Source organism: Autumnicola aciditolerans, assembly GCF_041679265.1.
Lineage (GTDB): Bacteria > Bacteroidota > Bacteroidia > Flavobacteriales > Flavobacteriaceae > Autumnicola.
In genome coordinates, this window is sequence record NZ_JBGFSM010000011.1 from 1 (window position 1) to 57,671 (window position 57,671).

The following is a 57,671-nucleotide window of genomic DNA, read 5'->3' on the forward strand; positions in this document are numbered from 1 at the left end:
ATGAAGAAAGGGTTCGACTTTAAGTAATAAAGCCAAACCCCTTTATTTAAAACTTACACACTTTACGGGATAGTGTCTTATAAACCTTCGATGATAGATTCAGAATTCTATTTCTCAGGGCTTTGGTAATTTTCAGCAGTTTTTATAATTTAAATTAACCATATAAAAAAAGCCGTTTACCTATTTAGTAAACGACTTTCTTTTCTTAAAGCTAATATTTAGTAAATTATCTTTTCTTCAGATAAATTACACCCATAGGAGGGAGGGTTAAAGCAATAGAATAGTCTTTTCCATGTGCAGGTAAAGCTTTTGCCTCTACATCTTCTCTATTTCCTACATTGCTTCCTCCAAACTGCTCGTCATCTGTATTTAGAATTTCGTACCATTTTCCTTTGGAAGCTACACCAATACGGTAATTTTCCCTTGGTACGGGAGTGAGGTTACACACCACCATTACATTATCTTTTTCATTCTCTCCTTTTCTGAAGAAGCTAATAATACTATTTTCTGAATCGTTAATATCAATCCATTCAAAACCTTCGCTTTCAAAGGCTTTTTCATACAGGGCGGGCTCTTCTTTGTAGATTTTATTTAATGCCTGAAGAGTGGCCTGTATTTTCTTATTTGGTTCATTTTCAGTTTCGTGCCAGTCCAGACTGGAATCATGGTTCCACTCTGTTTTTTGGGCAAATTCAGCTCCCATAAACAGCAATTTCGTGCCGGGATGAGCATACATATAGGCGTACAAACTCCTCAAATTGGCATATTTATTCCAGTCGTCTCCGGGCATTTTATTAAAAATCGCCTGCTTTCCATAGACCACTTCATCATGCGATAGCGGAAGCATAAAATTTTCAGTGAATGCATAATTGGTACTAAAGGTAATCGTATTTTGATGATGCTTCCTGTGAATAGGGTCTTTCTGAAAATATTCCAGCGTATCGTGCATCCAACCCATCATCCATTTCATTCCAAAACCAAGTCCGCCAATGTAAGTAGGTTTGGAAACCATAGGCCAGGCTGTGGATTCTTCAGCAATAGTCATAATATCTGGGTATTCCCCATAAACCACTTCATTAAATTCCTTCAGAAAACTTATGGCCTCCAGGTTTTCATTACCGCCAAATTCATTTGGTTCCCACTCTCCGTGTTTCCTGGAATAATCCAGGTACAGCATAGAGGCCACAGCATCTACACGTAAACCGTCTGCGTGAAATTTATCTATCCAGAATAAGGCATTGCTTATTAGAAAGGAGCGAACTTCATTCCTTCCGTAATTAAAGATATAGCTTTGCCAGTCTGGATGGAAGCCCTTTCTAGGATCTGCATGCTCGTATAGAAAAGTTCCGTCAAAATAGTGCAGGCCGTGCAAATCTGAAGGAAAATGCGAAGGCACCCAATCCAGGATAACGCCTATTCCTGCTTTATGTAAGGATTCTACCAGAAACATAAAATCCTGTGGACTACCATACCTGCTGGAGGGCGCAAAATATCCAGTTACCTGGTAACCCCAGGATCCAAAGAAAGGATGCTCCATTACCGGCATAAATTCCACATGCGTAAAGCCTACTTCGCTTAAATAAGCCGGTAAATCTTCAGCAAGCTCCCTATAAGTTAATGATCTGTTCTCTTCTTCAGGTTTTCGCTTCCAGGAACCTACATGCAATTCATACACAGAAACAGGTTTGCTCTTCTGTGCGTTTTTACTGCGCTGTTCCATCCAGTCCTTATCTTCCCAGGAGTTTTCTATGTCCCATACCACAGAAGCGGTTTGGGGAGGAGTTTCCCAACGGAAGGCGTAAGGATCGCCTTTTTCTGCCTCATAGCCGTTATTAGACTTTATAAAATATTTGTAAAGGCTGCCATTTTTTGCTTCAGGAATAAAAACTTCCCAAATTCCTGAATGGTCAAAACGCACATTCATTGGATTCTTGCCGCGGTCCCAGCCGTTAAAATCTCCTATTACAGAAACTTTTTCAGCATTAGGTGCCCATACGGCGAAGTATATCCCCTCTTTTCCTTTATGTTGAACTGCATGAGAACCAAACTTTTTATATAAATGATAATGTTTACCTTCTTTAAAAAGATGCACATCATAGTCTGAAAATAAAGAAAACCACTCCGGCATTTCCGCAGGAGATTCTCCACCAGCTGCTATTTCTTCCTTTTTGGAATCCTCTTCAGGCAGTACTTTATCCACCGCCTTCTTTACGGTTTTTCTCACGGTTTTCTTTTCCGGAAGAATATCTTTGGCGGTTTTCGTAATTTTATCCTGGGTTTCTTCATCTGGAATAATTTTGTCTGTAACTCCTTTTACGGCTGAAGAAACACTTTCTACAGCAGATGAAGATTTTCCCTTAGATGTACTCGTTTTAGGCTTTGCTGCTTTTTTCGCTGAAGCCTTTTTAGCAGGAGGCTTTTTCTCTGAAGCCGTGGTTTTACCAGCTCCTGTTTTTTTTGTTTTGGGAACCTTTTTGCTTCCGGTAATAATCTGTTTTGCCGAAGAAGCATCCTTTTTTGTTCCAGTTGCTTTGGAAGCGGCTTTTTCTTTTGTGCCGGTCTTTTGCTTTGCAGCCGTAGTTGTTGGTTTCTTTTCGCCAACTCCTTTGAGCCCTTTTACTTCACCTGAAGTATCCTTAGCTTTGGCAGATTTTGCTGTTCCGGTTTTAGCTTTTGAAGTTATTTTTTTGTCTTTATCTGTAGTTTTATTTTCTTTCTTTGCCATCTCTGTACCTCCCTATTATTGATTTTATGCCCCGCAATGGAATTAATACCCAGCCGGGACGGTTATTTAGTTCGTAATTAAGTTCGTATACTGCTTTTTCAAGCAGAAAAGTATCCATCAGGACATCATAATCTTCCTGATCTTCCGGGATAAACTTGTTCTTTCCAACATTTTTAGAATATCCCTTTAAATATAATCTGGTAACATAGTAATACCAGGATTCTGCCCAGTCCTCCAAATCACCATCTCTTCTTTGCTGGTCAAATTCCGGTTCCATTATGGTGCTGTACGCAGCGTAATGAAAGGATCTCACCATTCCGGCAACATCCCGCAGAGCAGATCTTTTTAGCCTTCTTTCACTAAACGCACGGGCAGGTTCGCCTTCAAAATCTATAATGATAAAATCTTTACCTGTCCAAAGAACCTGGCCAAGATGATAATCGCCATGCGTTCTTATTTTCATTACCGGGATCTTATGTGCAAAAACCCGTTTAAAGCACTTGAGCACGTCGCTCTTCATATCCAGAACTTCCTTAGCCTCAGCTTTCACTTCGTCCGGAAGATTCTTTAAATTCTTCTGAAGATTGGTAAAGCTATTGCGCGTTAAGGATTGTAAAGAAGAGAACAGGGAACGCTGATAGTGAAGCGAAAATTCTTCATGTTCAAAATCTTCTTCTTCAGGATGTGCCGCCAGTGCTTTATGCATTTCAGCAGTGCGTTTTCCTAACAATGAGATGCGTTCCGGAAAAATTGCTCCCATAAGATCCTGCATATCCTTTGGGATTTCTTTGAAACTTAAAGGTATGGTAAGATCCTGTTTCGCAGGGAGCAGTTTAATTTCTTTAGACCGCGTCATTACATTCTCATAGTACCGGTTTATGGCATCTTTGGTATAATCCCACGCATCTCCCTGATTGGGAATTAAATCCTGCATCATCCCCAGCACAATTATATTTCGCGCTCCGGATTTTAGTTCCAGCGCACCTCGAAACCTAGGAGCATTTTCATAATCTGTTTTTTCTGAAAGATACCTGGTGATCTCCAGATCCGGGTTTATGGTATTATCGAGCTTCCTGTAGAGTTTAAGGAAATATTTGTTATCAAAAATTAATGAAGTATTGCTTTGTTCGGCATTCAGAATTTTAGAACTCAGGGTTTCCGAATCTATTCTTATTTCTTCATCTCCATGATAAAAATTAAGGCTTTTCTTGCCACTGCCCAATTTTTTATTTTTCCTGATATTGTTGAAAATATTATTTCTAAACTCCTCATTATAAACAGCATCGAAGAGAACACCTTCTTCTTTTCCCACCGTAAGGCGTGTAATTACCGCTTTTTCGGGAATCTCCCTAATCTCTTCTTCTTTATGATAAGGCACGAAAGCCATTGGAAGCTGGTACACTTCCGGAAGGCCATCATTATAGTTAATTTCAATAGTTATAAGTGTTGCAGGCAGCTCTTTTACGGGAATATCTATTTTGTTGTTTACAGAAATATTCTGGATCACCCGGGATTTTCCACCAAACCACCTGCAGGAGTTAAGATAAACGGGTAAAACCTTTGTTTCCAGTTTTGTCTGCACTTTCATTTGGAGCAATTCACTCCATTCCTTTACTTTTAGTGCAGGAACATCAGCTTTTTCACTCTGTTCCCTGTCTTTCTCCAGTACAAACCAGTAATAGCCGTGGGGCCCCATGGTAAAAAGGTATGGCTTTTCAGAAATCCTTGGAAATTTATTATGGCTAAACACTTCAATTGGGGTATAGCCTTCATATCCCTCAAGCTCCAACTCTGCTGCCTGTGGAAACCTGGAAAGGTTTCCAAGCACCAATATATCTTCCTCCTCATAGGTACGGGTATAGGCTATTATCTTAGAATTTGAAGGAGAGAGGAAATTAATATCACCTCTTCCAAAAGCTTTAAACCTTTTTCTCATTCCAATAATCCGCTTCATCCACCAGAGCAGGGAAGAGGAGTTCATCTGCTGGGCTTCTACATTTACGGCTTCATATTTATATTCCGGGTCAATAATAGCCGGTAAATAAAGCCTTTGAGGGTTTGCTGAAGAAAAACCCGCATTTCTGTCAGCCGTCCATTGCATGGGTGTTCTTACCCCATCCCGGTCTCCCAGGTAAAAGTTATCTCCCATCCCAATTTCGTCACCATAATATATTACAGGAGTGCCGGGAAGAGAGAACAGCAACACATTCATCAATTCAATTTTATTGCGGTTATTCTCCAGCAAAGGTGCCAGACGGTGGCGGATGCCTACGTTAATTTTGGCCTGGGGATCTTTGGTGTAAACTTTATACATATAATCCCTTTCCTCATCGGTCACCATTTCCAGCGTTAACTCGTCATGGTTCCTGAGGAAAATTGCCCATTGGCAGGTATTTGGAATATCGGGAGTCTGGTCTATAATATCTATAATTGGATAACGGTCTTCCATTTTTACTGCCATGAACATCCTGGGCATGATGGGGAAATGATAATTCATATGACATTCATCTCCATCGCCAAAATAGGCTGCGGAATCTTCCGGCCACATATTTGCTTCAGCCAAAAGAAGCTTATTATCGTAATTTTTATCTATATGTGCTCTTAATTTTTTTAGAAATTCATGCGTTTGTGGTAAATTCTCACAGTTGGTGTTTTCTCTTTCAAACAAATAAGGCACCGCATCCAGCCTAAAACCATCTACTCCCATTTTACACCAGTAATCCATGATCTTAAAGACTTCCTGTTGTACTTGCGGATTGTCGAAATTAAGGTCTGGCTGGTGAGAAAAGAAACGGTGCCAGAAGTAAGCTTTTGCCACGGGATCCCAGGTCCAGTTCGATGGTTCAGTATCTGTAAAAATAATCCTTGCGTCTTTATATTTCTGCGGATCGTCGCTCCATACATAATAGTTGCGATAATCTGAATCTGCAGGGGCCCTTCTGGCTCTTTGAAACCATGGATGCTGATCTGAAGTGTGATTAATAACCAGCTCGGTAATAACCTTAAGTCCGCGTTTGTGTGCCTCCTTAATTAACTTCTTAAAAACTTTCACGTCACCGTAGGAGGGGTTGATGTTGTAATAATCTGCAATATCATACCCGTCATCTTTTAGTGGCGAAGGATAAAAAGGCAAAAGCCAAATAGCAGTTACTCCAAGATCTTCAAGATAGTCTAGTTTTTGAAGCAGGCCCTGGAAGTCTCCAATTCCGTCTCCATCACTATCAAAGAAAGCTTTTATATGCAATTCATATATTACCGCATCTTTATACCAATGCAGGTTATCATCAATATTAATAGGGTTACTCATAATTATATTTGGATTTTATCTCTCATTCATATTTTCAACGCGTAGGATATGTGCAGGTTGCGCATGTGGATGCAGCTCCACGTAGTTCCATTCATTTTGCCATATATACCTGGAAGCGGTAAGAAGATCTACAACGGCAAAAGGTTCATGTCCCCTGAGTTCCAGTTCCTGCAGCGGCACTTTTACCCATCCGGACTGGGTATGGTCCGGATCAAGGTTAACAACGACCAGCAGTTTATTCCCGCTACGTTTATCTACTTTACAATAAGATAAAATCTGGTCATTATCTGTTTCAGCAAAAGTGATGTTATAGGTGGATTGAAGCGCAGGATTTTCATTCCTGATGCTGTTTAGCTGGCTAATAACTTCTTTTGTTCTGGTAGGCCTGTACCAGTCCCAATTCTTAATTTCGTATTTTTCAGATCGTGTATATTCTTCTTTCCCGGGATAGGGTTCATTTAAGCCGAATTCGAAAAGAGGGCCGTAAATTCCATAATTAGAAGAAAGTGTAGACGCCAGAATTATTCTTATTAAAAAAGAAGCTTCGCTTTTATGTTCCAGCGAAATTGGCAAAATATCTGGGGTATTAGGCCAGAAGTTTGGCCTGAAGTATTCCCTTAGTTCTGTTTTGGTAAGCTCTGTAAGGTATTCCTGGAATTCCTGCTTTGAGTTTCTCCAGGTAAAATAGGTATAAGATTGCGTAAACCCTACTTTTCCCAATTCTTCCATAACTCTGGGCCTTGTAAACGCTTCAGCTAAAAATATGATTTCTGGATTTTTCACATTGATCTCTTTAATAAGCCATTCCCAGAAAATAAAAGATTTTGTATGGGGGTTATCTACCCGAAAGATTTTTACGCCTTTGTCTATCCAGTATTCCACCACACTTTTTAACTCCTTCCAAAGGTTTTCCCAGTCTTCCGTTTCAAAATTTACGGGCAGTACATCCTGGTATTTTTTAGGTGGATTTTCAGCATACTGCACTGTACCATCCGGCCGCCATTTAAACCACTGCGGGTGTTCTTTTACGTATGGATGATCTGGGCTGCACTGGATGGCAAAATCTATGGCGACTTCTATTCCATTTTTTTCAGCTTTTTTAACGAAAGAGGTGAAATCTTCTATAGTACCTAATTCCGGATGGATCGCTTTATGCCCTCCTTCCTCAGAGCCAATGGCCCATGGAGAACCCGGATCTCCAGGTTGGGCTTCTGTAGCATTGTTCACCCCTTTTCGGTGACTTATTCCAATAGGATGAATGGGGGGCAGGTAAACAACATCAAAACCCATATTGGCAATTTCCGGCAATATTCTTTCAGAAGATTTAAAAGTCCCGTGTTCTCCAGGATTTTCTGCGGTAGAACGGGGGAAAAACTCGTACCATGCACTAAATAGCGCTCTTTTCCTTTCTACTTTAACCTGCAGGTTCTTGTGGTAACGGGTTGCTCTTTCCCTATGCCTGGTTTGATACATAACAGTGGTAACGGCATCTTCAAAGACCTTGGCAAGGGCTTCCGCTTGTTTATTTTCATCGCGCAGAAGTTTTATCCAGTTGCGCAACTGCTTCTTTTGCGAGGCGTTGGCATGATCCAGGGCTTTTTCCATAAGTTCAGCGCCAATGAGGATTTCCAGGTTCACATTTTGCTGCGCAGCAATTTTCTTTTTAAGGTCACTTTTCCAGGTGGAAAAATGATCTATCCAGGCTTCAATGGTATATTCATAAATCCCCGGTTGTGTTCCTTCAAAAGCAGAAGACCAATGATCATTCCCTTCATGAATCATAGGGATCTCTTCCCAGTTTCTTTCCTCTTCATCTTCCGTTGCAACCTGCCGGTAAAGTAGCACGGCATCTATTAAATCATGCCCGTCCCCAAAAATGTCTGCCTCAACTTCTATTCTTTCATTAACAATCCTTTTTATTTGAAATTTCCCGCATTCTATTTGCGGAGAAACATTTCTGATACTCGCTCTTTTTTGCCCTTCTGACTTCATGAAAATAATATTTCTGAATTAGTGTATATTCCATGAGTGCCCATGAAATACGAATTTTTTTATCAAAACTCTTTTAAAGGTAAAGAAGCATGTTAAAACGGCTAGTTAAATTATTATTAAACATCAATAATTATAATTTATCATTACTAGCTTTGGACTAGAACGAATTTATTTTTGAGAAGATTTATGGAGCATAAAGCGGGAGCAGTATATAATGAAAATGGTGAGTGTGAGTTTACCGTATGGGCACCTTCGGCAAAGAAGGTTGAGCTGATTTTTAAGGATAGCAAAGATCCTGTGTTACTGGAACAACAGGAAAAAGGATACTGGAGTATCGTACTGGATCAAATAAACCCGGAGATTCTTTATAAATACCGGCTGGATGGTGAAAAAGAACTTCCAGATCCCGCTTCCAGGTATCAGCCTGAAGGAGTTCACCAATGGTCCCAGGCAATAAATCAACATTCTTATAGTTGGAACGATGATGCCTGGAAAGGCCGTAGCATGGAAGAACTTATCATCTATGAACTTCATGTAGGAACTTTTACAAAGGCAGGGACTTTTAAAGGCATTCAGGATAAACTTGATCATTTATTGGAGTTGGGTATAAATGCTATAGAAATTATGCCTATTTCGGCATTTCCCGGGGGTAGAAACTGGGGCTATGATGGGGTGTATCCTTATGCGGTGCAGGAAAGTTATGGTAGCAGCGAAGCTTTAAAAGAACTTATTGATACCTGCCATGCAAAAGGGATTGCAGTAATTCTTGATGCCGTTTATAATCATATGGGGCCTGAAGGTAATTATCTTGCAGAATATGGTCCTTATTTTACTGAAAAATACAAAACTCCTTGGGGAAAGGCTATTAATTTTGATGATGCATTTTCCGATCCTGTGCGTAATTTTTTTCTCGGTAGTGCGATAATGTGGTTAAAGGAGTATCATTTTGACGGCTTACGCCTGGATGCTATTCATGAGATTATAGATCGTGGTGCAAAACATATCTTAAAAGAACTTAGCGAAAGGGTAGACCTTCTGGAAGAGGAATCCGGCAGGAAATATGTATTAATTGCCGAAAGTGATCTTAATGATACCAGGATCATCGACAACTATTCTCATGGGGGTTACGGCCTGGAAGCGCAGTGGGTGGATGACTTTCATCATTCCTTGCATACCTTGCTCACAGGAGAAAATGATGGATATTATAAAGATTATGGAAACCTGAACCAGATGGCCAAGAGTTTCCGGCAGGCATTTGTTTATGATGGTATCTATTCCAAATTTAGAAAAAGAACAATAGGGAACAATCCAAGGGAACTGCCTTCTTATAAATTTGTGGGATGTATTCAAAATCATGACCAGGTGGGAAACAGGATGTTGGGGGACAGGCTAACGAAGCTGGTTTCTTTGGAAAAATTAAAGCTGGCAGCTGGGGTGCTGTTAACTTCTCCTCTGGTTCCTATGCTTTTTATGGGAGAAGAGTTTGCAGAAGATCAGCCTTTCCAGTACTTTGTAAGCCATGGCGATCCAGATTTGGTGAAAGCAGTACAGGAAGGTCGCAAAAGGGAATTTGAATATTTTAATCATAAGCAGGGAGAATTTCCAGACCCACAGTCAGAAGAGACTTTTAATCGTTCCAAGCTTCACTGGAACTTCCGGGAGGAAGCGCATAAAGAAGTAATTTTCAGGTTCTATAAGGAGCTCATTAGTTTGCGAAAAAAAGGAGTTTTCAGCAATTTCAGAGAAAAAGAAATTCATACGGAGGTCATGGAAGATAAAAAGCTCCTTTCGGTCTCTGCAGGGAATTTAAGCATCTACTTTAACTTTGGTTTAGAAAATCAGGCATTTACTATTCCTAATGAAAAAGCAAAGATTATCCTGGCTTCAGCAGATAAAGAATGGAGCGGGCCGGCAGATTTTTCTTCAAACTCCGATATTTATAAAATTTTGAACATACCACCGGAATCCCTAATTATTTGTGAAAGTTAAGGAATCAACATTCTTTAATAAATTTATAATTATCTTTTGAAGCTACTTAAGCTGCCAGGTGGAAATTTAAATTCTGAGGCAGTAGGATATTTACCAAATAAAAAAATATGAAAGAAAAATATATTTGTATTCATGGTCATTTTTACCAACCGCCCAGAGAAAATCCCTGGTTAAATAAAGTTGAGATTCAGGATTCTGCGTATCCCTACCACGACTGGAACCATAGGATTAATGCGGAATGTTACATTAGAAATTCTTCTTCCCGAATTCTAAATTCAGAAGGGAAAATAGGAGATATTATGAACAATTATGCCTGGATGAGTTTTAATATTGGACCCACCCTGCTGGCCTGGATGCAACATGAAGCTCCGGAAACCTATGAAGGGATTTTACAGGCAGATAAAGAAAGCATGAAGCGTTTTTCTGGGCATGGTTCTGCGCTGGCACAGGCTTATAATCACCTAATCATGCCCCTGGCAAACCAGAGAGATAAGGAGACCCAGGTAATATGGGGGATTGAAGATTTTAAATCTCGTTTTGGGCGTGATCCGGAAGGAATGTGGGTTGGAGAAACTGCAGCTAACACAGAAACTTTGGAAACGCTCGCCAAGCACGGAATTAAGTTTACCATTTTGTCTCCCTATCAGGCAAAAAGAATGCGAAAAATTGGAGATGAAAAATGGCAGGATGCTACAGATGCCAAAGTAGATCCACGCAGGCCTTACTTATGTAAACTGCCTTCAGGAAATACCATCACTCTCTTTTTTTATGATGGTCCTGCTTCTCAGGGAGTAGCTTTTGAAGGACTTCTGGATAATGGAGAACGATTTGCCAATAGGCTGCAGGGCCAGTTTAATGGCGAAGACAATGTGGAGCTGGTGCATATAGCCACAGATGGGGAAAGTTATGGTCACCACCACAGGTTGGGTGAAATGGCCCTGTCTTACTGTCTTGATTATATTGAAGAAAATGAGGAGGCAGAGCTAACTATTTATGGAGAATTTCTTGAAAAATTTCCTCCGGAATACGAAGTTGAAATTATTGAGAACACCTCCTGGAGCTGTTACCATGGGGTAGAACGTTGGAGAAGTGATTGTGGGTGTAACACTGGGGGGCATGCAGACTGGAATCAGAAGTGGAGAGCCCCGCTAAGGGAAACCTTTGACTGGGTTCGGGAGCAGTTAATCATTCTTTATGAAAAGGAGATGAAGAAATATACCTCCAGCCCCTGGGAAGTTAGGGATAAATATATCCAGGTAGTCCTGGACCGCAGTGAAGAAAATGTCCAGCTATTTTTAAAACAGCGATTTGGTGGGGATTTAAAGGAAGAAGAAAAAGTAAAGTTGCTCAAACTTCTGGAAATGCAATATCATGCTATGCTCATGTATACCAGTTGCGGTTGGTTTTTTGACGAGGTTTCCGGGATAGAATCCATGCAGGATATTTTCTATGCAAAAAGAGCAGTGCAGCTGGCAGAAGAAATTAGCGGCGAAAATTATGAGGATACTTTTGTAGAATATCTGGACAAGGTCCCCAGCAATATGCCCGAGTTTAAATCGGCAAAGGTGGCGTATGACAAATATGTAAAGCCAATGGCCCTGGATATGATTCGTATAGGAGCACATTATGCGGTATCTTCTCTTTTTGAAGATTTCCCTGATGAGGTGAGCCTTTATAACTTTAGTGCAACCACGAAAGAACAACACTTTTATGAAGCCGGAAAGCAGAAACTTGTTGTGGGAAGAACAGAGTTCCGATCAGACATTACCTGGGAAAAAGTAGATATTTCCTATGCCGTGCTACACATGGGGGACCATCACTTGTTTGGAGGGGTAAGGCCTTATATGGGTGCTGAAGCCCTTGAAGAACTGCATAATAATGTTGCTGAATTTTTCCAGAAAGGAAATGTATATGAAATCTTTAATATGATGGATACCTACTTTGGGAACCATAATTATTCCTTTTGGCATTTGTTTAGGGATGAACAACAAAGCATAATGGATCTGGTTATGGAGAACAACCTGAAGGGAGCGGAAGGTGCGATACAGCAGGTTTATGAAAACAGTTATCCCCTGCTGCAAACTTTCAGAGAAATTCATATGAAAGTGCCTAACAGGCTAAGACTTCCGGCAGAGCTGGCTTTAAATACAAAATTGGGAAATGAATTGAAAGAAGATGATTTTAATCTTAAAAACTTTAAAGCCCTTATTCATTCGGCTAAACAAATAGACGTTAATCTGGACGTGGTTACCCTAAGTTTCTTAAGTGATAAGCGGCTTAATGCTCTAATGAGACAATTAAGGGAGAATCCAAGCAACATTGAGTTAATGAATTGCATTAACGAATTTATTGAACTATTGCATGAAAGTACCCTGGAACCCGAAACCTGGGAAGCACAAAATATTGTTTTTAGGATGAGGGAAGAAGAACTGGATTCGGCGAGCCGGGTTGGCGTGCACGAAAATTCCAGAAGGGAAGAGTGGAAAGATTCGTTTTTACGGCTTACCAGAAATCTTAATCTCGCTGAAGCATGAGCATTCCGGTTACCACCTACAGAGTACAGATGTCACCCAACTTCACCTTTGAAGATTTAAAGGAGATTATTGACTATCTGGACCAGCTGGGAATATCCACCATATATTCCGCACCTTTTTTTAAAGCGCGGGAGGGAAGCACCCATGGGTATGATGTGGTAGATCCTTTCATCATTAATCCTGCAATAGGGAAGCTGGAAGATTTCAGGGAGCTTTGCAATACCCTACAAAAGCGCAAAATGGATTGGCTGCAGGATATTGTGCCTAACCACATGGCTTTTGACAGCAGCAATCCCTGGCTACATGATATTTTTGAATTAGGCCCTGCTTCAGTTTATTACAAGTACTTTGATATAAATTGGAATTACAAAGGCTGGAACAAAGTAATGGCGCCCTTTTTAGGGGATTCGCTGGAAGAAATAATCAGTAGAAAGGAACTAAAGATAATCTTTGATAATGGGAGGTTCGCCTTACAATATTTTGATCATATTTACCCTATCGCGGCAAAATCTTATGCCTTTGTACTTGGAGAAGAAGGTGCAGGCTGGCAAAAAAAGTTTAAAGATTTTTCTGAAAAAGCTGAAACCTGGCAACAATTAAAATTGGATTTTCATAAGGAAGTTCAGAACGATGCAGGTGTTAAAAGTAGTCTTTCCCAAAGATTGAAGCTCATTAATGATCAGCCAGATAAAATGGAGCAACTTCTGGAATTACAATTTTTTAAGCCTGTACACTGGAAAACCACTGAGAGTGAAATTAATTATCGCAGGTTTTTTACCATAAATGACCTTATTTGCCTAAGCATGGAAAATGAGGAGGTTTTTGTAGCCTATCATTCTTTTATGAAAAAACTACTTGATACAGGCTTAGTAAAGGGGTTGCGGGTAGATCATATAGACGGACTTTTTGATCCGGAAGGTTATACGCGCCAACTTAGAGCACTTGTTGGAAAGGATGTATATCTTATTGTGGAAAAAATTCTGGAAGCAGAAGAAAAGTTGCCGGTTTCCTGGCCCGTTCAGGGAACCAGCGGTTACGAATTTCTTGCGCAGGTGAATCATTTATTTACCGCTTCAGAAAACAAAGAATTTTTTAGTGAACAATATCATAAACTGGCGTCTGAAATACCGGAATATGAAGATATGGTTTACAAGAAAAAACTTTTTATTCTGAAGGAAAGAATGGGAGGGGAACTTCATAATCTTATGATGTACCTTAAACAAAATGATCTACTGGCTGAAGATCTTAAAGAAGAGCACATTAAAGAAGCTTTAAGCACTTTTCTCGCCGCTTTTCCAGTTTACAGGGTATATCCGCAGGAATACCCACTGGATAATTTAGAGGTGGAAATCATTGATAAAGCTTATCGTTCAGCCTTAGAACGGGAAACTCATCTCCGGGCAGCGCTTTCTTATCTCAAATCAATTTTAACAGGGGAAGCTGGGAATAAAGATAAATGCCTTTATTTTCTTAAGAGATGCCAGCAGTTTAGCGGCCCTTTGGCGGCCAAGGGAGTGGAAGACACCAGCTTCTATATTTATAACAGGCTGATCCTGCATAATGAGGTAGGGGATTCTCCGGAAAACTTCGGGATTTCAGTAAAAGAATTTCATAAAAAGATGCTGGAAAAAAAAGAAGATTTTCCGCATGCAATGAATACCACAGCCACTCATGATACCAAACGTGGGGAGGACAGCCGGATGAGACTGGCAGCTTTAAGCGAATTTCCAGCGGAATGGTTTCAAAAAGTTAAGGAATGGAAGGAAATAAATAAGTCCTTCAAAAACAAAAATGCTCCAGATGTTAATGAGGAATATTTCATCTACCAGGCTTTAGTGGGAGCTGTTCCATTTAATGATTATGATAAAACTGAATTTTTACAACGCACTAAGGATTACCTTCAAAAGGTAATGAGGGAAGCCAAAGTAAATTCCAACTGGTCCAGCCCAAATGAGGAGCATGAAACTGCGGTTTTTAAATTTACAGAGATAATAGCAGAACATCCTGATTTTCAAAAAGCTTTTGATCCTTTTCAAAAAAAAATCGCTGCTCTAGGTGTGATAAAATCCCTGGCGCAAATCTGTATAAAATATACGGTTCCCGGGGTGCCGGACACCTACCAGGGTACCGAGCTGTGGGACTTGAGCTATGTAGATCCAGACAACAGGAGGCCAGTAGATTATAAAGCGCGTAGGAAATATCTCGAAGAAATAAGTAATCTTAAAAGAGGTGAAGAGAAGGCGTACCTGCAAAAACTAAAGAAGAATCCCAGCAATGGAAAAATTAAGTTTTATGTGTTGCATAAGTTAATTACCCACAGGAGCAAAAATGCCCTGTTATTTGAAAATGGTAATTATCTTCCTTTAGAAATTTCAGGAAATTTGCAGAACAAACTCATAGCTTTCGCCCGTAAGTTAGAGGGAAAATGGAGTATTACTGTTGCTCCTGTACTGCTAAGACCATACTATGAAGAGCTTACGCCAGATGTTGAGATGCTTAAAGAATCATTTTTGCGCCTGCCGGAGAATATTCCAGGGAATTTCAAAAATATTTTTACCGCTGAAATATATGAGGAAAATAAGATTGAGATAAACAAACTTCTCGGGAATTTTCCTGTAGCGGTCTTAATTAATAATTAATTTGTTATGGATTTAAAAAGGAGTAGCGGCATATTACTTCATATAACTTCATTGCCTTCAGAATTTGGAATTGGCGATTTAGGGCCTTCAGCTTATAAATTTATTGATTTTCTCCGGGATTCCGGGCATCATTACTGGCAACTACTACCTTTAAATCCTACCCATGCGGCCTATTATCATTCTCCATATAGCAGTTATTCTGCATTTGCGGGAAATCCACTTTTAATTAGCCCTGAACTACTGGTGGAGCAGGATTACTTAAACTCTGATGAGGTTTCAAAACCTAAAAAAGTTTCACACAAAAAGGTGGATTTTAAAGCGGTGGAAGCATTTAAAGTAACGATATTAAATAAAGCGTTTGTAAATTATAAATCTAAAAGTGCCTCCTCTAGCTTCAAAAAATTTTGTAATAAACATCGTAAATGGTTGGAAGATTTTGCGCTTTTTCAGGTTTTTACAAAGGAATATGGCCGCGGTTGGACTTCATGGCCCGCAGAAATAAAGAACAGGGAAGACAAAGCAATAAAAAAAGCATATAAGGATTTTGCTGAAGAAATAGAAAAAGAAAAATTTTTCCAGTTCCTGTTTTTTCAACAGTGGGAGGGACTGGTGGAATATGCACAAGAAAATGAGATTGCTTTTATTGGAGACATTCCGTTTTATGTAAACCATGAAAGTGCAGATTGCTGGGCAAATGCCGAATATTTTAAGCTGAATGATGAAAAAGAGCCCACCCATGTATCTGGCGTTCCACCAGATTATTTTAGTGAAACCGGGCAACTTTGGGGCACGCCTGTATTCAACTGGAAAAAACTTCAGCAAAACAATTTTGATTGGTGGGTGCAGCGCTTAAAGCAAAATCTACTTCTTTTTGATGTGGTAAGGCTGGATCATTTCCGCGCCTTTTCGGCTTACTGGGAAGTGCCGGCAAAAGAAGAAACCGCTATAAACGGAAAATGGATTAAAACCCCTGGTACTCAATTCTTCAGATTAATTAAAAAAGAATTTCCTGAAATGCCCTTTATTGCAGAGGATTTAGGGTCTCTGGACGAGCCGGTATATAAACTCCTGAAAAGGTTCCATTTCCCGGGTATGAATGTGTTGCATTTCGCTTTTGGAGAGGAGAAGGCAGATAATCCGTACCTGCCATTTAATCATAAGCCGCACAGTATTGTATATACCGGCACGCATGATAACAATACCAGCAGGGGCTGGTATGAGGCTCTTGATAAAACTTCTAAAAAGCATTTAAGGCGTTATACCGGTAAAGAAGTTAACAAAAAAAATGTCCATAAAATTCTTCATACCCTGGCACTTAAATCGGTTTCAAAAGTTGCTGTTTTTCCTTTACAGGATCTTATGGGCAAAGGAGAAGAAGCGATTATGAATACTCCGGGGACTATAAAAAATAACTGGACGTGGCGGGTGGAAAAGGAAGAAATACCAGTGGAAAACGTGAAACTATTCAGGGAGAAGAATATTTTGTATGGCAGGTTTAAAGAACCTGTTCCTGTTGTTAAAAAGAAAAAGAAGTAGGAGAGGAGACCTTTAAATTCAAAATGTTTATTATAATAATCTCTCTATCAGCCATCAAACTTTATATGGTAAAACCATACCATAGCCACTGCATTTTAGGAAGTGCTATCTTACCTATCGAATGCTTAAACTAAAACATATAAAAGCCGCCTTTACTAATTTGTAAAAGGCGGCTTTATCAAATTGAAAAGAAAGGTTATTCCTTAGTAATGTTGCGCTTAATTTTTTCAATAGCGTTTTGAATAGATTTTTCAGGTTCAATAATATTGTTATTTCCCCAAAACTCCTGATCGTAGAAACCGCTGGCATCATCGGCCATTACTACGTAAGGATCAATAATGTTATTATTTTTCTTCCATTCGCTATCACTATATCTTTCCCAATCTGTGACTACCATTTCACTGTTAACAGTATAGCGGGAGTTGAAAATTTTCTTTTTCCAGTTCACCACGTATTCCATGGTGGCATTTCCATACGAAAAATGCCATTTTCCATCTTTTTCAGCATAATCCACCTCATAATATAAATCTACAGGATATACTTTGGACCCTGCAGGTTTTTTCTTCACAAACATCCTGGTGGCAATGTCCCGGTTATCCACATCCATTTCATATTTTGCCCTCACCAGGGTAAGGCTTTCGGCATCAATAAATAATTGACCGTAGTACCAGGGAGTGGATTTATCCATTTCTTCAAAATTTACCACGTAAATGTAACGCTCATCAATTTTTGTAGGATCATCAAAACTGAATTCATAAGTTTCCAGCATTTCCGGTTGCAGCACATACTCGGTGTACTTTATAAGGTCCAGATATAAGCTGTTAAAAGGTCCTCCCCTAAGCTTTAATGCCAAGGTATCCAACCTGTCATAATCTGTACTTTTCCTTGATTTGTAAATAGACACAAGATCCTTTTTTCTGGAATTATGAGGCGATTTATAAATTTTCACCACTGCTTCAGATAAGGAAACATTGGTACGGCGCCTTTTAATAATCTCCCTGTAAAAGGCAGTCATTAGGGTCTGTTCAGTAATATAATTATTATCCTTTTGAGCAAGCATTTTACGCACTAAAGACCTTGCATCCTTAGCATCAAAAAGGGTTACTTCTGAAAGTTTTTCTACAGATTCTTCCAGTTCTACCCTATCATTATTCTTGAAGAACTCCAGTGGCAGGTTTTTACTGCTGAACCCCAGATAAGAAACATTCACGGTCACAGGAGTAAGGCTGTCCGGAACCTTTAGTAAAAATTCTCCTGCTGCATTGGTGATGGTCGAGATATTACTGCGGTTGACTGAGATTAAAGCGGAGGCGATTGGATTATTATTCGCACTATTCACCACCATACCTTTATATTCAGTATAACTTCCGGTGTTTTGCTGTTGGAATGCAAAAGAAAAATCAGGCATTAACCATAAGAACATAAGCAGAAGCACAATGATTTTGCTCTTCATCTCATAAAAATAAAGTGTTTTCATAGCTACAGGTATTTAGAAATGCTAATTCCCTAAGATAATACATTATAAATAATGTATTAACATTTTTTTAGTTAAAATTTTTAGGTATTCTAAAATATAATATTTACTGCTCTCTCCAGAGAAGGCTATGGTAACTGCAAATACATTTCCTGTATGGTTAATCATTTTTAAATCTGTTCCCGAAATTGTGTGCTCATTTTAAAAATCAGGCGCTGATATTAACTAACCCGTAAATTTTAGAATCTTTTTGCCAAAGTTCTATTCATAGATAGCCAATAGCTTCCTGATTAGGCAGGTTTTAGGGATATTTTAACTCCTAGCAGCAGCAGCAGCAGAACGATGTTTTGTAATTTTAAAGTATGAAAAAGCTATACATTCTACTAATTGTGGCTTTTGCGGGATGCACTTATCCTCAGGATCCACATCACTCGTTCGAAAATGCAAAGCAAAAATCTCTTAAAGTAGGAGCAGTTATCAATCCTCCTTACGTGACCAGGCAAAATGGATCTTATGGAGGAGAGGAAATTGAAATGCTAAAGAGATTTGCTGAAAATGAGCACTTTCAAATAGACTTTGAAGAAGGTTCAGAGAGTGACCTAGTCGAAAAACTGGAGAAATATGAGATTCAGGTAATGGCAGGTGGTTTTTCAAAGAAAAGTATCTGGAAAAAGAAAGCAGGGCTTACTACTCCATATGACAAGAAACACGTGTTTCTTGTTCCTAAAGGAGAGAACAGGCTGTTGCAACAGTTAGAGACCTTTATTTTTAAAAAATCAAGTAAATCATGAGAAGTATTCAGGATTACCATCTTCCAAAAGAGCTTGAGGATGATCTTAAATCTGCCAAAAAAATAGAATGGATTACGGTGATTTACCTGCTATCGGTAGTGGTGGTGATGTACCTGGTTATGGGGTCCTCACAGGCCATGAAATCTGCATGGTTGGAAGACGTTCTGGGATTGGTGCCCTCGGTGGCTTTTCTTATTTCCACTCAAATAAACAGTAAAGCACCTAATGACAGATTTCGCTACGGGTACCATCGTGTATTTTCTATTTCTTTTTTAATAGGGGCGGCCGCTTTATTAGGAATGGGAATTTTTATGATCTACGATTCTTCCATGTCCCTCATAAAGGCTGAACATCCTACCATAGGAAACCGGATGATCTTTGGAGAGCGAATCTGGATGGGTTGGGTAATGATAGTGGCTCTAATATATAGTTCTGTACCCTCGATGATACTTGGTTTTAAAAAATTACCCAAAGCAAAAACCCTTCATAATAAAGTACTTTATACAGATGCCAAAGCTCAAAAAGCAGATTATATGACCGCCTTTGCGGCTATTGTTGGAATAGTGGGAGTAGGTGCCGGCTGGTGGTGGGCAGATTCTGTGGCAGCTTTATTCATCTCCATTTCGGTTTTAAAAGACGGGATTAATTATGTTTCCACTGCGGTAACAGATTTAATGGATCGTAGCCCCGTAACTTTAAAGAAGGAAAAAGAAGTACCTCTTATGAATGAAATAAAAGATCTGGTGCTTTCCTGGGACTGGGTGCAGGATGCCAAGGTAAGGTTTCGGGAAGACGGGCAGGTTTTTATGGGGGAGATTGCGGTAGTTCCAAAAGCTGGAGTAGATACTGCCCAACTGGAAGATGCTTATGACAAGGTGTATGATTATTCCTGGAAAATAAGCGATGTGGTTATCGCGCCGGTGAAGAGCCTGCCGAAGTGGTAGTGGTATCCTATATTTTTATTCAGGATTCACAGGCGCGGCATACCAACAAACAAAAGACAGCTTGTTGTGAATTGCTTTCAGAATTGTATTTTTATTCAGGATTCACAGGCGTACTTATTGGAATCCACGTACATAATCCGTTGTAAATTGCTTTCAGAATTGTATTTTTATTCAGGATTCACAGGATAGCTTTTCCAGGGAAGCAACGGCATCGGGTTGTGAATTGCTTTCAGAATTGTATTTTTATTCAGGATTCACAGGAGAAAAGCCTGCATTCAGCGTTAATATAACGTTGTGAATTGCTTTCAGAATTGTATTTTTATTCAGGATTCACAGGTCCACCGAAGATGAAGTTTTCCAGGCACTGTTGTGAATTGCTTTCAGAATTGTATTTTTATTCAGGATTCACAGGTGATCTTTAAGACCGGGGAATATCTAGGTAGTTGTGAATTGCTTTCAGAATTGTATTTTTATTCAGGATTCACAGGGCTAATAGTCCAAATCTGTTTACAACTACTGTTGTGAATTGCTTTCAGAATTGTATTTTTATTCAGGATTCACAGGATTATTTCAATTCCTTAAAATCCTTAAAATGTTGTGAATTGCTTTCAGAATTGTATTTTTATTCAGGATTCACAGGGTATTCCTGATCTGTTTAAAGAGACTTTCGGTTGTGAATTGCTTTCAGAATTGTATTTTTATTCAGGATTCACAGGAATGGGGATAAGGAAATAATTGAGGAAAGAGTTGTGAATTGCTTTCAGAATTGTATTTTTATTCAGGATTCACAGGGTTAGATCAAAAGTCCTGAATGAGGGGTTTGTTGTGAATTGCTTTCAGAATTGTATTTTTATTCAGGATTCACAGGAAGGCAAAAATATTCATGTTACGCTTGCAGTTGTGAATTGCTTTCAGAATTGTATTTTTATTCAGGATTCACAGGTTTAACTGATCGAAATTGGTAATATCAAAAGTTGTGAATTGCTTTCAGAATTGTATTTTTATTCAGGATTCACAGGCCATGTTACTCAAAAAATGAAACTGTTATAGTTGTGAATTGCTTTCAGAATTGTATTTTTATTCAGGATTCACAGGTCATACGATTATAGAAAGTATCAAGTACTTGTTGTGAATTGCTTTCAGAATTGTATTTTTATTCAGGATTCACAGGAAATTAAGCGATTATTTCGTACTAATGGCTGTTGTGAATTGCTTTCAGAATTGTATTTTTATTCAGGATTCACAGGTGTTTTTTCATACTCTTTTCACCCAACCGTGTTGTGAATTGCTTTCAGAATTGTATTTTTATTCAGGATTCACAGGGAAACTTATTTTGCTTCCAATGGCTACCTGGTTGTGAATTGCTTTCAGAATTGTATTTTTATTCAGGATTCACAGGAACCGGGTACTTGTTTATGATCCGCCGACGGTTGTGAATTGCTTTCAGAATTGTATTTTTATTCAGGATTCACAGGTAATGTGGCTGAACGGAAAACCGCTTACCAGTTGTGAATTGCTTTCAGAATTGTATTTTTATTCAGGATTCACAGGTGTTTGAAGGCGTGGCAAAATACATGGAACGTTGTGAATTGCTTTCAGAATTGTATTTTTATTCAGGATTCACAGGAAAAGAATATTTTGAAAAAATTCAAAAGCTGTTGTGAATTGCTTTCAGAATTGTATTTTTATTCAGGATTCACAGGAAGAATTGTAAACCCAAATTTAATAGACATGTTGTGAATTGCTTTCAGAATTGTATTTTTATTCAGGATTCACAGGAAGTATAATTAAAAATCGAAATACTAATCGGTTGTGAATTGCTTTCAGAATTGTATTTTTATTCAGGATTCACAGGTTTACAAGTTTAAATTCAGAGACGGAGCTCGTTGTGAATTGCTTTCAGAATTGTATTTTTATTCAGGATTCACAGGTAACCTCGATGCTTATTCAAGTGGATAACCGTTGTGAATTGCTTTCAGAATTGTATTTTTATTCAGGATTCACAGGTCCTTAATAAAAAAGAACTTCGCGCAATTGTTGTGAATTGCTTTCAGAATTGTATTTTTATTCAGGATTCACAGGACAACTCTTTTAAACGGCTGCTACCAGCGAGTTGTGAATTGCTTTCAGAATTGTATTTTTATTCAGGATTCACAGGGGCAGCTTTGCAAACAGAAAATGAGAATCTGTTGTGAATTGCTTTCAGAATTGTATTTTTATTCAGGATTCACAGGATACCGGCCCTAAAAAGCTGGTATTCTGTTTTTTATGCGGTATATCAGGATTGAAAAATAAGGAAGAAAACCGAGGTCTCGACTTTGTTCGAACTGACAATTTTTATCCTGGACATCAGGATGCCAAACAGAATTAAAGAATGAAGCTATGCTGTAATTTCTTTTTAAAAAAGTTCGAGTTGCTGAATGGGTTGTTCCGCTTCTGCTTCTTTCTGCCCGTGGTATAATTGCATCATCCCAAACTGTTTATCGGTTATTTGCATTATACATATCTTACCTTTCTTTGGCAGGGCCCGTTGCGTCCGCTTTATATGTACTTCCGCATTTTCCCGACTGGGGCAAAAGCGGGTGTAAATGGAAAACTGGAACATCCCGAAACCGTCATCAAGAAGGTTTTTTCTAAAACGGGTTGCAGCCTTCCTTTCCCTACGGGTTTCAGTTGGCAGATCAAAAAATACAAGTACCCACATGCTTCTGTATTGGTTTAAGCGTGAAAATCGATCGTTCATGTTACTGTTTATGTAATAAAATTTCCAGTTCCGGTGGCTTCGATACGATTTTCTGCCGAAAATCACTCAGCCACCTGACTGGTTTCGCAATGATATCGGTACAATCTTCTGCCGAAAATCACTCAGCCACCTGATTGGTTTCACAATGATATCGGTACAATCTTCTGCCGAAAATCACTCAGCCACCTGGCTCGTTTCACAATGATATCGGTACGATTTTCTGCCGAAAATCACTCAGCCATCTGACTGGTTTCACAATGATATCGGTACGATTTTCTGCCGAAAATCACTCAGCCACCTGACTGGTTTCGCAATGATATCTGTACAATCTTCTGCCGAAAATCACTCAGCCACCTGGTTCAGGTTGCAATAACATCGGCATAATTTTGTACCTATAGTCATTCAGCCACCTAGAATGGTCGTTGAGTGGCCGCCTAAGCGGCTGTATCGAAACGACCAATTCTATTCGAAATCTTCGTTATTATTCAATCTCTTTTCATTGAAAATACTTTTTTTGCAAGTCTGGGAAGCAATTCGGTTTCTCCCCTCATTAAAGCTTCCTTTTTCTTTCTACTCCAGCCTTGTATTTGTTTTTCACGGTAAAAAGCTTCGTCTATCCTGGAATATTCTTCATAATACAATAATTCTACTGGTAATCTTTTTGATGTATGTCTTGATCCTGTTCCGTTATTATGCTGTAATAACCTTCTTTCAAGATATTTTGTACTACCTGTGTAGTATGAACCATCACTGCATAATACTATGTACATATATCCTTTCATAATATAAAAAATCGATCCACCTATGGCTCCGATAAGATTTTCTATCGAAAATCACTCAACCACCTGGCGCAGGTCACAATAAAATCGGCATAAGTTTTATCCCGAATATTACTAGCCAACATTGAGTGGTCGTTGAGTGGCCTCCTATGCGGCTGTACCCAAACGACCGTTTGCCTATAGTGATATCTAAACGACTATTCATACACCGGATATAATATCTTCCGGCTCATCCCAGCAAAACATTCCTGTAACGAATTAGTGGTGCGGCTCATCGCCACCATAAGCGGACTCACTTTATCATCGATTACCACATCCATTGCAGGGATTTGTAAAAGCTGACTTTTTAGAAAAGTATTTAATTCTTTAATATCTTCACCAGTACTAACAATTTCATACACCAGGTCGTCAACGTAGATGCGGTAAGGCTCCATAATATCATCGGCCAGGGCAAAGGCGTTATACTTGTTATGATGAAAAATGCCAACACCTGGCAACATGCCAGAACTAATCAAAGCTCTTGCGGTCACTGCCCTTAAGATCGCATAGCCGTAATTCAGCAGGTTGTTGGGTGGAATGCCATTGCGATACCGGCTAAAACCTTCAATCTCGAATAGGTTTTGCCAGTAGTGCGCCGCGGCTATGGCCTCATGATTTTCATTATCACCGCTTTTAACTTCATTCGCCCATCTTGCCAGTTTTTTATAATTTTTGCCACGGCGGAACAGGTGATTGGCCTGATTTGAAATCTTTGCGCTTACAGTTTGCTGCCAGAGATTCTTCTTTAGCGGCAGGCTGGCGTTTAGCTGGTTCGCAAAACGTTCGGTCTGTTCGGTATGGCCTACAAGAGGTTGCAGGAGCGAGCAGGGGAGATGTTGCTTATCACAATTTACTACAGCCGTTTTGTTCTGAATTAATTTAGTGATTAGTCCGTTGGTAAGGGTGATCTGTGGGTTTTCGAGGACCAGCACCCCAATATCTTCTATAGGCTCGGTTCTATTTTCTTTTTCCTTTTCAGGAAATGAAATCACCAGTTGCTCATTCTTGGTGCTGAGGTAAGCCGGATTGCCGAAAAAGAGGGTACGTTTGATCATAATTCTAAAGATTGTATTCTGCCTAGCTTATCAACATTCAGTTTGATACAGTAGTCTTTTATTTGTAAATCCTGTGAATTGTTTAACCTATCATTAATTAATTCTCTTGTTAAGTTTGAAATAGAACCTTTTCCGCCCAATTCATTTTTAATTTCTAAATTTTTAAATTCTTTCTCACTATTAATTTCTTTAAGACTCTTAAGACTAGCACCGGTCAACTGCAAAATTGGATTTGAAATGATTTGTGGAACAAAACGTAAAGTACTACCTGAAGCATTATTGAACTTATATATTCTAATTTTTGAAAGAGGGTCGGACTTTAATCTGTTTAAGATCATTGATTTAATATTCCCAACTCCATCTTTAATCTGTTCAATTTCCTCTTCAAAAGGCAGATAGACCAAATCATTAGGTTGTAAAATGAATTTTAGGTTATAAACTTCATTTTCAATTATTTTTTTCTCCTCTAATGAATACCTTTCATTGTTCTTAATAGCTTCAATGCTATCTTTAATTTTTGGAGTGAAAAATTGCCTTTGGCTAAATAGCCCTTCCTTTTCATAAATACCACAGTAGACATTAGCGCCATCGGCGGTTTCTACAAATCTTTTTGTTTTATGGGGAGCTTCGCCTACCTGAAATTTCTCACCTTCTTTTTCATAAATACCAACTTTATAAATGGGTTTATGATTTTGTCCTTTATTCAAGATTTTAATGTTATCATTCATCTCTTTAACACCTTGAGTCGAAAATGCCAATTCTTCTGGCTTTATTTTTTTATTCTTTTCATCGACTTGATTTTGATATTTTGGATTTTTTAAATGAGCACTTAAAATTTCTCTTATCGATGGGTCAGTCACCATTTCGATTTTTGATTCATCAAAAGAAGAATCTAATTTGCCTTTAAATCTTGACCGAATATATTTTATATAAACGGCAATTTTTTTTATACCATTGATCTCCAAAAGGTTAACAATATCTTTTTTGCTTCTACCCTTCTCTTTAAAACCTTTGATTTGTTCGCGTAGTTTCGGATTTACAATTAAATCTATGTTTTCAAAAGCTTCCTCAATAGAAACTACAGTTTTAAACTGGTACAATTTTGATCTTCCATATAAAGTATCTTTATGGATTTTCCTCCTCACCCCCCAATTCTTCTCATTCCCATTCTCTTTCCTCAGATCATTTTGCGAAACCAAAACTTTTCTTTTTTTTCCATTTATAGTTTCCCAACGTTCAATTTTATTGGTGGCTTGGGTAGCCACCTTATTGTTTTTCTTGAAAGATATAATAATATCCTCTAACGCCTTCTTAGTGAGATTTTTGATTTTTGGAAAATCCTCGGTAATTTCGCCTTGATATAAAAGTTTTGGCTCTTCTTTCCACCATTCAAAAGGCAATTTGTAGTTTCTACCATTGTTTCCTTTGAACGTTAATTTGTTTTTTAATTTTTGATGAATTTCACTCTTAGCAGATTTTGCATGAATGTTATTAATATAGTTGATATGTGCTTGCGTGGTCAATGCTACAACAAGTGCATCAAGGGCGTGATGTCTATGGTCTATTCTTTTTTTGCTGAAATCCTCATCAATCTCTTCGGGCACATTTCCTACAAAAATTTTATGGCCGTTGATAATTCTTTCTTCACCAAACAGTTTAGAATCAGTTATGGCGTTCAGTCTTTTAAAGCGGTCATTGACCAAGTCACCCCAAGCATCGTTAAGATGCCAGTCTTGCCTGAGCATGGAAGTCACCATTCCGTTTACCGAAAGCAGGTTTTTCGATTTGAAATAATCGTCGTCTTCTTCGGCTCTCACAACATTACTTAGCCATTTCATAGCAATCTTACCGATATAAGCAGTATTTACAAATTGGGCGTTTGTGAATTTACTAGGTATATTTTCACTTAATAGAATATCCCTTTTAGTACCTGAAAAATTATTTTCAGCCAGCTTTTTATAATCAAGTGGCTTTAAGACTTCAGTGTCTTTACTATGGGCACTACAAAAAATTGTACCGCCATTGTACGTCTTTATAAATTCGTAACCTGTTAACTGGTCTTTGACTTTGTTGACCTCCGTTTCGCAGATAATTTTATTGTACATAGCGTCAAGGTTCACTCTCTTTTTAGGCAGTATATGCTCTATCTCATATTTTTCCCTATTAAACAAATCGGAAAGTTTAATAAACTTTCCTGTGTAAGGTGATTGGTAACGTTGCTCTAACCACAGCTTATATTTGACTAACTCGCTTCTTGTAAGTTCTGCTTTGTTGCTGATTGAACTTAGCTCTTTTTTTGTAATTGAGGACTTCCCTTCATCATCTTTTTTACTGTCTTTAAAATGATAGGATTCGCTTCCTTTATCGTATTTTATGATATCTAGTGCGCCTTCTTCAATGAGCTTTAAGCGCTCTTTTTGCTTGAATTTTTCTTCACTTATATCTTGCTCTTTTATATCCTCTTTAAGAGCCGTCAACAGTTGTTTTATCCTCTTGTTTGTAGCTTTGTTTTTCGAGTTTCTGTCACTAATTGCTTCTCGACCCTTTTTTGATTTCTTGAGGTCTCTCGAAAGTTCAAGATGAATGTTGTCAAAAAACTTTTCGTTTTCATTGCCATAAGTTTCCCAAATCTTACAGACCAAATTCATAGTCTCAATCAGCACACCCTCTACAACAGGGTTGTTAAGTGAGTGCTGCCTAAAATCATTTTTTATAAAATCCTTTATTGCTTCTACCGAATGCCATTGATGAGTTTCGCCTACTTCAGAATATTTATTGTAAATTAAGTAGCAGGCTTGGTCTGTATTTAAAAATGATGGTTTCTTGTTAAAGTCATATCTCTTCTTGTGAAATGCAGTAAGGGTCCCTTTGGAATAGTCTTCCTTATCAACAATTTGTGATATTTTCTCCTTGTCCCACTCAATCGCTTCCCATTTATCCTTTATTGTTTTTAACTTCTCACTGAATGAATGTATATAGGTTTGGTTAGTTTGATATTGTTCTGTTTGTATTAAAGGCAATATCTTCTTTATTGCTTTTTCCGAGTAGTTAGCGAAATCACTTGGATATGGGCGAATACTCTCGAACTCGTTTATTAATGGGTCTAACCATCTTAAACTGAAATCATTTTGGTTTAAAAGTTTCGTGAATAGTGTACTGAGCGCTTTTCTAAAAGCTGTGTCCTCTAATTTTATCGAATAGGCAAAATGCCACAGGGCAAAAGTATTTTCAAAGGTTAGGAACGCTTCCCAATTAAAAGACTCGTCATCTATCTTTACACGTCTTAGTTTTGTTATGAATTTAGCTCGGGTTTCATTACAGGGAAATCCTTCTCGGCTCGCTATTTTGTCGTTATCACGATCACGGCTGGAACGGTTCCAGTAATATTCCTTTTCATTTAAATTGAGGAATTTCAAAAATTGCTTTTCGGTTATTTCACGACGATTAAATAAGAATGAAAATAACATATTTATCCCTTGTTGATATAATTTTTCCTCATCTAACTCATTGAGATCTTTAATCTTTGCAAGTTTTGCAACAACTTTTTGGGTTACGTCGACATTCAATTTGATATCCTTTCCATCTGATTTTTGAAAGGCATAAACCTTCAGGTTCCTTATTAACTGCCAAAGACGAAATTCTTGAAAATATGGATTAGATTTCGGTACTACCTTTAACTTTTTTTGAATTAAATCCTTATAAGTATCGTTGTTTTTCTTATTAAAAAATCGTGCCTCATACGTACAATTTTTGATTTCGGACTTCTTGGATTTTAATTCACGTTGGAAAAGGATAGTATCATTGGCAATGAAATTGGTTAGATCTTTTTTAAGTAATTCTTTTCTATGTATTTCATTTTTAGGATAAAGTGCCTGAACCGCTTTTTTAAATAGAGCGATGTCATCAAGTGTATCAGGATAAAACTCTTTTTGTTTATCTAAAATAGCAGTAAGCTCATTTTTGTAATGATCTCTGCTTATAACGGTTATTGTGCCACCTTTAATTTTGAAATCTGGATTATCGAGTAATTTTTCATACAAATAAGTTGAAACACCTACATTTTTATTATTGTCTGAATTCTCTATTATAAATGCGTTTAAGTCTGCATCAATCTTTAACTTCTTTAGTTTCCAATCACTATCGTCTGGAATACTAATACTTTGAGCCCTCGCTCCTGATTTTTGAATACCATCTTTTAAATAGGTTGTTTTAATTATGATCTCAAGATTCTGGCCAATTAGCTTTTTAGCATCTTTCCTTGAATCCTCTTTTTCAAGACCGGAATCAAAGACTAAAATAGATTTATTTTTACTGCCTTTTTTTACGTCAACAACTTTTCTTTCTTGAATTTCCTGAATCAGATACTCCGTCTCTATAGTTTTTCCGTTTTCATCAATTTTATGGCTCATTTCAACTTCCTTAAAATCCCCAACTTTGGTGACAGGCATATTTGTTCTTTCAAAATAGGTAAAGAAAACTACAGCCTCCTGATTCTCCTCTGGCTTGTCGCCAAGTTCTATTTTAAAAGTGTTGTCCTCTGTTTTGATTGCCGATAGTACTTGCTTGGTTACAACTTCCTTATCGTTTTCTTTTTCATCAGATCCGCGAACAGCCTTATATCCTCGCTTTTGGTTATAACTCAATAAAATCCAAGAAAGTTCTTCCAACGATATTTTTTCATTGAGAGCTTTCTGCCTTAAATAATAAAGTGTCCAATCATAAGGGATTTTTGTTTCTTTAGTTCCAATGGATTTTCCTAAGTTGTTTTTAATTGGTTTTCCATAAAAAAGCTCAGGTTGCTTTATTCTGAAATCACTTAACATTTCTTCATAAGAGTTTAGAAAATAAAATCGCTTTTTTCCTTTATCACCCTCATAATATGCTAAGTTTGGTTCAGTATTATTTTTGAACTGACCTCTTTTTTTTCCAAAGTCAATATTAACTGTATAATGTTCAGGTAATGCCTTAAGTATATTGAGGATAACGTGTAATCTATCACGTCTAAGAATATAACGTTCCTTGTTTTTTCGAGCACTTCTCAAATCAGTACGATTGGCAGCTTTACTGGTTAACGTGGCTCCTTCTTGAAACTTGCTTATTTCGCCAGAATCCATTGGAATGATTCTTGAACCAAGGGCTATAACATTAACCACAAAATTTTCTTTATCGATCTCAACCAATGCCCATCCAATGGAGTTAGTTCCCAAATCCAGTCCTAAAATTCTTTTCATTTAAAATATTTTGTTATATTCGTTCTACAATTCTGAAGCAATTCACAATAAGGATTATTCCGTTGTGAAAACATTCAAGGTGGTCCCGATTTTATTCAGGATCACCTTTTTTAATTTAAAAGGTTGATAATTTTCCTCTCAGAAATTGTAGGGAATCTATAGGAGGGAAGAACATAGTTAATAATTTTCTTAAAATTTCCTATAGCTTTTCCTAATTTTAGACAAACGGCGGCTTATGAAAGATAATTTCTCTACAAAATCTGAACAATATGCAAAGTTCCGGCCTACTTATCCCGCAGAGCTTTATGATTTTTTGAAAAAACACCTACCAGCTAATAAACGCACCTGGGATTGCGGTACTGGAAACGGGCAGGTGGCCGGAGAGCTGGCAGATTTCTTTGAAGAGGTTTACGCCACAGATATTAGTGAACAGCAACTGGAAAACGCGGTACAAAAGCCAAATATCCACTACTCAAAACAGGCTGCTGAAAAAACCAGTTTTCAGGATCATTTTTTTGACCTGGTAACGGTGGCGCAGGCGATACACTGGTTTGATTTTGATAAATTTTACGCGGAAGTAAATCGAGTGCTAAAACCCGGCGGACTAATAGCCGTGATGGGCTACGGACTTTTTTATAGCAACGCAGAAACCAATAAAGTTATTCATCACTTTTACCGCAATATCACAGATCCATACTGGGACCCGGAAAGAAAATACCTGGACGAGGAATATAAAACCATTCCTTTCCCGTTCAACGAAATTAAAACTCCTGAATTTAAATTAGAACTGGAGTGGAGCCTGGAGCAACTGCTGGGCTATTTAAAAACCTGGTCTGCCGTAAAGCATTACGAAAAAGCGAACGGAGAAAATCCTGTAGATCTTGTTGCGGCCGATTTTAGGAAGAGCTTTGGGGAAAAGGGAAAAATTACCTATCCCATTTTATTCAGGCTCGGCAAACAGTAAACAATGGGCAATTAAAATGGATAATTGGCAAGTAAAAAGATTGGAAGCTTTTCCCCTGTAATCTAAAATCCTACCAGGATAAGCGGAGCCAGGAAAATCTCGGCCGCGCTCCATCTGGGAAAATTATTTTTGATTATTGTTTTACGCTGCAGCCAATCGCCTTGGTTTCTTTGGTGGTAACTTCTTTTCCGTTCAATAACTCATTCACAGCATTGGCCACAAAACGCTCGTTTACGGCATCAGCGTTTCTAACATTATCATCTATAGCACCAATATATTTTACAATATTTTTTCCGCCTTCTTTTTGTAATATATAAACATGCGGGGTTTTTGTAGCCCCGTATTTAGCGTAGACGGTCTGGCTGTCATCAAAAAGGTATGGAAAAGTAAAACCGGCCTCTTTAGCTTTCTGCTGCATTTTCTCAAAAGTATCGTCTGGCTGTACCTTAGGATTATTGGGATTAATGGCAATTACAGGATAGCCTTTTCCCTTGAATTCCTGGTCCAGTGCCACAATGCGCTCTTCACTGGCCATGGCGAAGGGACAGGTATTACAGGTAAAAATCACTATAAAACCTTTCGCGTCAGGATAGTCCGAAAGGGAAACCATAGAGCCATCTACATCCTTAAGGTTAAAATCGGTGGCTTCATCGCCAATTGTATAACCTTCTGCACTTGTGTTTTCTTTTTCAGAAAGCACGGCCATTTCTTTTTTATCAGAATTCTCAAATTTAGTGTTTTGAACGGAATCTTTACAACTGCCAAGCCATAGTGCAGCTGTAAAAGCCAGTACGGGTAAAAATGTTTTCGATTTCATTATAAAATGGATTTAAGTTCAGTATCTAATTCTTCGTAAGTAAAGGAACGTTCATAAAATTTTCGCTCTTTTCCATTGTAAATAATGGTTGCAGGAATGGCACCGCTCCATTCTTCAGATATTTTTGGTATCCAGGAATTCGCATCGGGGTCATCCAGCAGCACCACTTCGCTTTGCAAATTATTCTTTTGAATAAAAGGTATAACCTGTTCTTCTATTTTATCAGGAAAATCAAGGCTGGTGAGAACAACCTTCACCTTTTGGTCTCCATACTTTTCTTTCAATTTTTCGAATGCCGGCAATTCCTTTACACAGGGTTTGCACCAGGTGGCCCAAAAATTAATGACGTAGGTAGTATCGTTTTTTTGCTGAAGATACCTGGAATCAAAAGCTTTAAAATCAACAGCAGGTATCATCGCCATAGTTGCCGACTCTTTTTTCTGATAGCTTTCCTGTTCCATTTCTACGGAAGCCGGATTACTTTCAGTTTTGTTTGCATTGTCTGCGCAGGCAGGACAAAGTAAGAGAAGGAATATGTATAGCAGTTTTTTCATCTTCTAAAAATATCGATTCAGATTCAGATTTTGAAAAGATTATGCGTTAATTTTTTAATAGTTAAAGAAGAAAATGGGGCAATGGACAATGAGAGTCAATTCAAAATTCAACATTCAAAATAAATAGTGGAAAGTAAAAATAGTGAATAGTGATTGGTGAACTAACTGGAACCGTTCCTTCAAAAAATGAAGTAAATAGGAGTAATTCAACATTCCAAATAGAATAGTTTAAAGCAAACTCCGAACTCCGAACTCCGAACTCCCAACTCCGAACTCCGAACTCCCAACTCCGAATTCCCAACTCCTTACTACGAAACCAGCTCCATTACCTGTTTGGCGATTTCAAGTTCTTCGTTGGTAGGAATCACCAGGATTTTAACTTTGGAATCTACAGAATTGATCTCTCTTATCTCTTTTGAACGGACTTTATTTTTTTCTTCGTCCAGTTCGATTCCGAAGAAATCCATATTTAAACAAGCCATTTTTCTTATGGTGCTGCTGTTTTCCCCAATTCCGGCTGTAAATATGATGGCATCAAGTCCATTCATTGCGGCCGCGTAGGCGCCAATATATTTCTTTATGCGGTAGGCGTTCATTTCCAGGGCAAGCTGGCACTCTGTATTGCCTTTGCCTGCCTGTTCTTCAATATCCCTTAAATCACTGTAACCGGTAAGGCCATACATCCCGCTTTGGTTATGTAGCATATGGTTTACTTCCTGCAGGGAATAGCCCAGTTGTTCCACCAGGTAGAATATAACCGACTGGTCTATATCGCCACTCCTGGTACCCATAATAAGGCCGTTTACCGGAGCAAATCCCAACGAATGGTCAAGACTTTTGCCATTTTGTACGGCTGTAATACTGCAACCGTTCCCAAGATGAATGCTTATAATTTTTGAATTTTCCTGCTGAAGATATTCCTGCGCTTTTTCTGTTACATATTTATGGCTGGTGCCGTGAAAGCCGTAGAGCTGGATATGTTCTTCTTCGTAAAGCTTATCAGGAATGGCATATTTACGGGCTTGCTCTGGAATACTGCTATGAAAGGCTGTATCAAAAACTGCAATTTGCGGAGCTCCAGGGAAAAGTTTTTCAGCTACTTCTATGCCTTTTAGGTTTGGCGGGTTATGAAGCGGAGCAAGCGAAAATAAATCTTTAATCGTTTTTTTCACATTTTCGTCAATTACGGTTGTACTGGAAAAAGTTTTACCTCCATGCACCACACGGTGTCCTATAGCACTTATTTCTTCGGAATTATTTATTACTCCATTTCCAGTTTCCAAGAGCATATTAGTAACGGCTTTTAAAGCCATGGCATGATCTGGAACTTCAATTTCTTCTGAAGTTGAAACCGCTTTGGTTTTGTAGTGTAACTTTGCACCTTCAAGACCAATTCGCTCCACCATCCCCGAGGCAAGCACCTTTTTTGAAGGCATCTGAATTAACTGAAATTTTAAAGAAGAACTCCCTGAATTAATTACGAGTATATTTTTCATTCTTGTTATGCTAAATCTTTCTGGATATTTTCAATTTTCACCTATTACTGCTATAGGCTTTAAGCTTTAAGTACCAAATTTGTTGTTTCGTACTTCACTAAATTCCCTGCGCCTGGATAGCGGTTAAAATAACGGTGTTAAACACATCGTCTACCGTACAGCCACGGCTAAGATCATTCACAGGTTTATTTAATCCCTGCAGCATCGGGCCGATGGCCAGCGCCCCGGTTTCCCGTTGCACCGCTTTATAGGTGTTGTTTCCGGTATTTAAATCGGGGAAAATTAGAAGGTTAGCCTGGCCGGCGACTTCAGAATCTGGCAATTTGCTCTTCCCTACGGTAATATCAACGGCAGCATCGTACTGGATGGGGCCTTCGATTTTAAGATCGGGACGTTTATTTTTAACAATTTCGGTAGCCTGCCTAACTCTATCTACATCGGCTCCTTTTCCGGAAGTTCCTGAAGAGTAGGAGAGCATGGCTATTTTAGGATCAATCCCAAAGGCAAAACAGCTTTCTGCGGAAGAAATAGTGATCTCCGCAAGCTCTTCTGCAGTAGGGTTTGGATTGATTGCGCAGTCGCCAAATACGGAAACCCGGTCTTCCAGGCACATAAAAAATACTGAAGAAACTACCGAAACTCCCGGTTTAGTTTTTATAAACTGAAGCGCAGGTCTAATGGTATGTTGTGTGGTGTGAGCTGCGCCGGATACCATCCCGTCCGCATGGCCTTTATAGATCATCATGGTGCCGTAATAGGAAACATCGGTCATCCAGTCTTTTGCCATGTCCAGGTTTACTCCTTTATGCTTTCTAATCTCATATAAAGTTTCAGCATAACCCTGGAAATGTTCAGACTTTGAAGGATTTATGATCTTGATTTTTCCCAGGTCCAGGTTCAGACCAAGTTTCATTATTTTTTGCTTGATTACTTCCACGTCGCCTAGCAGCGTCAGGTCCACAATATCTATAGCCAAAAGCCGGGAGGCCGCAATAAGAATTCGGTCATCTGTCCCTTCAGGCAGTACAATATGCTTTTTGCTTTGCTGCGCCCTTTTTACCAGGCTGTACTGGAACATTCGGGGAGTAATCCCGTGCGGTTCAAAGTTTATGAGTCTTTCCACTAAAGGATCAAAAGAAACATATCTTTCAAACGTGCTTATGGTGGTTTCTATCTTCTGAATACTATCGGCATAGATATTAGATTTTATAGCGCCCACCCGGTTGGTGACGCTAAAAGTCCCGTCCTGTACAGAAATAATGGGAACAATTTCCGAGAGCCCTTCAATTAGTTTTAAAATAGAAGGTTCCGGAGTTAAACCGCCTGTAAGGATAATCCCGGAAATACGCGGATAGTTACTGGAGATGTTGGCCTGAAGTGCTCCAAGGATAATATCTGCCCTGTCCCCAGGGGTAATTACCAGGCTTTCATTTTTAAGGGTGGTAAGGTAATTTCTTAATTGCATGGCGCCTACTCCAAAGTTCCCGGTTTGGTTATTTAGAAATTCCCCTCCAAACAGGATTTTTCCTTCAAGGGCGGTTACAATTTCTTTAAGGGTAGGATTGTTAAGCGTATCGATAAGCGGAATGGCAAAAACATCAATATCTGCAGGCAGAAATTTACGCATGTTTTCTTTGGCGGCTTCCAGGTTTTCCTCCCTAACTTTATTGCTCACCATTGCAATGACGTCCACATCCTTTTCTGTAAATTCATTATATGCCATCTGCAGGCTGCCAAGATGCTCCTCCCAGGTTTTATATTGCCCGCTGGCAATTATCACCACCGGAATCCCGAGGTTGCGTGCGGTTAAAACATTTACATCAAATTCAAAAACACTGCCTTCCCCGGAAAAGTCACTTCCTTCCACCAGCACAAAGTCATATTCTTCTTCTAGTTTCTTATACTTCCGGATGATCACATCTATAATTTCACCAGACTTACCCTCATTTCTTTTCTGAATCACTTCGCTGCGGGTAAAAGCGTAGGCATCTTCATAGGGAATGCGGAGTTTAAAATAGCTTATAATAGTATCTATATGGTTATCGCGTTTTCCTGAAGGCACATCATTTATAATGGGCCGGAAGTAACCAACTTTTACTGTTTTTCCCAGGAGTGTCCGCATAAGGCCAAGGGAGAGCATAGATTTGCCGCTATGTGACTCTAAAGTAGCAATATAAAGTCCTTTATTCATGGTGAAAATATTTGTGTTGCAAAATTAAGGCGAAATAAAAACAAAGCTTCCGAAACAGAGGTTAAAATCCTGTAAAATGGGCCGAAAACTGACGAAAATCAGGATTCTCTGCTGTTTCAGATTTTACCACGAATGCACAAATTAGAATGGCTTCAAGATATAGGCTTTATGCTGTAAGCTATAAAAATATAAATTTCTCATTTCCGTTCTCTACAAATTTTTCCGCAGAAAACCTCAAACACCACACCCCAACTCCGAATTCCAGACTCCAAACTCTGAACTCTGAACTATACATTTTCTAATTTCTAATAACTATATTTGCAGCCGCAAAAATTAGTGCATCAAAACTTGAAATATGAAAGCCGGAATTGTAGGATTACCCAATGTTGGAAAATCAACGCTCTTTAATTGTTTGTCTAACGCAAAAGCGCAGAGTGCAAACTTCCCGTTTTGTACTATAGAACCAAATATTGGGGTGGTAAATGTGCCGGATACGAGGCTTCAGAAACTGGAGGAACTGGTGCACCCGGAACGTGTACAGCCTGCCACTGTTGAAATTGTGGATATTGCAGGCCTGGTAAAAGGCGCGAGTAAGGGAGAAGGCCTGGGGAATCAGTTTCTTGGCAACATCAGGGAAACCGATGCTATCCTGCATGTATTGAGATGTTTTGAAAATGATAATATTGTACATGTTGATGGGTCTATAGACCCTATAAGGGACAAGGAAACCATAGATATGGAACTTCAGCTTAAAGACCTGGAAACGGTAGATAAAAAGCTGGATAAAGTAAAAAGAGCTGCGAAAACAGGCAATAAAGAAGCTCAAAAAGAGGAAACCGCGCTTCTAAAGCTTAAACAGGGCCTTGAAGCGGGGATTTCTGTTAGGGCTATAGAACTTTCTGAAGACGAGCGTAAAGATTTTGTAAAACCGCTTCAGTTTATCACCGATAAGCCCGTGATGTATGTGTGCAATGTAGAGGAAGGTTCTGCGGTAAACGGGAATGCCCATGTAGAAAGGGTGCGGGAAGCGGTGAAAGATGAAAATGCCGAAGTTTTGGTGCTTGCCGTAGGAACCGAAGCTGATATTACCGAGCTGGACGATTTTGAGGAAAGGCAAATGTTCCTACAGGATATTGGGCTGGACGAGCCGGGATCGGCAAAATTAATTCGTGGGGCTTATAGTTTACTGAATTTACAAACTTATTTTACTGCCGGAGAAAAGGAAGTACGTGCCTGGACCATTCCCGTTGGTGCCACGGCGCCACAGGCTGCCGGAGTGATCCATACCGATTTTGAAAAAGGTTTTATTCGTGCCGAAGTTATTTCTTATGAAGATTATGCCAATTACGGTAGTGAAGCCAAAGTAAAAGAAGCAGGTAAGATGCGGGTAGAAGGGAAAGAATATGTGGTGAAGGATGGCGATGTGATGCATTTCAGGTTTAATGTTTAGTAGATGTTAGAATTTAGAAGTTAGAGGTGAGAGATTAGAAGTTAGAAGTGAGAAAGTGGAAAGTAAAGAATTGCCCTTTTTACCAATCACAAAAGCTCCCATCCTTTTTTCAAGGAGGGGTGGCCGTAGGCCGGGGTGGTTCTTAGATTTCGCCGGTTGATGATATTTATACTATTTTAATCCATAAAAATCTCGTTTTTTGGTCTATAGGGCAAAATGAAACCGGCGAAGTGCCTCCGGAGAGAGCCGGTTTCGTACTTCGTATTCCAAACTTCTAATTAACATTTACGGCTAAATCTTTGTTAATTACTTTGTGCGCCCGGTGTTTCAATTTTTGAAGCTATGCCTTATATTAGCGCAAACTCCATTTTCTACTTATGAGCGAGGAAACAAAGTACACCGAAGATAATATTCGGTCGTTAGACTGGAAGGAACACATCAGGATGCGGCCCGGGATGTATATTGGGAAACTGGGTGACGGTTCCAGTGCCGATGACGGGATTTACATTCTGCTTAAAGAAGTCCTGGACAACTGTATTGATGAATTTGTAATGGGTGCGGGGAAAACCATAGAAATTTCTGTGCAGAACCAGCGCGTGATTGTTCGGGATTATGGCCGCGGAATTCCGCTTGGTAAAGTGGTAGATGTGGTTTCCAAGATGAATACCGGTGGAAAATATGATACCCGCGCGTTTAAAAAATCGGTTGGGCTTAACGGAGTGGGTACCAAAGCGGTAAACGCGCTCTCTTCTTATTTTAGAGTAGAGTCCACAAGGGACGGCAAATCTGCCTCAGCCGAGTTTGAGCAGGGGAATCTTACCAATGAGGAATTGCTCGATGAGACTTCCCGAAGAAGGGGCACCAAGGTGACTTTTATGCCTGATGAAGCCATCTTCAAAAACTACAAATTCCGTAATGAGTATATTGAGAAAATGCTCAAAAACTATGTCTATCTCAATCCGGGATTAACCATAGTGTATAACGGTGAAAAATTTTATTCTGAAAACGGGCTGAAGGACCTTCTTGGGGACAGTATTAATGAAGACGACCAACTGTATCCAATCATCCACATGCGTGGAAATGATATTGAAGTTGCCATTACCCACAGTAAATCTCAGTATTCTGAAGAATACCATTCCTTTGTAAACGGGCAGAATACCAGCCAGGGCGGGACGCACCTGTTGGCCTTCAGGGAAGCAATAGTCAAAACCGTTAGAGAATATTATGGCAAAAATTATGATGCCAGTGATATCCGTAAGTCGGTCGTGGCTGCAATCAGTATAAAAGTAATGGAGCCTGTATTTGAAAGCCAGACCAAAACCAAGCTGGGGTCTACAGACATGGGAGGAGATCTGCCTACAGTCAGGACCTATATAAACGATTTTGTAAAGCGCAACCTGGATAATTATCTTCATAAAAACCAGGAGACCGCAGAGCAACTTCAGCGTAAAATACTTCAGGCAGAGAGGGAACGGAAAGATCTTTCCGGAATTAGAAAACTTGCCAAAGACAGGGCTAAAAAAGCAAGCCTCCATAATAAAAAATTAAGGGATTGCCGTATTCACCTTGGAGACAGTAATAAGGAGCGTTACCTGGAAACCACTTTGTTTATTACCGAGGGAGATTCAGCGAGCGGTTCCATTACAAAATCCCGGGATGTGAATACCCAGGCGGTTTTCAGCTTAAAAGGAAAACCTTTGAACAGTTACGGGCTTAGTAAAAAAATTGTTTACGAAAACGAAGAATTTAACCTGCTGCAGGCCGCGCTTAATATTGAAGAATCTATGGAAGATCTTCGGTACAATAACATCGTGATCGCTACCGATGCCGATGTGGATGGAATGCACATCCGTTTACTGTTGATCACCTTTTTCCTCCAGTTTTTTCCTGAATTGATTAAGGAAAACCACCTTTATATTCTACAGACCCCTTTGTTTCGTGTACGGAATAAAAAAGAGACCATTTACTGTTATAGTGAAATGGAGCGAAAGCAGGCAGTGCAAAAACTCTCAGGCAAGGTAGAAATTACGCGTTTTAAAGGACTGGGAGAAATTTCGCCTGATGAATTTGTACATTTTATTGGAGATAATATTCGTTTGGATCCTGTAATGCTGGATAAGGATAAATCTATTGAAGAGATGCTGAGTTTTTATATGGGTAAAAATACTCCGGACCGCCAGGAGTTCATTATTGATAACCTTAAGGTGGAACTTGATCTTGTTGAAGAGTTAGGGATATGAGGTTTACCAATAAAAACGAAGTGAAAATGGTTCCTTCTATTTACATTGTGCTGGTGGCAGTATTTGTAACCAATATTTTTGTAAATATTGAACTAATGGCGTCAGATGAGCCTATAAACTTCAGCCATTTTGTGCCTAATATCAGCACTTTAATTTTAGGCCTTTATGTACACAGGATTGGCCAGAGTTTTGATTTTGATAGTGATGGGGAGACGCTTAATTTCAAAAACAACGGCGTATTTTTTTCAAAATTCATGGAATACCGGGTGAAAAAAGCCGAATTTCCAAAGAGAAAGCTCGGAAAATTCAGGTTTAACGACTACGGAATTTATTCCTCATTAACCATATACATAAAATCCAGAAGAAGATCGGGATTTAGAAAATACACTTTTAATACCACATTTCTAAACAGAAAGAAGAAGAAGGGCATGGTAGCCTCGCTTCAGAAGGTAATGGAATACAACGCTAAAAAAGCAACCGCCTAATGGAAGAAAACCAAGAAGGAGCTCAGGAAGAACAATTTAAACAGCCTAAAGAGGAGCTTATTCGGGTAACCGGGATGTATAAGGACTGGTTCCTGGATTATGCTTCCTATGTAATTTTAGAGCGTGCTGTACCTGCTATAGAAGATGGTTTTAAACCTGTACAGCGCCGTATTATGCACTCCATGAAAGACCTGGATGACGGGAGGTATAATAAAGTCGCCAATATTGTTGGGCATACTATGCAGTACCACCCGCACGGCGATGCCAGTATTGGGGATGCTATGGTGCAGATAGGGCAGAAGGACCTGCTTATTGATACCCAGGGAAACTGGGGTAATGTGCTCACCGGAGACCGTGCAGCCGCACCAAGATATATTGAGGCCAGGCTTTCTAAATTTGCCCTGGAGGTATTGTTTAATCCCAAACTTACCGAATGGCAGCTTTCCTATGATGGTAGAAAAAACGAACCGGTAAACCTTCCGGTAAAATTTCCCATGCTTCTGGCGCAGGGAGCCGAAGGAATCGCGGTGGGTTTAAGCACCAGGGTACTTCCGCATAATTTTTTAGAACTGATTGATGCTTCCATAAAACACCTTAAAGGAAAAAGGTTTAAGCTTTTTCCCGATTTTCCTACCGGCGGCGAAGCTGATGTTACCGATTATAATGATGGAATGCGTGGTGGAAGGGTACGCGTACGGGCAAAAATCTCCCAATATGATAAAAATACCCTCGCTATAACCGAAATTCCTTACGGCACTACCACCACCACCCTTATAGATTCTATTCTTAAGGCGAATGATAAGGGAAAGATCAAGATTAAAAAAATAGAGGATAATACGGCGGCAGAGGTAGAAATCCTTATTCACCTTCCCCCAAATATTTCTCCAGACAAAACCATAGACGCGCTTTTTGCCTTTACCCAATGCGAGAACTCCATTTCACCTTTAGGCTGTGTGATCATTGATAACAAACCTATTTTTCTTGGAGTTTCCGAAATTTTAAGACAGTCTACAGACCATACATTGCATTTGCTGAAGCGGGAACTGGAAATTTCTCTGGATGAACTGGAAGAACAATGGCATTTTTCTTCCCTGGAAAGAATCTTTATTGAAAATCGAATTTACCGCGACATTGAAGAGGAAGAAACCTGGGAAGGTGTTATAAGGGCTATTGATGAAGGTTTAAAACCGCACATTAAGCATTTAAAAAGAGCGGTGACCGAAGAAGATATTGTTAGGCTTACGGAAATCAGGATCAAGAGAATTTCAAAATTTGATATCGATAAGGCGCAGCAAAAAATTGAAGCGCTGGAAGACCAGATCGCCAAGGTAAAACATAACCTGGATCATCTGGTAGATTATGCTGTGGCTTATTTTGAAAAGCTGAAAAAAGATTACGGAGCGGGAAAAGAGCGTAAAACAGAACTGCGTTTATTTGAAGATATTGAAGCTACCAAGGTGGTAATACGCAATACCAAACTCTATGTAAATCGCAAAGAAGGCTTTGTAGGAACAGCACTAAAGAAAGATGAATACGTTACCGATTGTTCAGATATAGATGATGTAATTTGTTTTACCGCAGATGGCAAAATGATGGTCACCCGGGTAGACTCTAAAACTTTTATAGGAAAAGACATTATTCATGTAGCCATCTTTAAGAAAAAGGATAAACGTACCATTTATAATATGATCTATAGGGATGGGAAAGGCGGCAGTACCTATATAAAGCGTTTTGCAGTAACATCGGTTACCCGTGATCGTGAATATGATCTTTCCCAGGGTAAAAAAGACTCTAAAGTACTCTACTTCTCTTCAAACCCCAACGGGGAGGCAGAAGTGGTAACTATTTTCCTAAGGCAGGTGGGAAGCATTAGAAAAGTGAAATTTGATGTGGACTTTGCCGATATCCTTATTAAAGGCCGAAATGTAAAAGGAAACATCGTTACTAAATATTCCGTAAAAAGAATAGAACTTAAAGAGGAAGGAGTTTCTACCCTGAAGCCCCGAAGAATCTGGTTTGATGAAACCGTAAACAGGCTAAATGTTGATGGCCGCGGCGAGTTATTAGGCGAATTTAAAGGAGAAGACCGGTTGTTGATCATTACCCAGGACGGAGTAGCCAAAACCATAGTTCCAGAACTTACCACCCGTTTTGATGAAGAAATGGTGGTCCTGGAAAAATGGAACCCTAAAAAGCCAGTTTCGGCAATCTACTGGGAGCCGGAGAAAGAACGTTACTATGTAAAACGTTTTCTTATAGAACATCCAGAAAAAGAGGAAAAATTTATCAGTGATCATGAAAAATCATTTTTAGAAGTAATATCCACAGATTATTACCCTATGGCCGAAATTATATACGGCAAACAGAGGGGGAAAGATCAGCGGCCTAATGAGGAGCTTAATATTGAAGAATTTATTGCCGTGAAAGGAATTAAAGCACAGGGAAACCAATTAACCACAGAGAAGGTAAAACAAATAAATCTTCTGGATCCTATGCCTTTTGAGGAAGAAGAGGAAAATAATGAAGAAGAAGAAAACCTTCAGGACGAGGAAGCTGCTATGGATGAAAAAAGAGGTCCTGAAAAACTGAAGGATGAAAATAAAGATTCCTTATCTTCCTCTTCAGAAAGTCAAACAAAATTATTTGATGAGTAATGGGATTTATTAAAGAATTCAAGGAATTTGCCGTTAAGGGCAATATGATAGATATGGCAGTGGGTATCATTATTGGTACCGCGTTCAACAAAGTGGTGGATGCCCTGGTAAAACAGGTCGTGATGCCCCCGCTAAGCATTCTTACAGGCGGTATAAATTACACGGATAAGAAGTTAGTCCTTAAAGAAGCCATTATTGCTGCAGATGGAACTATTACAGCCGAAGAAGTCGCTATTGGTTACGGGATCCTTATCCAGTCTTTTATTGATTTTCTAATTATAGGATTAACTATCTTTATTGTGGTTAAATTAATGAACAGTTTCAGGAAAAAAGCTGAAGATCCCAAGAACACCACCGTGGTTACTCCTAAAAACATTGAACTTCTTTCCAACCTAAATGACCTTATGGAGGAGCAGAACAAACTGCTGCGGGAAAAAGGCCTTTAACTACTTTACTTTTGTAACTGAACCTTTTTCTCTTCGGGTTTCTCCCACAACCCCATATTCAAAGGTATATCCGTTTTTATTTGTGGTAAGAATCTTCATGTGTATGGGTTTCCTTTCCTGTATATTCTTTGGATGAAGGTTTTTTAAGATATATTCGCAGTCATTAATCCATCGCACAGACGAAGTGTCTGCAGAGCCCTGGAATTCGTCAATTTCTATAGAATCACTTCTTATAAAGCGGGAAGTAACAATTTCCCCGTTTAAATAAGATTGAAATTCAAAAGTACCGGTTCTATAGTCCTCGCAGTTTCTTTCCGGCTGGAAACATGCCGTTACAAGAAAGCAACACCAAATGATTAACAATTTTCGCATATTGCAAAGTAACTTCTTTTAATAGGAATTGTCAATTTTCAAAGGCGTCAAATGTCCCGTCTTCGTAAAAAATGACAATTTTCTTTATGGCTTTGGTCTTAGGAGATAACTCCGGCCCCGGAGCAGTCCATCCTGCTTTTAAATCCTCAGCCGGGTTTAGGGGAGGAGCAGTTTTTTTTTCAGCGGAAGAAGAAGCGGGTTCCGGAGAATTCTCTTTAGGAAATTTACCTTTTCCATTTAGGAGCCAGTACAATTCCACTTCAGGAAATGTCTTTACTATTTTCATCACAAAATCCAGGCTTGGCTTATTTCTTCCGGAGATAATGTGAGATATAGAAGAGCGGCCAACTTCTATCCTGTCTGCAAAAGATGCGGCAGACAGATCGTAATATTCCAGGATTTTATTCAACCTGATTGCAAACTGTTCAGTGTTTACCATTGTGAATTTTATTTCTTTCGCAGAAGGTTCACAAATGTAATTATTATTTCACAAGCCTACAAATCACATCTGTAAACATCATAATATTGGATAATTAATAACTTTAGGTTAAATGGTTTAATTTATTAATAATTAACTATTTAATAACAAAAATAATACAGCTAGGAAATTTTCCGTATCTGTTTCACAATCTGAACTTCACGATGTTTACAATTGTATTTTAATTAAATCTCTTTGTGTGTTTACAATTGTAAAAAATCTAATAATTACTTTTGTAAACATGAATTATTATCCCGACTATTTAAAAAAGATAATGCAGGCATATCCGGAGCTACGCTACCGGGAAATTTCAGGGAGGTATATAAACCTGGATCATATAACGCCTGCCCTGCAGAAATTTTCAGAACATTATTCCGTAGAGACCATAGGGAAATCTAATTGTGGAGAATCCATTTTCTCAGTAAAATTTGGTACAGGAAGCAAAAGGATTTTAGCCTGGTCACAAATGCATGGGAATGAATCTACCACAACAAAAGCCGCATTGGATCTATTAAATGTTTTCCTGCGGCAAGAAAATTTTCCTGTGCTTTCAGAAATTCTTAAAAACTGCCAGGTTTTAATTATCCCTATGCTAAACCCGGACGGGGCAAGAAGGTTTACGAGGGTGAATGCCAATGGTATTGATTTAAATCGAGATGCCAAAAACCTTGAAGAAGTGGAAAGCCGGATTTTACGGGAACAATTTGAAGGGTTTTCTCCTCACTTTTGTTTTAATCTGCATGACCAGCGGACAATTTTTTCCGCTGGAACAGCACCAAAGCCTGCAACATTGTCCTTTCTCACCCCATCCATGGATGAGCAACGTCAAGTATTTCCAAGTCGTAAAAAAAGCATGAAGCTTATCGCGGCTGTAGCAAATGATTTAAAAGGGGAATTATTAGGGCAAATTGGGCGGTATGATGATGCTTTTAATCTTAACTGTACAGGAGATGCATTCCAAAGCAGGGAAGTGCCTACTGTTTTGTTTGAAGCAGGGCATTACCCCGGGGATTATGAACGTGAAATAACCCGTAAATATGTTTTTGCCGCACTTCTTGCTGCTTTGCACCAGGTTTCTTCATCAGGATTCAGAAAAACAGATTACCATGATTACGGAAAAATACCGGAAAACCAGAAGTTTTTTAACGATATTGTTTTAAGGGAGGTAAAACTTAAATCAGAAGATCGGGAGGTGTACGATGTAGCAATACAATATCAGGAAAAATTAGAACATGGAGAGATAAGTTTTGTTCCCATTGTAGAAAAAATAGAGCCAAAACTAAAGAAATTCGGGCTTCGGGAAATTGATGGAAAGAAGAAAATTGTGCTTACAGCGGGAGAGGGAGAACTATCCGAAAACGTTATAGTTAATAAAATTATCTTAAATGGGAAAGAAATTGACCTTAAACCAGATTAATTCCAGAAAAATTTATTAATAATTCAATGATTTTGTACTATTTTTGAATTTCATATAAAAAAGAAGTTTAGAAAAAATGGCCAAGTTTAAATTAGACGAAACAGATCACCAGATTCTTGATATGCTTATTGAGAATACCAGGACTCCTTTTACCGATATCGCCAAGAAACTACTAATATCTGCCGGTACGGTGCATGTAAGGGTTAAGAAGATGGAAGAAGCGGGAATTATAATAGGTTCCTCTTTAACCCTGGATTATCAAAAATTAGGCTACGCGTTTATCGCTTATGTAGGCGTGTTTTTGAAGAATACTTCCCAGACAAAATTTGTGCTGGAGCGTATAAACGAAATTCCGTTTGTGACTGTTGCACATGTAACTACAGGTAAATTTAACGTTTTTTGTAAGGTGAGAGCCAGAAATACTCAGCACGCAAAAGATATTATTTTTCAGCTAGATGATATAGAAGGAGTTTACAGAACTGAAACAATGATTTCTTTAGAGGAAAGCATTAACGATAAGAAGCGATTGATGCATTCCATTTTTCAAGACATGTAAAGTTATCCTAAACTTTTAATAAAAACCCTTTAGGCTAACTTGCATAAAGGGTTTTTTAATAAATTTAAGTCAAACACCAACTAGTATTATGCACAGAGAACCAAAACTCGAACGATTTAATGAAAGCGTACTTGCGAAATACCAGATCTACAACAGTATTTTCCTAACACTTCCTTTTAGCGACATTAGTAAAACAGGGGCTTTACTGCCTTTATTTCAGGATGTATGCGAAGAAGGTTTTAAGGAGAATAAAAATCCCTCTGAAATTGTAGAGCGTTTTTTTAAAAAGTACCATCAAAACCCAACAGAGGAAGAGAAGAACAATCTTCTTTTTCGCTTTATACAGTTTATAGAGCGGCAGGTGGTTTTATTTGATGCTATAGAAGACGCTTCTTTTTCTATTGTTAACAATATGGATGGAAGGGGAACTTTGCGAAATGTAAAGGAGGAAGCAGAAGCTAAAAATAAAACCGAAGAACTAAGGGATTATCTAAAACGCTTTAAAGTACGTCCCACCCTAACAGCGCACCCTACACAATTTTATCCGGGAGCAGTTTTAGGGATTATTACAGATCTTGATAAAGCGGTACAGGAAAATGATGTGATAGGGATTAAAAAGCTCCTGTCACAGTTAGGCAAAACCCCTTTTTTCAATAAGGAAAAGCCTACCCCTTTTGATGAGGCGGTAAGCCTTATCTGGTACTTTGAAAATGTTTTCTATCATAGCGCGAGCAAAATCTATAATTATATTCAGCAGAATATTTTTGAAGGCGAAGATGTGGGCAATCAGGTAATCAACCTTGGATTCTGGCCGGGAGGAGACCGGGATGGAAATCCATTTGTAACCACAGATATTACCCTAAAAGTAGCCCGCAGGCTTAGAAGTACCATCTTATTAAATTATTACAGGGACATTAGAAAACTTAAGCGTAGGATTACTTTTGAGGGTATAGATGAAATTGTTTCTGAAATTGAATCTGCATTATACAAAGGTGCGGTGTCACGTGAAGAAGAGCTTCAACTATCTCTTGAAGATTTTAAATCTAAACTTCAGCAGATTAAGCAGATAATCATTGAAAAACATAATTCACTGTTTCTTGATGAAGTAGATGATATAATTAATAAAGTGAATTTGTACGGGTATTACTTTGCTACATTGGATATCCGTCAGGATGCCACCGTACACCAGGAGGTATTAGATGAAATTATTAAAGTAACCAACGCTAACGGTACTAAAATTCTTCCTGAAAATTATAACGAATTATCATCTGAAGAGCAAATAAACGTATTAAGAAACGCCCAGGGGAAATTAGATCCGGAAGATTTTGAAGAAGGTATTACCAGATCTACCATATCTTCTGTTTACGCTATGCAAACCATACAGGAGCGTAATGGAGAGCACGGAGCAAACAGGTATATAATTAGTAATTGCGGATCGGTTCAGGGAGTGCTTACCCCCTTTGCTTTTTTAAGGGCCTGCGGATGGGAAAAGCCAACTGTAGATGTGATTCCGTTATTTGAAACTGTTCCAGATCTTCAGTCTGCACACAAAACCATGGAAGTCCTTTATAACGATCCGGTTTACAGTGAACACCTTAAGCGCCGGGATAATAAGCAAACCATTATGCTTGGCTTTAGTGACGGTACAAAAGACGGTGGTTACCTAATGGCCAATTGGAGTATTTACAAAGCCAAAGAAGCCATTACTGAAGTTTCCAGGAAGCATGGTATAAAAGTTATCTTTTTTGATGGAAGGGGAGGGCCACCGGCAAGAGGTGGTGGTAAAACACATCAATTTTACGCTTCCCTGGGGCCTGGTATTGAAAATGAAGAAATTCAGCTTACAGTACAGGGGCAAACCATTAGTTCTAATTTTGGAACTAAAGATTCCTGCAGGTACAATCTTGAACAGCTGCTAAGCTCAGGGGTTTCTAATGAAATTTTCAGTAAGGGCACCAACAAACTTTCTGAAGAAGACCGGCATACCATGAATGATCTTGCGGAAATTAGTTATAATACTTATACAGGCTTTAAGCAGCATGATAAGTTTATCCCTTATCTTGAGAAGATGAGTACGCTAAAGTATTATGCCAAAACCAATATAGGCAGCCGCCCTTCAAAGAGAAATAAATCGGCTAAATTAAATTTAAAAGATTTGAGGGCTATTCCATTTGTAGGTAGCTGGAGCCAGCTTAAACAGAACGTTCCCGGCTTTTTTGGAGTGGGAACGGCTATTGAGTATTATGAAAAAGAAGGAAAATTGGATAAGGTCATCCAATTGTACAATAACTCCATATTTTTCAAGACTTTGCTGGAAAACAGTATGATGAGCCTTACCAAATCCTTCTTTGAATTAACTTCCTACATGCAGGATGATAAAGAATTTGGTGACTTCTGGAAATTGATCCATGCAGAATTTTTAAGAAGTAAAGCCATGATTCTCAACGTAACCGGTTATAAGGTATTGATGGAAAACCAGCCGGCAGGTCGCGCTTCTATTCAGGCCCGTGAAAAAATCGTATTGCCTTTGCTTACTATCCAGCAGCATGCTCTTAGAAAAGTGCAGGAACTTCAGGAGAACGAGGATCAAAAAGACCTTCTCGAGGTTTATGAAAAGATGGTCACCCGTTCCCTTTATGGAAATATTAATGCAAGTAGAAATTCAGCTTAATGAAGGTAACTGATTTACATGCTGATGAATACCGTGATTTCTATCAGTCCTATATCAATCATATCCCCAAAGAACAGTCTTTGGGGATATTATTTCAGGAAAATAAGGAACAGATGTTGCGGCTTCTGGATGAAACAGTTTCCGAGGGAAATTTAGACTCTCGTTATGCCGAAGGAAAATGGACGGTAGCTGAAGTGCTTCAGCATTTAATAGATGTGGAGCGTATTTTCCAGTGTCGTGCGCTTTGCATTGGCAGGGGAGATAAAGCCGCATTGCGTGGATTTGATCATGAGGAATATGCCAAAAATTCCTTCGCCTCCAAAAGGAAAGCCGGAGATTTAAAGGCGGAATTTGAATTGGTAAGAAATTCTACCGTAATGCTTTACAATAGCTTTCCTGATGCTGTACTTGAATATAAAGGTATCATGAATGGGGCTGCTGCAAGCGTTAGGGCAATTGGTTTTATAATTGTTGGGCATTGTATGCATCACAAACAAATCCTTATAGATAAATATCTCTAGTATGATAAAATCTTTAAAGACATTATGGAAGTTATTAAAAGAGGCTTATGTGAGCTGGAACAGAAACGAGCCTTATGCCCGTGCAGCAACCATTGCTTATTATGCCTTATTTTCTCTTCCTTCTTTATTGATTATCGTAGTAACTGTTGTAGGATATTTTTTTGGAAGAGCCTTTGTGCAGGGGAAAATCACTAATGAGATTGGCTCATTTATAGGTGAAGAATCTGCGAAAGCCATAGAAAGTATGGTATCTAATGCGGCACTTACAGACCGTTCTACTTTTGCAATTATTTTTGGAATTCTCTTTTTACTGTTTGGGGCCACAGGAGTGTTTTTCCAGCTTAAAATTGCCATGAATAATATATGGAATGTTGCGGCTAAAAAAGTTAATATAGGAAGAATAGTTCTGGACCGTATAATTTCTTTAGGAATGGTATTGGTAATAGGACTCTTAATGCTCATTTCTCTTATCATTTCTGCTGTTTTAAGTATGGTGCAGGATGAAATTCAGCAATACTTGCCAAATGTAACCGGCTTTATGATAAGTGCTGCAAACTTCCTGATTTCTTTCCTATTTATAACCACTTTGTTCGCTTCCATTTTTAGATTGTTGCCAGACATTCATATTAAATGGAGAACTACCTTTTACGGGGCAGCATTAACCACCATTCTCTTCCTTATAGGGGAATATCTTATAGGCTTTTATTTTGGACAAAGCGATCCGGCTTCTATTTACGGAGGGGCTTCTTCTGTAGTCCTTATTTTGCTATGGGTTTATTACACCTGCCTTATCTTGTTTTTTGGAGCTGAATTTACCGTGCAATATGCCTTACATAAAAACGAAAGGGTAGAACCAAATAGTTATGCTGAACCAGCTATTTATCAGGAAATGCAAAAACTGGAGAATAAGCGCATTCAGCTAAAAGAAGAAAAAGCCATTATAGACCGTTTGAAATCCAATTTAGATTACGACCAGGAAAAAGAAGAACCGCATGAGGAAAAACGGGAAGCAGATAAAAAGTAGCTAATCTTTTTCAACTTAGGAAATGTTTAACGCTAAAACCCCAGGTTTTATAAGGGCTTTAATACATTTTACCAGGCTTGCTTTTTATCTTTGGGGTAAATAAAAAAAGAAAGATTATGGACAAGAGAATAGCAATTTTAGCAACAAACGGATTTGAAGAAAGTGAACTGAAATCTCCTAAAGAAGCCATGGAAAAAGAAGGTTTCAAGGTAGATATTGTTAGTCCTGAAGCTGGAAAAATTAAAAGCTGGGATGTAGACAAATGGGGAAAAGAATATGATGTAGATAAGACCATTGACCAGGTAAGTGCAAAAGAGTATAATGCACTTGTGCTTCCTGGTGGGGTTATGAACCCGGACAATCTTAGAATTAACGAGGACGTGCTTGTTTTTGTAAGAGACTTTTTTAAACAAAGCAAGCCCGTGGGTGCGATTTGCCATGCGGCCTGGACATTAATTAATGCCGATGTGGTAGAAGGCAGAACAATGACTTCTTACAAAACGCTTAGGAAAGACCTGGAAAATGCCGGAGCGCTTTGGGTTGATAAGGAAGTGGTTGTGGACGAAGCATTTGTGACCAGCAGAAATCCAGATGACCTTCCTGCATTTTGTGCTAAAGTAATTGAAGAGATAAAAGAAGGAAAGCATGATTTACAACATGCTTAATTCCTGAAAATATAATATAGAAAAGGAGCGTTTTGTGCGCTCCTTTTTTATTTTATAAAGATGATATGGAAAAGTTATCGGTCGTCATCTTCATCCATATCTTCTTCGTCCGCCATTTCAACTTCATCATCCTTTTCAGGAATTTCCACTATAGGTTCATTAAAATCTGAATCATCATAATCATCTTCATCAAAACTAGCCATGGTATTTTCCAGGCGGGTACTTACCTTCACCAGGTAAATGGTATCTTCTGTGCGCACTTCAACAGCATCCACCGTTTCATTTTTAGCATTTTTAAAAGAAATTATTTGATCATCATCATAGCCATCAGGATATTTTTCTACTAAAAGGCCAAGAATTTCAGGAGTTAATTTTTTATAATCTACAATTATCCTCTTCATAGGTAGAACGGTTTAAAAACGAGATTTAAGTAGTTATTCAGTTAGTGTTTTAAATGTAATATAATATAGATAAAAATCAAGCCGTTTTGTAAAAATCAAAAGCTTCATAAATATTTTTATTGGGGACCTCGCAATCAATTTCTGGTGCTCCAATATCTTTAAGCAATACAAAATTTATTTTTCCGTGCTCGTTTTTTTTATCAAATTTCATCAAGGCCAGGATATTTTCCAGGTCATTTTCATCAATTTCAATTTTGCCGTAAATATCAAAAATTTTTGAAGAAATCCTATTTAATTTTTCTTCCGGAAAATTTTTTAATCTTTGGGAAATATGAGTAGCGAGAACCATTCCTGCCGCCACGGCCTCTCCATGTAACAATTTTGGTTTGGAATTATGGGTAAGGAAGTGAGATTCAATGGCATGGCCAAGGGTATGACCATAATTCAAGGTTTTACGAATGTTTTTTTCGAGAGGATCTTGGGTAACCACTTCAGATTTAATTTCTACAGACCTTTTTATAATTTCATCAAGATGAGTGAAGTCCAGGTTAGATAAGTTAGATACTTTTTCCCAGTAAGCTTCATCTTTTATTAATCCGTGTTTTAAGACTTCGGCTAGCCCACTGCGCATTTCATTCTTTGGCAGACTTTGCAAATAAATGCTGTCAATAAGAACCATTTCCGGCTCACTTATTACCCCAATCTGATTTTTAAGGTTCCCAAGGTCTACTCCGGTTTTCCCGCCTACAGAAGCATCTACCATGGCGAGCAGTGTTGTGGGTACATTTATATAGGAAATTCCTCTTTTAAAAGTACAAGCTACAAATCCGCCCAGGTCTGTAACCACTCCGCCTCCCAAATTAATTAGGAGACTTTTCCTGTCGGCTCCAAGTTCTGACAACGCATTCCAGACTCCGTTGCAGGTTTCCAGGGTTTTATGTTCTTCTCCCGCGGGAATTTCAATGATCTCAAAATTGGAAGGCTCTTCAACCTGGCTTAAAAATTTGGCTACACAATGCCCATGAGTATTAGAATCTACCAAAACAAAAACTTTGGAAGGCTTATTGCGGCTTAGATATAAATTAATATTGGAATAAGCTTCGTTGCTGTAATAGACTGCTCCTTTTTTTGCCGGATTCGCCATAGTTCTTACGGTTTTTAAAGGCTTCGAAAATAAGGAGAATTATTATTTAATGAAATCAAACTTCAATATTTATATTTGCGCAATTAATAAAAGCCTATGATTAGAAAGAAGATATTTAACGACACCGCAACCGCCTTTAAACTTAAATCTGGATTAGAACTGGACAGGGCTATCTTCCTGTTTAGCATGATGAACAGGCAAAGGCTGGTGAAGGCGGGTACTTTTCTCACCAAATTTTCCTTAAAGATGCATCTTCCAGTGGAAGGCCTTATTAAAAAAACCATATTTGAGCAATTTTGCGGAGGTGTTACTACAGATGATTGTAAACCGGTCATTAAAGAAATGCATAAGGAAAATCTACACAGTATCCTTGACTATTCGGTTGAAGGAAAGAAAACTGAAGCACAGTTTGATGCTGCTTTAGAGAAAAAACTTTCCTTAATAGAATTTGCCGATAAAAAAAGCGAGCTTCCTTTTTCTGTTTTTAAACCCACAGGAATTGGACGTTTTGAAATATGGGAAAAAGTGACGGAGAGAGTTAGCCTTACCAAAGAGGAAAAAGAAGAATGGGAAAGGGTAAAGAAGCGTGTTGAAAAACTTTGTAAGGCAGCTTACGATCACGATGTAAGGTTGTACGCCGATGGGGAGGAGAGCTGGATGCAGGGAGCTGCAGATGAGCTTATGGAAGAAATGATGCGTAAGTACAATAAGGAAAAGGCTCTTATTTTCAATACTTTGCAATGCTACAGGTGGGATAGGTTAGAATATCTGAAAAAACTGCACGAAACAGCAAAAAAAGAAGGCTTTAAGGTAGGTGCCAAGATAGTTCGTGGTGCTTATATGGAAAAAGAAAATGCCCGTGCGAAAAAGTTGGGATATCATACTCCTATTTGTGAAAGTAAGGAGGCTACAGATGTTAATTTTAATAGTGTAATGTCCTATTGTTTGAATCACCTGGAGGATATTTCAGTATTCATAGGTACACATAATGAGGTGAGTAACTATCTGGCACTTCAGATAATGGAAGATAAAGGAATTTCTATGGATGATCCGCGAATTTGGTTCAGTCAGCTTTTTGGAATGAGTGACCATATAAGCTATAATCTGGCCAGAAAAGGGTATAATGCAGCAAAGCTTGTGCCTTTTGGACCAGTTAGGGATGTGGTGCCATATCTACTGCGAAGGGCCCGTGAAAATTCGTCTGTAAAGGGGCAAACGGGTAGGGAACTTTCCCTCTTGATGGAAGAGCGAAAAAGAAGAAGCGGGGAGCCTAATAAAGCGCACCGCCAATAAGAAGTATTTCAAGATTAAATTTTAAAAAGGAGGAACACTTTGCTGTTCCTCCTTTTCTTATCCCTTACCCTGTTTTATCTTATTCCTTATTCTTCAGAAGATTCCTCCATGGTATGATATACGTTTTGTACATCATCATCTTCTTCCAGTCTTTCCAGTAATTTCTCAACATCTTCAGCCTGCTCGGGAGGTAGAGGTTTGGTTACCTGGGGGATGCGCTCAAATCCTGAGGAGATAATCTCAATATTTCTGTTTTCAAGTTCTTTCTGAATGCTGCCAAAATTTTCAAAAGGAGCATAAATGTGTATTCCGTCCTCATCTTCAAAAACCTCTTCAGCACCAAAATCAATAAGCTCCAGTTCCAGTTCTTCCGCGTCCAGTCCTTCTGCATTAATCCTAAAATTGCAGGTATGGTCAAACATAAATTCTACAGAACCCGAGGTTCCAAGATTTCCGTCGCATTTATTAAAATGAGACCGTACATTGGCCACGGTTCTGTTATTATTATCAGTGGCTGTTTCTACCAAAACGGCGATTCCGTGAGGGGCATAACCTTCAAACAGCACAATTTTGTAGTCGCCCTGGCTTTTATCTGAAGCTCGTTTAATGGCACGTTCAATATTATCTTTAGGCATATTAACGCTCTTGGCGTTTTGGATTACTGCCCGCAGTTTGGCGTTACTATCGGGATCTGGTCCTCCTTCTTTAACCGCCATTACAATATCTTTCCCAATACGGGTAAAGGCTTTGGCCATTGCAGACCAGCGCTTCATCTTTCTTGCTTTTCTAAATTCGAATGCTCTTCCCATTGTATAAAAATAAAATCGGGGCAAAAATATAAAAAAAGCTTCTAATCGTTTTTAAAATTAAAAGCTTCCTTTTTTTATACCAGTCTTTTTAAAAAACCATGCTTTAGCCGGCTTCCACTATTTCCTCAATTGCGCGGGCAAGTTTAAAATCTTTTTCAGTTACTCCGCCGGCGTCATGTGTGGAAAGGGAAATCTCAAGTTCGTTATAAACATTAGCCCAATTTGGGTGGTGCTGTTGTGCTTCGGCTTCAAAAGCAATTCTGGTCATCACGGTAAAGGCCTCTTTAAAATTGCCAAATTGGAAAGAAGTGTGAATGGCATTTTTTGCATATTGCCAGCCGTCTAGTGTTTCCAGATGCTTATTTACAGCTTCCTCGCTTAATTTTTCCATTGTATGTTTTATTAGTGAACTTTCAAGTTAAGGAACATGTACAAGAAGTATTTTGTTCGGCTTCAGTTTAAGAAAATATTAACAGCTATATTTCGCGGCAGCCTTTAATAACATCCTGTACCGTAATTTGAAGATTTCCAGGCAGGAGATTATCTTTGGGTAACACAGCGAGGAAGCGATCAAAATTGGAGTCATAAACATTTTTAAAAAGGGGATTATGGATTCCCAGTTCTTCACAAAGATCTTTTATAAAATCCCTTTGGTGCACAAGATCTGTACTTCCCAGGTGAAATACTCCTTCCCGTTTTCTATTGATAATATAATGGATTTGCTGGGTTACCTTCTGTATTTCGGTAACATTTACTACAACATTTGGAAACACTTCCACCGCTTCTCCCAACTCAATAAGGGTTTTCAATTCTTTCACTCGAGGGGAATGGTGCCCAAAAACCATGGGTAAGCGTAAAATATTGTATTTATGGTTTGGTAAACGTAAAAGGGCGTTTTCAATTTTTATTTTAAACCTCCCGTAAATACTTTGGGACAGCGTCTTATCATACTCATACGAGGGAAAGTTGGTAAAAGCATCAAAGACATTAGCCGAAGAAATAAACAAGAATTTACATTCACTGCGCATCACGTATTCCATGGCATAAAAATGAGCAGTAACCTGTGCATCAAAATTACCGCGAACGGCTGAAATAATTATAGTAGGTTTAAGGTTCTCCAGTAAGACCGTTATATTTTCAGTCTCCATATCGTACTGGAAAAACTGCCGGTTTTTGCTGAAGGATTCATTATCTGTACGATAAGTACCGTAAGTATCAAAATAAGAGCGCAATTCCCTGTACAAAGAATTGCCTATAAAACCGCTGGCGCCTAATATCAGTATTTTTTCCAAAAATTTTATCCTTTATAAAAGGGCAATTTCACCTGTACGGCAGGAACAGTTTTTTTTCTTATCTGTATGTTTAGCTTCTTACCAATTCCTGCAAATGCGGCCGGAACGTAACCCATACCAATTCCTTTATCCAGGGAAGGTGACATTGTTCCCGAGGTGACAATGCCAATAACAGTGCCATTCTCGTCTACTATATCATAACCCTGGCGGGGGATACCCCGTTCTTCAAGTTCAAATGCGATTAGCTTACGTGCCGGGCCTTCTTCCTTTTCCTTTTTTAAGGCTTCAGAATTGATGAAATCTTTGCTAAACTTGGTAATCCAGCCAAGATTCGCTTCTATTGGAGAAGTTTTTTCATCTATATCATTTCCATATAGGCAATAGCCCATTTCCAGTCTCAAAGTATCTCTTGCGGCAAGACCAATGGGTTTTATGCCAGAATCTGCGCCCGCTTCCATCACCTTATCCCATATTTGTGCTGCATCTTCATTTCTAAAGTAAATCTCGAACCCACCGCTCCCGGTATATCCGGTAGCCGAAATGATAACTTTATCAACCCCGGCAAATTCAGCTACTTCAAAGGTGTAAGATTTCATGCTCTCAAGAGTTACTTCAGTTAGAGACTGCATAGCTTCAGCCGCTTTAGGACCCTGTATGGCCAGAAGAGACATTTCATCGGAGATATCTTTCATCGTAGCATCCATAGTATTGTGCTGCGAAATCCAGTTCCAGTCTTTTTCAATATTGGCTGCATTTACAACCAATAAATATTTTTCAGCATTAATCCGGTAGATAATAAGATCGTCCACAATTCCTCCTGTTTCATTAGGCATACAGGTATATTGGGCTTTACCATTCACCAGCCGGGAGGCATCATTAGAAGAAATTCTCTGGATAAGCTCCAGGGCATTTTCTCCAGAAATCAAAAATTCACCCATATGGGATACATCAAAAACTCCAAGTTTCTCCCGTACTGCCAGATGCTCAGCATTTACACCTTCGTAGGATACCGGCATATTATACCCTGCAAAAGGTACAATTTTAGCATTTAAGGACTTATGTTTCTCAATAAGGGCAATTTCTTTCATTTCGTTTAAAATTTGCGCAAATTTATTGATTTCGCTTAGAAAACAATATTTAATTCCTTCTTTTTCTGCGGAAAGCTTTAATTGTATTAGCTTTATAGATGTTAGAATGAAATTAAGAAAACTGCGGGATGCATTTTTTAATTTTGTGTAACTGAAATAGAACACTCATGAAAATACTCTCTGCAGCTCAACTTAAGGAAGCCGATGCCATAAGCCTAAAAAAACAAAATATAACTTCCGAAGAACTAATGGAAAGAGCGGCTACAAAAGTTTTTCAGGAGATACACCGTCGCTTACAAGGAGCACAGATCCCTTTGAAAATTTTCTGCGGGATAGGGAACAATGGCGGCGATGGCCTGGCAATTGCCCGCATGCTTCTTGAAAAGAATTACCGGGTCCAGGTCTTTATTGTTAATTATTCTGATAAAAGATCTGAAGATTTTCTTGCTAATTATGAGAAAATAAAGGAAGTAACCAATAACTGGCCGGAATTAATAAAAAAAGAAGAAGATTTTCCGCAAATTAGAAAAGGTGATTTTATTATAGATGCCATCTTTGGTATTGGCCTAAACCGGCCTTTAGAAGGATGGGTGGGCAGGCTCGTACAGTATATTAATGCCTGCGGGGCTTTTGTGCTCGCCGTGGATATGCCTTCAGGTTTATTTTCTGATAAAATTCCCGCTAAACAGGATGCGGTAATAAATGCAAATTTCACCCTTACCTTTCAAACGCCTAAGTTGGTTTTCTTTTTGCCGCAAACCATGGACTATGTAGGGGATTTACAAGTACTGGATATTGGCCTGGATCAAAGTTTTTTAGCTGAAGTTAGCACAGATACTCATATCACGACTAAAGAAGAAGCCAG

The 57,671-nt window shown here is 38.7% G+C and carries 40 protein-coding genes and 1 CRISPR repeat array (1 of these 41 running past the window's edge); of the genes, 20 read left to right on the top strand and 20 right to left on the bottom strand.

Annotated elements, in window-relative coordinates:
• Positions 1-226: 226 nt before the first annotated feature.
• From glgB to AB8M93_RS12540, 3 genes are all read right to left on the bottom strand, one after another.
• Entirely contained in the window at positions 227-2,128 is a 1,902-nt protein-coding gene (gene glgB / locus AB8M93_RS12530; RefSeq protein WP_489671759.1) for a 1,4-alpha-glucan branching protein GlgB, read from the bottom strand.
• A gap of 577 nt (positions 2,129-2,705) precedes the next feature.
• A complete protein-coding gene (gene treS / locus AB8M93_RS12535) occupies positions 2,706-6,032 on the bottom strand; it encodes a maltose alpha-D-glucosyltransferase (protein WP_373058159.1) in 3,327 nt (1,108 codons plus the stop codon).
• A 15-nt stretch (positions 6,033-6,047) separates the two neighbouring features.
• Positions 6,048-8,024, bottom strand: coding sequence for an alpha-1,4-glucan--maltose-1-phosphate maltosyltransferase (locus AB8M93_RS12540; RefSeq protein ID WP_373058161.1), 1,977 nt, complete (start codon positions 8,022-8,024; stop codon positions 6,048-6,050).
• A 174-nt stretch (positions 8,025-8,198) separates the two neighbouring features.
• Between AB8M93_RS12540 and treZ the strand changes: the two genes are divergently transcribed.
• The 4 genes from treZ to malQ all read left to right on the top strand — a co-directional run bounded on the left by treZ (position 8,199) and on the right by malQ (position 16,722).
• On the top strand, positions 8,199-10,013 hold the full coding sequence (gene treZ, locus AB8M93_RS12545; RefSeq protein WP_373058163.1) for a malto-oligosyltrehalose trehalohydrolase: 1,815 nt from the start codon (positions 8,199-8,201) through the stop codon (positions 10,011-10,013).
• Positions 10,014-10,120: 107 nt separating this feature from the next.
• Positions 10,121-12,547 (top strand): DUF3536 domain-containing protein, encoded by a 2,427-nt coding sequence (locus AB8M93_RS12550; RefSeq protein ID WP_373058165.1) that lies wholly within the window; start codon positions 10,121-10,123, stop codon positions 12,545-12,547.
• Positions 12,544-15,186, top strand: coding sequence for a malto-oligosyltrehalose synthase (treY, locus tag AB8M93_RS12555; protein ID WP_373058167.1), 2,643 nt, complete (start codon positions 12,544-12,546; stop codon positions 15,184-15,186). The genes AB8M93_RS12550 and treY overlap by 4 nt, the downstream gene beginning before the upstream one ends.
• 6 nt (positions 15,187-15,192) lie before the next feature.
• Positions 15,193-16,722 (top strand): 4-alpha-glucanotransferase, encoded by a 1,530-nt coding sequence (gene malQ / locus AB8M93_RS12560; RefSeq protein ID WP_373058169.1) that lies wholly within the window; start codon positions 15,193-15,195, stop codon positions 16,720-16,722.
• A gap of 196 nt (positions 16,723-16,918) precedes the next feature.
• On the opposite strand, the gene AB8M93_RS12565 is transcribed toward malQ, so the two are convergent.
• A complete protein-coding gene (locus tag AB8M93_RS12565) occupies positions 16,919-18,199 on the bottom strand; it encodes a carboxypeptidase-like regulatory domain-containing protein (protein WP_373058171.1) in 1,281 nt (426 codons plus the stop codon).
• A gap of 359 nt (positions 18,200-18,558) precedes the next feature.
• Between AB8M93_RS12565 and AB8M93_RS12570 the strand changes: the two genes are divergently transcribed.
• Positions 18,559-18,987: a transporter substrate-binding domain-containing protein gene (locus AB8M93_RS12570; protein ID WP_373058173.1), complete on the top strand. Its 429-nt coding sequence runs from the start codon at positions 18,559-18,561 to the stop codon at positions 18,985-18,987.
• Positions 18,984-19,931: a cation diffusion facilitator family transporter gene (locus tag AB8M93_RS12575; RefSeq protein ID WP_373058175.1), complete on the top strand. Its 948-nt coding sequence runs from the start codon at positions 18,984-18,986 to the stop codon at positions 19,929-19,931. The genes AB8M93_RS12570 and AB8M93_RS12575 overlap by 4 nt, the downstream gene beginning before the upstream one ends.
• 63 nt (positions 19,932-19,994) lie before the next feature.
• Positions 19,995-22,165: direct repeats of the CRISPR family, unit length 46 nt; unit sequence GTTGTGAATTGCTTTCAGAATTGTATTTTTATTCAGGATTCACAGG.
• Positions 22,166-22,329: 164 nt separating this feature from the next.
• Here AB8M93_RS12575 and cas2 read toward each other — a convergent pair.
• The 4 genes from cas2 to cas9 form a co-directional block, all read right to left on the bottom strand.
• Positions 22,330-22,674 (bottom strand): CRISPR-associated endonuclease Cas2, encoded by a 345-nt coding sequence (cas2, locus tag AB8M93_RS12580; protein ID WP_373058177.1) that lies wholly within the window; start codon positions 22,672-22,674, stop codon positions 22,330-22,332.
• Positions 22,675-23,159: 485 nt separating this feature from the next.
• A complete protein-coding gene (locus AB8M93_RS12585) occupies positions 23,160-23,456 on the bottom strand; it encodes a GIY-YIG nuclease family protein (protein WP_373058179.1) in 297 nt (98 codons plus the stop codon).
• Between the two features lie 194 nt (positions 23,457-23,650).
• Positions 23,651-24,547 (bottom strand): type II CRISPR-associated endonuclease Cas1, encoded by an 897-nt coding sequence (gene cas1 / locus AB8M93_RS12590; protein ID WP_373058181.1) that lies wholly within the window; start codon positions 24,545-24,547, stop codon positions 23,651-23,653.
• Positions 24,544-29,778 carry a type II CRISPR RNA-guided endonuclease Cas9 gene (cas9, locus tag AB8M93_RS12595; RefSeq protein WP_373058183.1) on the bottom strand — a complete coding sequence of 1,745 codons (5,235 nt, stop codon included), beginning with the start codon at positions 29,776-29,778 and terminating at the stop codon, positions 24,544-24,546. Before cas9 ends, cas1 begins: the two co-directional genes overlap by 4 nt.
• Before the next feature lie 235 nt (positions 29,779-30,013).
• On the opposite strand from cas9, the gene AB8M93_RS12600 reads away from it, so the two are divergent.
• Positions 30,014-30,742 (top strand): class I SAM-dependent methyltransferase, encoded by a 729-nt coding sequence (locus AB8M93_RS12600; protein WP_373058185.1) that lies wholly within the window; start codon positions 30,014-30,016, stop codon positions 30,740-30,742.
• Positions 30,743-30,875: 133 nt separating this feature from the next.
• On the opposite strand, the gene AB8M93_RS12605 is transcribed toward AB8M93_RS12600, so the two are convergent.
• From AB8M93_RS12605 to pta, 4 genes are all read right to left on the bottom strand, one after another.
• Positions 30,876-31,559 carry a thioredoxin family protein gene (locus tag AB8M93_RS12605; RefSeq protein ID WP_373058187.1) on the bottom strand — a complete coding sequence of 228 codons (684 nt, stop codon included), beginning with the start codon at positions 31,557-31,559 and terminating at the stop codon, positions 30,876-30,878.
• A complete protein-coding gene (locus tag AB8M93_RS12610; RefSeq protein WP_373058189.1) occupies positions 31,559-32,113 on the bottom strand; it encodes a TlpA family protein disulfide reductase in 555 nt (184 codons plus the stop codon). The genes AB8M93_RS12605 and AB8M93_RS12610 overlap by 1 nt, the downstream gene beginning before the upstream one ends.
• A 308-nt stretch (positions 32,114-32,421) precedes the next feature.
• Positions 32,422-33,609 (bottom strand): acetate/propionate family kinase, encoded by a 1,188-nt coding sequence (locus tag AB8M93_RS12615; protein ID WP_373058191.1) that lies wholly within the window; start codon positions 33,607-33,609, stop codon positions 32,422-32,424.
• Between the two features lie 97 nt (positions 33,610-33,706).
• The gene (pta, locus tag AB8M93_RS12620) at positions 33,707-35,800 is read right to left on the bottom strand and encodes a phosphate acetyltransferase (RefSeq protein ID WP_373058193.1); all 2,094 of its coding nucleotides are present in this window, start codon (positions 35,798-35,800) and stop codon (positions 33,707-33,709) included.
• Positions 35,801-36,155: 355 nt separating this feature from the next.
• On the opposite strand from pta, the gene ychF reads away from it, so the two are divergent.
• From ychF to mscL, 5 genes are all read left to right on the top strand, one after another.
• A complete protein-coding gene (gene ychF / locus AB8M93_RS12625) occupies positions 36,156-37,250 on the top strand; it encodes a redox-regulated ATPase YchF (protein WP_373058195.1) in 1,095 nt (364 codons plus the stop codon).
• Positions 37,251-37,627: 377 nt separating this feature from the next.
• Positions 37,628-39,490 (top strand): DNA topoisomerase IV subunit B, encoded by a 1,863-nt coding sequence (locus AB8M93_RS12630; RefSeq protein ID WP_373058197.1) that lies wholly within the window; start codon positions 37,628-37,630, stop codon positions 39,488-39,490.
• Positions 39,487-39,975, top strand: coding sequence for a hypothetical protein (locus AB8M93_RS12635; RefSeq protein WP_373058199.1), 489 nt, complete (start codon positions 39,487-39,489; stop codon positions 39,973-39,975). Before AB8M93_RS12630 ends, AB8M93_RS12635 begins: the two co-directional genes overlap by 4 nt.
• On the top strand, positions 39,975-42,629 hold the full coding sequence (locus AB8M93_RS12640) for a DNA gyrase/topoisomerase IV subunit A (RefSeq protein ID WP_373058201.1): 2,655 nt from the start codon (positions 39,975-39,977) through the stop codon (positions 42,627-42,629). The genes AB8M93_RS12635 and AB8M93_RS12640 overlap by 1 nt, the downstream gene beginning before the upstream one ends.
• Entirely contained in the window at positions 42,629-43,075 is a 447-nt protein-coding gene (gene mscL / locus AB8M93_RS12645; RefSeq protein WP_373058203.1) for a large-conductance mechanosensitive channel protein MscL, read from the top strand. The genes AB8M93_RS12640 and mscL overlap by 1 nt, the downstream gene beginning before the upstream one ends.
• Here mscL and AB8M93_RS12650 read toward each other — a convergent pair whose 3' ends face one another.
• Both AB8M93_RS12650 and AB8M93_RS12655 read right to left on the bottom strand, forming a co-directional pair.
• Positions 43,076-43,447, bottom strand: a complete 372-nt coding sequence (locus AB8M93_RS12650) for a DNA topoisomerase IV (RefSeq protein ID WP_373058205.1) — start codon at positions 43,445-43,447, stop codon at positions 43,076-43,078. It abuts the gene before it with no gap.
• Positions 43,448-43,478: 31 nt separating this feature from the next.
• The gene (locus tag AB8M93_RS12655) at positions 43,479-43,886 is read right to left on the bottom strand and encodes a helix-turn-helix domain-containing protein (RefSeq protein WP_373058207.1); all 408 of its coding nucleotides are present in this window, start codon (positions 43,884-43,886) and stop codon (positions 43,479-43,481) included.
• A gap of 238 nt (positions 43,887-44,124) precedes the next feature.
• Between AB8M93_RS12655 and AB8M93_RS12660 the strand changes: the two genes are divergently transcribed.
• The 6 genes from AB8M93_RS12660 to AB8M93_RS12685 all read left to right on the top strand — a co-directional run bounded on the left by AB8M93_RS12660 (position 44,125) and on the right by AB8M93_RS12685 (position 50,779).
• Positions 44,125-45,342, top strand: a complete 1,218-nt coding sequence (locus AB8M93_RS12660) for a M14 family metallopeptidase (RefSeq protein WP_373058209.1) — start codon at positions 44,125-44,127, stop codon at positions 45,340-45,342.
• Positions 45,343-45,418: 76 nt separating this feature from the next.
• Positions 45,419-45,898 (top strand): Lrp/AsnC family transcriptional regulator, encoded by a 480-nt coding sequence (locus AB8M93_RS12665; protein WP_373058211.1) that lies wholly within the window; start codon positions 45,419-45,421, stop codon positions 45,896-45,898.
• An 88-nt stretch (positions 45,899-45,986) separates the two neighbouring features.
• Entirely contained in the window at positions 45,987-48,569 is a 2,583-nt protein-coding gene (locus AB8M93_RS12670) for a phosphoenolpyruvate carboxylase (RefSeq protein ID WP_373058213.1), read from the top strand.
• Entirely contained in the window at positions 48,569-49,090 is a 522-nt protein-coding gene (locus tag AB8M93_RS12675) for a DinB family protein (protein WP_373058215.1), read from the top strand. The genes AB8M93_RS12670 and AB8M93_RS12675 overlap by 1 nt, the downstream gene beginning before the upstream one ends.
• Before the next feature lies 1 nt (position 49,091).
• Positions 49,092-50,114, top strand: coding sequence for a YihY/virulence factor BrkB family protein (locus AB8M93_RS12680; RefSeq protein ID WP_373058217.1), 1,023 nt, complete (start codon positions 49,092-49,094; stop codon positions 50,112-50,114).
• Between the two features lie 116 nt (positions 50,115-50,230).
• Entirely contained in the window at positions 50,231-50,779 is a 549-nt protein-coding gene (locus tag AB8M93_RS12685; RefSeq protein ID WP_373058219.1) for a type 1 glutamine amidotransferase domain-containing protein, read from the top strand.
• Between the two features lie 74 nt (positions 50,780-50,853).
• On the opposite strand, the gene AB8M93_RS12690 is transcribed toward AB8M93_RS12685, so the two are convergent.
• Positions 50,854-51,180 (bottom strand): hypothetical protein, encoded by a 327-nt coding sequence (locus tag AB8M93_RS12690; RefSeq protein WP_373058221.1) that lies wholly within the window; start codon positions 51,178-51,180, stop codon positions 50,854-50,856.
• A gap of 76 nt (positions 51,181-51,256) precedes the next feature.
• Positions 51,257-52,324, bottom strand: coding sequence for a 3-dehydroquinate synthase (gene aroB / locus AB8M93_RS12695; protein WP_373058223.1), 1,068 nt, complete (start codon positions 52,322-52,324; stop codon positions 51,257-51,259).
• A gap of 96 nt (positions 52,325-52,420) precedes the next feature.
• Here aroB and AB8M93_RS12700 point away from each other — a divergent pair, with 96 nt between their 5' ends.
• Positions 52,421-53,617 carry a proline dehydrogenase family protein gene (locus AB8M93_RS12700; protein WP_373058225.1) on the top strand — a complete coding sequence of 399 codons (1,197 nt, stop codon included), beginning with the start codon at positions 52,421-52,423 and terminating at the stop codon, positions 53,615-53,617.
• 86 nt (positions 53,618-53,703) lie between these two features.
• Here AB8M93_RS12700 and AB8M93_RS12705 read toward each other — a convergent pair whose 3' ends face one another.
• From AB8M93_RS12705 to gcvT, 4 genes are all read right to left on the bottom strand, one after another.
• Positions 53,704-54,426: a YebC/PmpR family DNA-binding transcriptional regulator gene (locus tag AB8M93_RS12705; protein ID WP_373058227.1), complete on the bottom strand. Its 723-nt coding sequence runs from the start codon at positions 54,424-54,426 to the stop codon at positions 53,704-53,706.
• A gap of 103 nt (positions 54,427-54,529) precedes the next feature.
• A complete protein-coding gene (locus AB8M93_RS12710; RefSeq protein ID WP_373058229.1) occupies positions 54,530-54,817 on the bottom strand; it encodes a 4a-hydroxytetrahydrobiopterin dehydratase in 288 nt (95 codons plus the stop codon).
• 85 nt (positions 54,818-54,902) lie between these two features.
• Positions 54,903-55,718, bottom strand: a complete 816-nt coding sequence (locus AB8M93_RS12715) for a sugar nucleotide-binding protein (RefSeq protein ID WP_373058231.1) — start codon at positions 55,716-55,718, stop codon at positions 54,903-54,905.
• Positions 55,719-55,723: 5 nt separating this feature from the next.
• The gene (gcvT, locus tag AB8M93_RS12720) at positions 55,724-56,806 is read right to left on the bottom strand and encodes a glycine cleavage system aminomethyltransferase GcvT (protein ID WP_373058233.1); all 1,083 of its coding nucleotides are present in this window, start codon (positions 56,804-56,806) and stop codon (positions 55,724-55,726) included.
• Between the two features lie 167 nt (positions 56,807-56,973).
• Here gcvT and AB8M93_RS12725 point away from each other — a divergent pair, with 167 nt between their 5' ends.
• On the top strand, positions 56,974-57,671 hold the 5' end (the start) of the coding sequence (locus AB8M93_RS12725; RefSeq protein ID WP_373058235.1) for an NAD(P)H-hydrate dehydratase. It continues 829 nt past the right edge of the window; only the first 698 of its 1,527 coding nucleotides appear in the window; it begins with the start codon at positions 56,974-56,976; the stop codon falls past the right edge of the window.

Bases quoted from the DNA above. Each gene is read 5' to 3' on its own strand.
- AB8M93_RS12550 (WP_373058165.1), top strand. From the start codon at position 10,121: ATGAAAGAAAAATATATTTGTATTCATGGTCATTTTTACCAACCGCCC.
- AB8M93_RS12685 (WP_373058219.1), top strand. From the start codon at position 50,231: ATGGACAAGAGAATAGCAATTTTAGCAACAAACGGATTTGAAGAAAGT.
- AB8M93_RS12670 (WP_373058213.1), top strand. From the start codon at position 45,987: ATGCACAGAGAACCAAAACTCGAACGATTTAATGAAAGCGTACTTGCG.
- glgB (WP_489671759.1), bottom strand. From the start codon at position 2,128: ATGCCGGAGTGGTTTTCTTTATTTTCAGACTATGATGTGCATCTTTTT.
- cas9 (WP_373058183.1), bottom strand. From the start codon at position 29,778: ATGAAAAGAATTTTAGGACTGGATTTGGGAACTAACTCCATTGGATGG.
- AB8M93_RS12700 (WP_373058225.1), top strand. From the start codon at position 52,421: ATGATTAGAAAGAAGATATTTAACGACACCGCAACCGCCTTTAAACTT.
- treS (WP_373058159.1), bottom strand. From the start codon at position 6,032: ATGAGTAACCCTATTAATATTGATGATAACCTGCATTGGTATAAAGAT.
- ychF (WP_373058195.1), top strand. From the start codon at position 36,156: ATGAAAGCCGGAATTGTAGGATTACCCAATGTTGGAAAATCAACGCTC.
- AB8M93_RS12605 (WP_373058187.1), bottom strand. From the start codon at position 31,559: ATGAAATCGAAAACATTTTTACCCGTACTGGCTTTTACAGCTGCACTA.
- AB8M93_RS12650 (WP_373058205.1), bottom strand. From the start codon at position 43,447: ATGCGAAAATTGTTAATCATTTGGTGTTGCTTTCTTGTAACGGCATGT.
- AB8M93_RS12680 (WP_373058217.1), top strand. From the start codon at position 49,092: ATGATAAAATCTTTAAAGACATTATGGAAGTTATTAAAAGAGGCTTAT.
- AB8M93_RS12675 (WP_373058215.1), top strand. From the start codon at position 48,569: ATGAAGGTAACTGATTTACATGCTGATGAATACCGTGATTTCTATCAG.
- AB8M93_RS12690 (WP_373058221.1), bottom strand. From the start codon at position 51,180: ATGAAGAGGATAATTGTAGATTATAAAAAATTAACTCCTGAAATTCTT.
- aroB (WP_373058223.1), bottom strand. From the start codon at position 52,324: ATGGCGAATCCGGCAAAAAAAGGAGCAGTCTATTACAGCAACGAAGCT.
- AB8M93_RS12710 (WP_373058229.1), bottom strand. From the start codon at position 54,817: ATGGAAAAATTAAGCGAGGAAGCTGTAAATAAGCATCTGGAAACACTA.
- cas1 (WP_373058181.1), bottom strand. From the start codon at position 24,547: ATGATCAAACGTACCCTCTTTTTCGGCAATCCGGCTTACCTCAGCACC.
- AB8M93_RS12705 (WP_373058227.1), bottom strand. From the start codon at position 54,426: ATGGGAAGAGCATTCGAATTTAGAAAAGCAAGAAAGATGAAGCGCTGG.
- malQ (WP_373058169.1), top strand. From the start codon at position 15,193: ATGGATTTAAAAAGGAGTAGCGGCATATTACTTCATATAACTTCATTG.
- AB8M93_RS12585 (WP_373058179.1), bottom strand. From the start codon at position 23,456: ATGAAAGGATATATGTACATAGTATTATGCAGTGATGGTTCATACTAC.
- AB8M93_RS12600 (WP_373058185.1), top strand. From the start codon at position 30,014: ATGAAAGATAATTTCTCTACAAAATCTGAACAATATGCAAAGTTCCGG.
- gcvT (WP_373058233.1), bottom strand. From the start codon at position 56,806: ATGAAAGAAATTGCCCTTATTGAGAAACATAAGTCCTTAAATGCTAAA.
- AB8M93_RS12565 (WP_373058171.1), bottom strand. From the start codon at position 18,199: ATGAAAACACTTTATTTTTATGAGATGAAGAGCAAAATCATTGTGCTT.
- AB8M93_RS12635 (WP_373058199.1), top strand. From the start codon at position 39,487: ATGAGGTTTACCAATAAAAACGAAGTGAAAATGGTTCCTTCTATTTAC.
- pta (WP_373058193.1), bottom strand. From the start codon at position 35,800: ATGAATAAAGGACTTTATATTGCTACTTTAGAGTCACATAGCGGCAAA.
- AB8M93_RS12540 (WP_373058161.1), bottom strand. From the start codon at position 8,024: ATGAAGTCAGAAGGGCAAAAAAGAGCGAGTATCAGAAATGTTTCTCCG.
- AB8M93_RS12610 (WP_373058189.1), bottom strand. From the start codon at position 32,113: ATGAAAAAACTGCTATACATATTCCTTCTCTTACTTTGTCCTGCCTGC.
- treY (WP_373058167.1), top strand. From the start codon at position 12,544: ATGAGCATTCCGGTTACCACCTACAGAGTACAGATGTCACCCAACTTC.
- AB8M93_RS12570 (WP_373058173.1), top strand. From the start codon at position 18,559: ATGAAAAAGCTATACATTCTACTAATTGTGGCTTTTGCGGGATGCACT.
- AB8M93_RS12665 (WP_373058211.1), top strand. From the start codon at position 45,419: ATGGCCAAGTTTAAATTAGACGAAACAGATCACCAGATTCTTGATATG.
- AB8M93_RS12575 (WP_373058175.1), top strand. From the start codon at position 18,984: ATGAGAAGTATTCAGGATTACCATCTTCCAAAAGAGCTTGAGGATGAT.
- AB8M93_RS12630 (WP_373058197.1), top strand. From the start codon at position 37,628: ATGAGCGAGGAAACAAAGTACACCGAAGATAATATTCGGTCGTTAGAC.
- AB8M93_RS12640 (WP_373058201.1), top strand. From the start codon at position 39,975: ATGGAAGAAAACCAAGAAGGAGCTCAGGAAGAACAATTTAAACAGCCT.
- cas2 (WP_373058177.1), bottom strand. From the start codon at position 22,674: ATGAACGATCGATTTTCACGCTTAAACCAATACAGAAGCATGTGGGTA.
- AB8M93_RS12655 (WP_373058207.1), bottom strand. From the start codon at position 43,886: ATGGTAAACACTGAACAGTTTGCAATCAGGTTGAATAAAATCCTGGAA.
- mscL (WP_373058203.1), top strand. From the start codon at position 42,629: ATGGGATTTATTAAAGAATTCAAGGAATTTGCCGTTAAGGGCAATATG.
- AB8M93_RS12615 (WP_373058191.1), bottom strand. From the start codon at position 33,609: ATGAAAAATATACTCGTAATTAATTCAGGGAGTTCTTCTTTAAAATTT.